Annotated in this window: 52 protein-coding genes and 1 tRNA gene (2 of these 53 only partly in view); 27 read left to right on the top strand and 26 right to left on the bottom strand. The window is 59.3% G+C overall.

Annotated features, from left to right (window positions below; all coding sequences use genetic code 11):
* Window positions 1-19 carry the 3' end of an alpha/beta fold hydrolase gene (locus tag FGF54_RS20005; protein WP_142780887.1) on the top strand. It extends 923 nt beyond the left edge of the window, so the window shows 19 of its 942 coding nt (coding positions 924-942); the start codon falls outside the window, past its left edge; its stop codon occupies window positions 17-19.
* A gap of 21 nt (window positions 20-40) precedes the next feature.
* On the opposite strand, the gene hisN is transcribed toward FGF54_RS20005, so the two are convergent.
* A complete protein-coding gene (hisN, locus tag FGF54_RS20000; RefSeq protein ID WP_142780886.1) occupies window positions 41-817 on the bottom strand; it encodes a histidinol-phosphatase in 777 nt (258 codons plus the stop codon).
* A gap of 318 nt (window positions 818-1,135) precedes the next feature.
* A complete protein-coding gene (locus FGF54_RS19995) occupies window positions 1,136-2,020 on the bottom strand; it encodes an N-formylglutamate amidohydrolase (protein WP_003519728.1) in 885 nt (294 codons plus the stop codon).
* Window positions 2,021-2,202: 182 nt separating this feature from the next.
* On the opposite strand from FGF54_RS19995, the gene cpdR reads away from it, so the two are divergent.
* The 6 genes from cpdR to FGF54_RS19960 all read left to right on the top strand — a co-directional run bounded on the left by cpdR (window position 2,203) and on the right by FGF54_RS19960 (window position 8,464).
* Window positions 2,203-2,565 carry a cell cycle two-component system response regulator CpdR gene (gene cpdR, locus FGF54_RS19990; protein WP_003497910.1) on the top strand — a complete coding sequence of 121 codons (363 nt, stop codon included), beginning with the start codon at window positions 2,203-2,205 and terminating at the stop codon, window positions 2,563-2,565.
* An 81-nt stretch (window positions 2,566-2,646) separates the two neighbouring features.
* Window positions 2,647-2,721: transfer RNA gene (locus FGF54_RS19985), tRNA-Val, on the top strand.
* A 434-nt stretch (window positions 2,722-3,155) separates the two neighbouring features.
* Entirely contained in the window at window positions 3,156-4,751 is a 1,596-nt protein-coding gene (locus FGF54_RS19975) for a peptide ABC transporter substrate-binding protein (RefSeq protein WP_078052177.1), read from the top strand.
* 54 nt (window positions 4,752-4,805) lie between these two features.
* Window positions 4,806-5,729: an oligopeptide ABC transporter permease OppB gene (oppB, locus tag FGF54_RS19970; protein ID WP_003519726.1), complete on the top strand. Its 924-nt coding sequence runs from the start codon at window positions 4,806-4,808 to the stop codon at window positions 5,727-5,729.
* Window positions 5,722-6,852: an ABC transporter permease gene (locus tag FGF54_RS19965; RefSeq protein WP_142780885.1), complete on the top strand. Its 1,131-nt coding sequence runs from the start codon at window positions 5,722-5,724 to the stop codon at window positions 6,850-6,852. The genes oppB and FGF54_RS19965 overlap by 8 nt, the downstream gene beginning before the upstream one ends.
* A 1-nt stretch (window position 6,853) precedes the next feature.
* Entirely contained in the window at window positions 6,854-8,464 is a 1,611-nt protein-coding gene (locus FGF54_RS19960) for an ABC transporter ATP-binding protein (RefSeq protein ID WP_168208196.1), read from the top strand.
* Between the two features lie 75 nt (window positions 8,465-8,539).
* On the opposite strand, the gene FGF54_RS19955 is transcribed toward FGF54_RS19960, so the two are convergent.
* Genes FGF54_RS19955 through FGF54_RS19920 form a run of 8 tightly spaced genes read right to left on the bottom strand, consistent with a single transcriptional unit; the run spans window position 8,540 to window position 17,584 of the window.
* The gene (locus tag FGF54_RS19955) at window positions 8,540-9,427 is read right to left on the bottom strand and encodes a ribokinase (protein ID WP_142780884.1); all 888 of its coding nucleotides are present in this window, start codon (window positions 9,425-9,427) and stop codon (window positions 8,540-8,542) included.
* 12 nt (window positions 9,428-9,439) lie between these two features.
* Complete coding sequence (locus FGF54_RS19950; protein WP_142780883.1) at window positions 9,440-11,245, bottom strand: ABC transporter ATP-binding protein; 1,806 nt, start codon at window positions 11,243-11,245, stop codon at window positions 9,440-9,442.
* A gap of 4 nt (window positions 11,246-11,249) precedes the next feature.
* Window positions 11,250-12,188, bottom strand: a complete 939-nt coding sequence (locus FGF54_RS19945) for an ABC transporter permease (RefSeq protein ID WP_035264986.1) — start codon at window positions 12,186-12,188, stop codon at window positions 11,250-11,252.
* Window positions 12,188-13,162: an ABC transporter permease gene (locus FGF54_RS19940; RefSeq protein ID WP_142780882.1), complete on the bottom strand. Its 975-nt coding sequence runs from the start codon at window positions 13,160-13,162 to the stop codon at window positions 12,188-12,190. Before FGF54_RS19940 ends, FGF54_RS19945 begins: the two co-directional genes overlap by 1 nt.
* Window positions 13,159-14,139 carry a nucleoside hydrolase gene (locus FGF54_RS19935; protein WP_142780881.1) on the bottom strand — a complete coding sequence of 327 codons (981 nt, stop codon included), beginning with the start codon at window positions 14,137-14,139 and terminating at the stop codon, window positions 13,159-13,161. Before FGF54_RS19935 ends, FGF54_RS19940 begins: the two co-directional genes overlap by 4 nt.
* Window positions 14,136-15,095: a nucleoside hydrolase gene (locus FGF54_RS19930; RefSeq protein WP_142780880.1), complete on the bottom strand. Its 960-nt coding sequence runs from the start codon at window positions 15,093-15,095 to the stop codon at window positions 14,136-14,138. Before FGF54_RS19930 ends, FGF54_RS19935 begins: the two co-directional genes overlap by 4 nt.
* 33 nt (window positions 15,096-15,128) lie before the next feature.
* Window positions 15,129-16,010, bottom strand: a complete 882-nt coding sequence (locus tag FGF54_RS19925) for a dihydrodipicolinate synthase family protein (protein ID WP_142780879.1) — start codon at window positions 16,008-16,010, stop codon at window positions 15,129-15,131.
* A gap of 23 nt (window positions 16,011-16,033) precedes the next feature.
* The gene (locus FGF54_RS19920) at window positions 16,034-17,584 is read right to left on the bottom strand and encodes an ABC transporter substrate-binding protein (RefSeq protein WP_142780878.1); all 1,551 of its coding nucleotides are present in this window, start codon (window positions 17,582-17,584) and stop codon (window positions 16,034-16,036) included.
* A 129-nt stretch (window positions 17,585-17,713) separates the two neighbouring features.
* On the opposite strand from FGF54_RS19920, the gene FGF54_RS19915 reads away from it, so the two are divergent.
* The gene (locus tag FGF54_RS19915) at window positions 17,714-18,634 is read left to right on the top strand and encodes a LysR family transcriptional regulator (RefSeq protein WP_035265027.1); all 921 of its coding nucleotides are present in this window, start codon (window positions 17,714-17,716) and stop codon (window positions 18,632-18,634) included.
* 81 nt (window positions 18,635-18,715) lie between these two features.
* Here the strand turns inward: FGF54_RS19915 and FGF54_RS27345 are convergent, their stop codons facing one another.
* The 7 genes from FGF54_RS27345 to FGF54_RS19880 form a co-directional block, all read right to left on the bottom strand.
* Complete coding sequence (locus FGF54_RS27345) at window positions 18,716-20,218, bottom strand: hypothetical protein (protein WP_168208195.1); 1,503 nt, start codon at window positions 20,216-20,218, stop codon at window positions 18,716-18,718.
* A gap of 168 nt (window positions 20,219-20,386) precedes the next feature.
* Complete coding sequence (locus FGF54_RS19905) at window positions 20,387-21,430, bottom strand: ABC transporter ATP-binding protein (RefSeq protein WP_142780877.1); 1,044 nt, start codon at window positions 21,428-21,430, stop codon at window positions 20,387-20,389.
* 15 nt (window positions 21,431-21,445) lie between these two features.
* A complete protein-coding gene (locus FGF54_RS19900; protein ID WP_078052174.1) occupies window positions 21,446-22,288 on the bottom strand; it encodes a carbohydrate ABC transporter permease in 843 nt (280 codons plus the stop codon).
* Window positions 22,278-23,204, bottom strand: coding sequence for a carbohydrate ABC transporter permease (locus FGF54_RS19895; RefSeq protein ID WP_142780876.1), 927 nt, complete (start codon window positions 23,202-23,204; stop codon window positions 22,278-22,280). The genes FGF54_RS19900 and FGF54_RS19895 overlap by 11 nt, the downstream gene beginning before the upstream one ends.
* Window positions 23,205-23,252: 48 nt before the next feature.
* Window positions 23,253-24,512, bottom strand: a complete 1,260-nt coding sequence (locus tag FGF54_RS19890; RefSeq protein WP_142780875.1) for a sugar ABC transporter substrate-binding protein — start codon at window positions 24,510-24,512, stop codon at window positions 23,253-23,255.
* Window positions 24,513-24,541: 29 nt separating this feature from the next.
* On the bottom strand, window positions 24,542-26,152 hold the full coding sequence (locus FGF54_RS19885) for an FAD-dependent oxidoreductase (protein ID WP_142780874.1): 1,611 nt from the start codon (window positions 26,150-26,152) through the stop codon (window positions 24,542-24,544).
* 16 nt (window positions 26,153-26,168) lie between these two features.
* Window positions 26,169-27,212 carry a LacI family DNA-binding transcriptional regulator gene (locus tag FGF54_RS19880; protein WP_142780873.1) on the bottom strand — a complete coding sequence of 348 codons (1,044 nt, stop codon included), beginning with the start codon at window positions 27,210-27,212 and terminating at the stop codon, window positions 26,169-26,171.
* 359 nt (window positions 27,213-27,571) lie between these two features.
* Between FGF54_RS19880 and FGF54_RS19875 the strand changes: the two genes are divergently transcribed.
* The 12 genes from FGF54_RS19875 to FGF54_RS19820 all read left to right on the top strand — a co-directional run bounded on the left by FGF54_RS19875 (window position 27,572) and on the right by FGF54_RS19820 (window position 42,854).
* On the top strand, window positions 27,572-28,483 hold the full coding sequence (locus tag FGF54_RS19875) for an HNH endonuclease (protein ID WP_142780872.1): 912 nt from the start codon (window positions 27,572-27,574) through the stop codon (window positions 28,481-28,483).
* Window positions 28,484-28,903: 420 nt separating this feature from the next.
* On the top strand, window positions 28,904-29,173 hold the full coding sequence (locus FGF54_RS19870; RefSeq protein ID WP_142780871.1) for an acyl carrier protein: 270 nt from the start codon (window positions 28,904-28,906) through the stop codon (window positions 29,171-29,173).
* Between the two features lie 350 nt (window positions 29,174-29,523).
* Entirely contained in the window at window positions 29,524-30,537 is a 1,014-nt protein-coding gene (locus FGF54_RS19865; RefSeq protein WP_142780870.1) for a substrate-binding domain-containing protein, read from the top strand.
* 70 nt (window positions 30,538-30,607) lie between these two features.
* Complete coding sequence (locus FGF54_RS19860; RefSeq protein WP_142780869.1) at window positions 30,608-32,128, top strand: sugar ABC transporter ATP-binding protein; 1,521 nt, start codon at window positions 30,608-30,610, stop codon at window positions 32,126-32,128.
* Between the two features lie 12 nt (window positions 32,129-32,140).
* The gene (locus FGF54_RS19855; protein WP_035264951.1) at window positions 32,141-33,142 is read left to right on the top strand and encodes an ABC transporter permease; all 1,002 of its coding nucleotides are present in this window, start codon (window positions 32,141-32,143) and stop codon (window positions 33,140-33,142) included.
* Between the two features lie 41 nt (window positions 33,143-33,183).
* A complete protein-coding gene (locus FGF54_RS19850; RefSeq protein ID WP_168208194.1) occupies window positions 33,184-34,158 on the top strand; it encodes a sugar-binding transcriptional regulator in 975 nt (324 codons plus the stop codon).
* A complete protein-coding gene (locus FGF54_RS19845) occupies window positions 34,155-35,153 on the top strand; it encodes an aldo/keto reductase (RefSeq protein WP_142780868.1) in 999 nt (332 codons plus the stop codon). Before FGF54_RS19850 ends, FGF54_RS19845 begins: the two co-directional genes overlap by 4 nt.
* A gap of 120 nt (window positions 35,154-35,273) precedes the next feature.
* Complete coding sequence (locus tag FGF54_RS19840) at window positions 35,274-36,998, top strand: glycerol-3-phosphate dehydrogenase/oxidase (RefSeq protein WP_142780867.1); 1,725 nt, start codon at window positions 35,274-35,276, stop codon at window positions 36,996-36,998.
* 2 nt (window positions 36,999-37,000) lie between these two features.
* A complete protein-coding gene (locus tag FGF54_RS19835) occupies window positions 37,001-37,843 on the top strand; it encodes a class I fructose-bisphosphate aldolase (protein WP_142781582.1) in 843 nt (280 codons plus the stop codon).
* The gene (locus tag FGF54_RS19830; RefSeq protein ID WP_168208193.1) at window positions 37,836-39,335 is read left to right on the top strand and encodes an FGGY-family carbohydrate kinase; all 1,500 of its coding nucleotides are present in this window, start codon (window positions 37,836-37,838) and stop codon (window positions 39,333-39,335) included. Before FGF54_RS19835 ends, FGF54_RS19830 begins: the two co-directional genes overlap by 8 nt.
* Before the next feature lie 285 nt (window positions 39,336-39,620).
* Window positions 39,621-41,825: a methyl-accepting chemotaxis protein gene (locus FGF54_RS19825; protein WP_142780866.1), complete on the top strand. Its 2,205-nt coding sequence runs from the start codon at window positions 39,621-39,623 to the stop codon at window positions 41,823-41,825.
* Window positions 41,826-41,948: 123 nt separating this feature from the next.
* Window positions 41,949-42,854 carry a LysR substrate-binding domain-containing protein gene (locus FGF54_RS19820; RefSeq protein ID WP_142780865.1) on the top strand — a complete coding sequence of 302 codons (906 nt, stop codon included), beginning with the start codon at window positions 41,949-41,951 and terminating at the stop codon, window positions 42,852-42,854.
* Between the two features lie 62 nt (window positions 42,855-42,916).
* On the opposite strand, the gene FGF54_RS19815 is transcribed toward FGF54_RS19820, so the two are convergent.
* Window positions 42,917-43,609 carry an SDR family NAD(P)-dependent oxidoreductase gene (locus tag FGF54_RS19815; protein ID WP_142780864.1) on the bottom strand — a complete coding sequence of 231 codons (693 nt, stop codon included), beginning with the start codon at window positions 43,607-43,609 and terminating at the stop codon, window positions 42,917-42,919.
* A 10-nt stretch (window positions 43,610-43,619) separates the two neighbouring features.
* Window positions 43,620-44,822 (bottom strand): pyridoxal phosphate-dependent aminotransferase, encoded by a 1,203-nt coding sequence (locus FGF54_RS19810; protein WP_035225097.1) that lies wholly within the window; start codon window positions 44,820-44,822, stop codon window positions 43,620-43,622.
* Between the two features lie 430 nt (window positions 44,823-45,252).
* Between FGF54_RS19810 and FGF54_RS19805 the strand changes: the two genes are divergently transcribed.
* From FGF54_RS19805 to FGF54_RS19790, 4 genes are read left to right on the top strand one after another with little or no spacing between them, the layout of a single operon-like run.
* Entirely contained in the window at window positions 45,253-46,185 is a 933-nt protein-coding gene (locus FGF54_RS19805; RefSeq protein WP_142780863.1) for an ABC transporter permease, read from the top strand.
* Window positions 46,182-46,985 carry an ABC transporter permease gene (locus tag FGF54_RS19800; protein ID WP_003519698.1) on the top strand — a complete coding sequence of 268 codons (804 nt, stop codon included), beginning with the start codon at window positions 46,182-46,184 and terminating at the stop codon, window positions 46,983-46,985. The genes FGF54_RS19805 and FGF54_RS19800 overlap by 4 nt, the downstream gene beginning before the upstream one ends.
* Window positions 46,986-47,010: 25 nt before the next feature.
* Window positions 47,011-48,087 carry an ABC transporter substrate-binding protein gene (locus FGF54_RS19795; protein WP_035225087.1) on the top strand — a complete coding sequence of 359 codons (1,077 nt, stop codon included), beginning with the start codon at window positions 47,011-47,013 and terminating at the stop codon, window positions 48,085-48,087.
* 9 nt (window positions 48,088-48,096) lie between these two features.
* Window positions 48,097-49,200, top strand: coding sequence for an ABC transporter ATP-binding protein (locus FGF54_RS19790; protein WP_142780862.1), 1,104 nt, complete (start codon window positions 48,097-48,099; stop codon window positions 49,198-49,200).
* 155 nt (window positions 49,201-49,355) lie between these two features.
* On the opposite strand, the gene FGF54_RS19785 is transcribed toward FGF54_RS19790, so the two are convergent.
* From FGF54_RS19785 to accB, 6 genes are read right to left on the bottom strand one after another with little or no spacing between them, the layout of a single operon-like run.
* Window positions 49,356-50,123: a 5-oxoprolinase subunit PxpA gene (locus FGF54_RS19785; RefSeq protein WP_142780861.1), complete on the bottom strand. Its 768-nt coding sequence runs from the start codon at window positions 50,121-50,123 to the stop codon at window positions 49,356-49,358.
* Window positions 50,124-50,148: 25 nt separating this feature from the next.
* The gene (locus FGF54_RS19780) at window positions 50,149-51,147 is read right to left on the bottom strand and encodes a biotin-dependent carboxyltransferase family protein (RefSeq protein WP_142780860.1); all 999 of its coding nucleotides are present in this window, start codon (window positions 51,145-51,147) and stop codon (window positions 50,149-50,151) included.
* The gene (gene pxpB / locus FGF54_RS19775) at window positions 51,144-51,857 is read right to left on the bottom strand and encodes a 5-oxoprolinase subunit PxpB (RefSeq protein WP_142780859.1); all 714 of its coding nucleotides are present in this window, start codon (window positions 51,855-51,857) and stop codon (window positions 51,144-51,146) included. The genes FGF54_RS19780 and pxpB overlap by 4 nt, the downstream gene beginning before the upstream one ends.
* Window positions 51,854-52,294 (bottom strand): biotin/lipoyl-containing protein, encoded by a 441-nt coding sequence (locus tag FGF54_RS19770; RefSeq protein ID WP_142780858.1) that lies wholly within the window; start codon window positions 52,292-52,294, stop codon window positions 51,854-51,856. The genes pxpB and FGF54_RS19770 overlap by 4 nt, the downstream gene beginning before the upstream one ends.
* Window positions 52,291-53,682, bottom strand: a complete 1,392-nt coding sequence (gene accC, locus FGF54_RS19765; protein WP_142780857.1) for an acetyl-CoA carboxylase biotin carboxylase subunit — start codon at window positions 53,680-53,682, stop codon at window positions 52,291-52,293. Before accC ends, FGF54_RS19770 begins: the two co-directional genes overlap by 4 nt.
* The gene (gene accB / locus FGF54_RS19760; protein ID WP_142780856.1) at window positions 53,679-54,143 is read right to left on the bottom strand and encodes an acetyl-CoA carboxylase biotin carboxyl carrier protein; all 465 of its coding nucleotides are present in this window, start codon (window positions 54,141-54,143) and stop codon (window positions 53,679-53,681) included. Before accB ends, accC begins: the two co-directional genes overlap by 4 nt.
* A 194-nt stretch (window positions 54,144-54,337) precedes the next feature.
* On the opposite strand from accB, the gene FGF54_RS19755 reads away from it, so the two are divergent.
* Entirely contained in the window at window positions 54,338-55,264 is a 927-nt protein-coding gene (locus FGF54_RS19755; RefSeq protein WP_142780855.1) for a DMT family transporter, read from the top strand.
* Here the strand turns inward: FGF54_RS19755 and FGF54_RS19750 are convergent.
* A complete protein-coding gene (locus FGF54_RS19750) occupies window positions 55,233-56,162 on the bottom strand; it encodes a DMT family transporter (protein ID WP_142780854.1) in 930 nt (309 codons plus the stop codon). The genes FGF54_RS19755 and FGF54_RS19750 overlap by 32 nt on opposite strands.
* 198 nt (window positions 56,163-56,360) lie before the next feature.
* On the opposite strand from FGF54_RS19750, the gene FGF54_RS19745 reads away from it, so the two are divergent.
* Together FGF54_RS19745 and FGF54_RS19740 are read left to right on the top strand one after the other, a co-directional pair.
* Complete coding sequence (locus tag FGF54_RS19745) at window positions 56,361-57,248, top strand: LysR family transcriptional regulator (RefSeq protein ID WP_142780853.1); 888 nt, start codon at window positions 56,361-56,363, stop codon at window positions 57,246-57,248.
* Window positions 57,249-57,342: 94 nt separating this feature from the next.
* Window positions 57,343-57,671 carry the start of a tripartite tricarboxylate transporter substrate binding protein gene (locus FGF54_RS19740; protein ID WP_142780852.1) on the top strand. Its footprint extends 625 nt past the window's final position, so only the first 329 of its 954 coding nucleotides appear in the window; its start codon is at window positions 57,343-57,345; the stop codon falls past the right edge of the window.

Below are 57,671 nucleotides of genomic sequence, written 5' to 3'. Positions count from 1 at the left end.
CTTTTTCGCGCCGGAGTGATGGCCGCTTAAGCGGGCTGCCTCAAAGTTTTGAGAGAATGGCGAGCGCCTGTTCGTGCACCGCCTTTGAGCCGGCTGCGAGAATGCGGCCGCCATTTTCCGGACGCCCGCCATCCCAGGTCGTCATGATGCCGCCGGCCTGTTCGATGACAGGGATCAACGCGCCGACATCATAAGGCTTCAGGCCGGATTCGATCACCAGATCGACGTGGCCCGCCGCAAGCAGGCAATAGGCGTAACAATCCACGCCGTAGCGGAAAAGGCGGACCTGATCCTGCACTTTTTCGTACAGGGTCTTCTCCTCCGCGGTGAAGATGTGGGGGCTCGTGGTGAACAGCACGGCGTCGGATAGCGAAGCACAGTCGCGCGTGCGGATTTTCCGCTCGCCATCCGGCCCGAAATACCAGGCCGCCTCGCCATCGGCGAAATAACGCTCTTTGGTGAAGGGCTGGTCCATGATGCCCATGGTGGCGCGGCCGGCCGACTGGAAGCCGATCAGCGTGCCCCAGACCGGCACCCCGGAAATGAAGGCGCGGGTGCCATCGATCGGGTCGATCACCCAGATATGCTCGCGGTCGAGACCGATATTGCCGTGTTCTTCGCCCAGAATGCCATGCTGTGGAAAACGGGCCTCGATCAGGGCGCGAATGGCTGTTTCTGCCGCCTGATCGCCTTCCGTCACCGGATCGTAGCCGCCATCCTCTTTGTTGGCGACGGCAATGCCCGTGCGGAAGCGGGGAAGCGTTTCAGCGCTGGCGGCATCGGCAAGTTTGAAGAAGAAATCCCGGTCGGGCAGCATGCGAACCTCATTGCCTGAATATTGGGTCTGAATTCTATGGGGCAATGCATAGACCGGAATCGCATCCGCCGTCCACTCATACGAATGAAGGCGCCGGTGTTTCCATATTTTCAGCATAAGCCTAAAAAATATGCATAAAATAAAATGATTGACAATTGTGCAATTACTGCGTAGCGTGATCCTACAGTCTTTGACTGTAAATACCCTCCTTGGGTGTTTCCTCCCTAGACTTGACCGCGCCAAGGCGCGGTTTTTTTTGTCCGGCGGGCCGCCAGACGATCCGGGATAAAAGATTGAAATAGCGGATAATTCGAGCTGCTATTCGGCAGCCAGCGACGTTTCTATCGCGTATTCGGAAACGAAGGCGCCGAGCTGACGCATGAAGATTTCAAGCGACGCCTGAATGGCGGGAAAATCGGCTTTTTTCAAAAGCGTCTTTTCGTCCACGTAAAGCGCCCGATTGACCTCGATCTGCAGCGCATGGAGAGAGCGGATGGGTCGGCCATAATGTTCGGTGATGAAGCCGCCGGCATAGGGCTTGTTGCAGACCGCGACGAAACCCAGTTCCTCAAGAAAATGCAGCGCGGCGCGGGAGACTTCTTGGGATGCGCTGGTGCCGTAGCGATCGCCGATGATCACATCCGGCCTGAGATTCGAGCCGGCAACGCGGATATTGCCAGGCATGGAATGGCAGTCGATCAGCACCGCCATTCCGAAATTGGCGTGGGTGCGAGACAGCAGGCGGCGCAGGCAGGCATGATAGGGCTTGTAGATCGTCTCGATCCGCGAAAGCGCCTCGTCGACCGGCAGGCGGTGGGCATAGATATCCATATTCTCGGCGACGATGCGCGGCACCGTTCCCAGACCGCCTGCGACCCGCATGGAGCCGATATTGGCATAAGGCGGAAGCGTGCCTTCGAACATGCGGGGATCGAGTTCGTAGGGCTCGCGATTGACGTCCAGATAGGCGCGCGGGAAATTCGCTTTGAGAAGCGGCGCGCCGATCTCCGGTGCTGCCGCAAACAGCTCGTCGACGAAGTGATCTTCGGAGCGGCGGATCTCGTGCGAATCGAGCCTTGCCGATTCCAGGAAGGAAATCGGGTAGCAGCGGCCGCTATGGGGGGAATTATAGACGAATGGCAGGGTTTGAACGGCAGGTTCCGTTACTTCGAACAGCTCATATTCACCCGTTATCCAGTCCATTCAGGGTCATTTACCATGTCGTAAAACTATCAGGATGTTCATGTTGCCAGTTACGGCGCGGCAAGTCCATACTATCGCCCAATCAGCGCTATACCGATTCACGCGTTCACAGGATATTTACCGTGAAAATCCTATAATCGGGCTAGGGTATTCCAAACATTGAGTAGTTACGGTCACTTATGATGAATCAGAAAATTCTTCTCGCTGAAGACGACAACGATATGCGCCGCTTCCTCGTCAAGGCGCTGGAAAAAGCCGGTTACAAGGTTTCTTCCTTCGACAATGGCGCCAGCGCCTATGACCGGCTTCGCGAAGAGCCCTTTTCGCTTCTGCTGACCGATATCGTCATGCCCGAAATGGACGGCATTGAGCTTGCGCGGCGCGCGACCGAACTCGATCCGGACCTGAAAGTCATGTTCATTACCGGCTTTGCAGCCGTTGCGCTGAATGCCGATTCGAAGGCCCCGAAGGACGCCAAGGTGCTTTCCAAGCCGTTCCATCTGCGCGATCTGGTGGATGAGGTCAACAAACTCCTTGTGGCGTAAGGCCTCTCAAAAAACCTTCACAAAACCGAAAAAAAGCAGTTGACGCATGAACCGGTTTTGTGGTCTATCCGCCGCCACGGAGGGCGTGTAGCTCAGCGGGAGAGCACTACGTTGACATCGTAGGGGTCACAGGTTCAATCCCTGTCACGCCCACCATCCGAATTCTTAAGTATCAAGGCCTTGCGAGAGATCGCAGGGCCTTTTTACATAGTGGCCCCCAGCGAGTGACACTTACATCTGCCTTACCGTCTTCGATGCCACGCGGTTCGGAGATAAGGTTCGTATCGCGCAGGTATTACCCCCGGGTTCCGATTTCTGCTCTGGGGTATTCAGGTCAGTCGTCGACAGTCCGGACATTGAAAGAGCATCGATGAGGTTACGGCGCTTTCCAATAAGGCGTTCGAACCGGCTGTGGTCATCAACACATGGGGTGGCTTATCGCGATCTGTAGCGATCACAGGTCCCATTTGGGCGGTTTTCTTTGTCTGCTGAGGTCAAGGCTTCCCATCAACTCACAATTTATTGTTGTTGCGCTTCGGAGCAATATCGCCTTGTTTGTAGACTCAAAATCTTCACGGGGAGAGAAAACGATGTCCATAAAAACAACAACTCGCGCCACTCTGCTGGTAGGATCGCTTCTGATTGGGGCGAGTTCTGCACTTGCAGAAACAGTTCTACACCGCGGCAATGCCGGGGAACCGCAGACGCTCGATCAGGCGCAGACCTCCATCAACATCGAAGCCTTTATCCTGAAAGACCTTTATGAAGGTCTCACCATTTACGATGCCGCCGGCAAGATCGTTCCCGGTACGGCGGAAAGCTGGACACTGTCTGAGGATGGCACCGTCTACACGTTCAAACTGCGTGCGGATGCGAAGTGGTCGGATGGCACGCCGGTAACGGCCGGAGATTTTGTGTTCTCCTACCAGCGCGTCGAAGATCCAAAGACTGCAGCAAAATATGCAAATATTCTTTACCCGATCAAGAACGCCGAAAAGATCAACAAGGGCGATGTTCCGGTTGACCAGCTTGGCGTCAAGGCGGTGGATGACAAGACCCTTGAGATCACACTCGAGCGCCCGACACCTTTCTTCCTTGAACTCCTTTCTCACCAGGCGGCTCTGCCAATCTCCAAGGCAAGCTACGAAAAGAATGGCACCGACTTCGTAAAGCCCGGCGTCATGGTCTCGAACGGCGCCTATAAACTCGAAGCGCATGTTCCCAATGACAGCTTGACGGTCGTCAAGAACACCAGTTTCTGGGATGCATCCAACACCAAGATCGACAAGGTCATCTTCTACCCGATCGACGATCAGGCCGCATCCGTTCGTCGTTTCGAAGCAAAGGAAATGGACCTCGCCTACAACTTTTCCGCGGATCAGATCGACCGTCTGCGCAAGGCCTACGGCGAACAGGTTCACGTTTCGCCGACGCTTGCCACCTATTACTACACCTTCGATACCCGCGAAGCGCCGTATAACGATGTCCGTGTCCGCCAGGCGCTCTCCATGGCAGTGGACCGTGATTTCCTCGCCAAGGAAATCTATAGCGGTTCTCAGATTCCGGCCTACTCCATGGTTCCTCCGGGCATGGATTCCTACAAAGAGCCGGCAAAGGCCGACTTTGCCACGCTGTCTCAGCTTGATCGCGAAGACGAAGCCCTCAAGCTCATGAAGGACGCTGGTTACGGTGAGGGCGGCAAGCCGCTTTCCATCGAAATCCGTTACAACACCAACCCGAACCATGAACGCGTCGCGACGGCTATCGCTGATATGTGGAAGAACACCTTCGGCGCGAAGGTGTCGCTGGTGAACCTCGACGTCGCCTCGCACTATGGTTACCTTCAGGAAGGCGGCAAATTCAACGTGGCGCGTGCCGGTTGGGTTGCCGACTATGCGGATGCCGAAAACTTCCTCGCGCTTTCGGTATCTTCCAACAAGACCTTCAACTATTCCAAGTTCAACAACGCCGAATATGACGCGCTGATGCAGAAGTCCTACGACGAGAAGGATCCTGCCGCTCGCTCCAAGCTCCTGCATGAGGCAGAAACCATCCTCATGAAGGAACAGCCGGTTGTTCCGCTTCTGACGCAGGCCGATCTCTGGCTGGTTTCCAACCGCGTCAAGGGTTGGGTCGACAACGCTGCCAACGCACACCTCAGCCGCTTCCTGAGCGTTTCCGAATAAGCAGCGTCGGCACGGTGGCTCACACCACCGTGCCATGCCGGAGCCCGAAAAAGCATGATCTCGTTTATCCTGCGCCGTTTGGCGAGTGCGGTGCCGACTTTGTTTATCGTCGTCACGATTTCGTTTTTCCTGATGCGTTTCGCACCGGGCGGTCCGTTCAATCTTGAACGTCCCCTGCCGCCGCAGACGATGGAAAACCTGATGAGAACCTATCATCTGGATGAACCATTATGGCGCCAGTATCTCATCTATCTCGGCAATGCCGTCACCGGCGATTTCGGTCCGAGCTACGTCTACAAGGACAATACCGTCGCGCAGTTGATCGGCAAGGGTCTGCCTTATTCGCTGGAACTTGGCAGCTATGCTCTTTTGCTGGCGCTGGTGGGCGGCGTTCTTGCCGGTACTCTGGCTGCGCTCAGGCAGAACAGTGCCTTCGATTTCTCGATCATGTCGATTTCGACGGTTGGCGTTACCGTGCCGAACTTCGTTGTCGCACCCGTTCTCACGCTTGTCTTTGCCGTCATACTCGGTCTTCTGCCCGCCGGCAGCTGGGGCGACGGATCGCTGCGATATCTCATCCTTCCGATGATCGCGCTCGCTTTACCGCAGCTTGCGGTCATCGCGCGCCTGACACGCGGTGCAATGATCGAGGCTTTGCGGATGGACCACATCCGCACCGCCAAGGCTTATGGCCTTCCAGCGCGCAGCGTGGTGGTATTCCACGCCATGCGTGCGGCGATGCTTCCGGTCGTTTCCTATCTGGCTCCCTGCGCCGCAGCACTGTTGACGGGTTCGGCAGTCATCGAGACGATCTTCACTATTCCGGGTGTCGGCCGCTACTTCGTTCTTGGTGCGATCAATCGTGACTATACGTTGGTGATGGGAACCGTCGTTCTCGTCGCCATTTTTGTCATCCTGTTCAATCTCGTGGTCGATATTCTCTACGGCCTGCTGGATCCGAGGGTCAGACATGACTGATATCCCCGGCAATATTGCCCCTCAACCATTGGTAAAAAGCCGAAGCCTGTTCCAGCTGGCAGCCCTGCGTTTCAAACGAAACAAAGCCGCCATGGCAGGTTCCGTCATGCTGCTGCTGATCACGCTTTTCTCGTTCATCGGTCCGCATTTCCTCACACATACCTACGATCAGGTGTTTTCGTCCTATGTCTCCGTCCCGCCGAGCCTTGAGCCGCGCCCGGATGTGAACAACCTTCAGGGCGTGATGGAGGGTGTTGCCAGCCGGGCGCGCGTGGAGTTGAAGGAATTCTCCGTCGAAGGGCAGACCTTCACGGCAACCGTCACCTCCAGCAGCCCGATTGACCCGCGCACCACACGCTATTTCGACCGCGCCAACGAATTCGAAAACACAAAGGTCATCGCCACCGAAGATGAGGGGCGAACACTGAAGCTGGAAGGCGACGTCAACCGCGAATACTTCCTCTTCGGCACGGATTCGAACGGTCGCGACATGCTGGCGCGCGTGATGCTGGGGGGGCAAATCTCAATCGCCGTCGGCGTTCTCGCCAGCCTCGTTTCGCTCGGAATCGGCGTGCTTTACGGCGCAACTGCGGGGTATATCGGTGGGCGTGTCGATAATGTCATGATGCGTTTCGTCGAAATCCTCTATTCGCTGCCTTTTGTCTTTCTGGTGGTCGTTCTGGTGGTGTTTTTCGGCCGCAGCTTCATCCTGATCTTTCTGGTCATCGGTGCGGTGGAATGGCTGGATATGGCGCGTATCGTCCGCGGTCAGACGCTTGCCCTGAAACGGCGGGAATTTGTGGGCGCCGCACAGGCTTTGGGTTTGAGCGACTGGCAGATCATCCGCCGTCACATCATCCCGAATACGATCGGGCCCGTCGTCGTGTTCGTCACGGTCGTCGTACCCAAAGTCATTCTTCTGGAAAGCTTCCTCTCCTTCCTCGGTCTTGGCGTGCAGGCGCCGCTTACGAGCTGGGGTGCGCTGATTTCCGAAGGCGCCAACAATATCCAATCGGCCCCGTGGCTCCTGATATTCCCGGCGATCTTCTTCGTACTCACCCTGTTTTCGCTGAATTTTGTGGGTGACGGGTTGCGTGATGCACTCGATCCCAAGGATCGTTGACATGAATACGACATCTGAAACCATCCTCACCGTCCGTAATCTCAAGGTCGATTTCACAACGCCGGACGGCACGGTGAAAGCCGTCAAGGGCATCGATATTGACGTCAAGCAGGGCGAAACGCTTGCCGTCGTCGGAGAATCCGGTTCCGGCAAAAGCCAGACCATGATGGGCATCATGGGGCTGCTAGCATCCAACGGCGTTATTGAAGGCTCGGCAAAATATCGCGGACGAGAGCTGATCGGTCTGCCGGTCGGCGAGCTGAACAATATCCGGGGTGCGAAAATCACCATGATTTTCCAGGAGCCGATGACCTCGCTCGATCCTCTCTACCGGATCGGCGCGCAAATCGCCGAACCGATCCTCCACCACAGGGGCGGCAGCAAAAAAGAAGCGCGCGCCCGCGTTCTCGAACTTCTGAAGCTCGTGGGAATTCCCGATCCGGAGCGGCGTATAGACAGCTATCCCCACGAACTTTCCGGTGGCCAGCGCCAGCGCGTCATGATCGCCATGGCTCTCGCGAATGAACCGGATATTCTGATTGCGGATGAGCCGACCACTGCGCTTGACGTGACGATCCAGGCGCAAATCCTCGACCTTCTGAAGTCGTTGCAACAACGCTTCGGCATGGCCATCGTCCTGATCACGCACGATCTTGGCGTGGTCCGCCATTTTGCCAATCGTGTGGCTGTCATGCGCCGTGGGGAGATTGTCGAGTCTGGTGCGACGGAAGATATCTTCGATCGCCCGCAGGCGGATTACACCAGGATGCTTCTCGATGCCGAACCCAGCGGGCACAAGCCGGCAATTAGTACAGAGGCGCCGGTCGTCCTCTCCGGCCAGGGCGTGACGATCGATTATACAATTCCTGGTGGCTTCTTGTCGAAGTCTCGCAGGTTCCGAGCCGTCGACGGCGTCAATGTCAACCTTCATCAGGGACAGACCATAGGCATCGTCGGTGAATCCGGGTCAGGCAAGTCCACGCTCGGTCGTGCGCTTCTGCGTCTAATTGTGGCAGATGGCCGTATTTTCTTCGGCGGGCGGGAAATTACCGGACTTGATCGGAAGGCAATGCGGCCATTGCGGCGGCGTCTGCAGCTCGTGTTCCAGGACCCCTATGGCTCGCTTTCGCCAAGACAGACGGTCGGAGAGATCATCACGGAAGGCCTGTTTGTGCATGAGCAACGGCTGAGCCGAGCGGAACGGGACAAGCGGGCAATAGAAGCACTGAAAGAAGTCGGTCTCGATCCCGCCGCTCGCAACCGTTACCCTCACGAGTTTTCGGGCGGACAACGTCAGCGTATCGCAATCGCCCGCGCGATCATCCTCAAACCGGATGTCGTCATTCTCGACGAACCGACATCCGCACTGGATCGATCCGTTCAGGGACAAGTTATCGATCTACTACGTGATTTGCAGAAGACGCATGGCCTTTCTTACATCTTCATCAGCCACGACCTTTCTGTCATCAAGGCGATTTCGGATTACGTCATCGTCATGAGAAACGGGAAGATTGTGGAGGAAGGAGAAACGGATGCCATATTCAACAGTCCGACGGCTGAATATACCGAAACACTCATCAAATCTGCTTTTTCAGTGGAAGCGGCACCATAGATTATAGCACGGCCGTGGCAGGCCTTCTCTGGCCCTGAACCACTTGAAAAAGAGCGGCAACGTCATGCGGCCAGGTTAGTTGCACCTATTTTCGACGGAATCCGTAACCCGCCGCTCGGGAATACTGCTCTGACTGCCTTTTCGCGAGCATGTCAGCGCTGCAGCGATCGACGCCCGCCGCATCGCCGCCTTCAGCGGCAAGCCGCAGTCCAGTCCTGCGGCAAGCACGCCGACGAAACAATCGCCGGCTGCCGTTGTGTCCTTTACGTCGACGGGCATGGCCGCGATACGAACATATTCGCCAAACGCGCAGGCTTCCGCCCCATCCCCGCCGAGTGTGCGCAGAACGCCGGTGCCAAGACGCACAGACAAGGCCTCTGCTGATGCATCGCAACCGAGCCAACCGGCTAAAGCCCCGGCTTCGTCTTCATTGACGACAATCAGATCGCACAAAGACAGAACTTCTTCCGACAAAGGAAATGCCGGTGCGAGGTTGAGGATCGAGATGGCCTTTGAGGCATGCGTGCGGCGGATGAGCTTTTCCACTTCGGCCACATCGTTTTCCATTTGCATGAGCACGACATTGGCCCGTTGCAACAAATCCTCCTCCACGCAATTCGAAGAAACCGCGAGGTTGGCGCCAGCCGCCACCACAATCATATTCCGACCCCTGGCGTCGATATGGATCGAGGCATTGCCGGTCGGTTCGCCAAGAGAGGCGACGCGGCTGATATCCGTTGCCGCCTTCAGGTTCTGCAAGCCGATCTCGGCCAGACCATCCTGCCCGACCGCGCCCACCATCACCACCTCGGCACCGTCCCGGGCCGCTGCAAGCGCCTGATTGGCGCCTTTGCCGCCGGCTTCCGTGCGGAAACGTTTGGCAAGCAGCGTCTGGCCCGGCTGCGGCATGTCCTCGACCTCATAAACGAAGTCGACATTGATTGAGCCGAAGGTGATGATCATGACGCGGTTTCCTTAAGCGATCTGAACGAAGTGGCCTTCGCCGGCTTCTTCATAGGTCCGCTTCGGCGGCACATAATCGGCAGCGCGGAACGGGCTTTTGATCTCGTCATTGGAGATACGGCGTGTCTGTCGGCGCGACGGATCGGCAATCGGGACCGCCGCCATCAGCCGCTTGGTATATTCATGCTGCGGGTTTTCGAAGACGGCCTGACGCGGGCCAATTTCGACGATCTCTCCGAGGTACATCACGGCGACGCGGTGGCTGATGCGCTCGACAACCGCCATATCATGGCTGATGAAGAGATAGCCGAGGCCGTATTTTTCCTGCAGGTCCAGCATCAGATTGATGACCTGCGCCTTGACCGAAACATCGAGCGCGGACACCGACTCGTCGGCAATCAGGAGCTTCGGTTCCAGCGCCAGGGCGCGGGCGATACAGACGCGTTGACGCTGGCCGCCGGAAAATTCGTGCGGGAAGCGGTCCGCCATCGAAGCGGAAAGGCCGACACGTTCCAGAAGGTCACCAACGCGCTGACGCGCTTGCGAAGCTGGCGCCAGACCATGGGTGATGATCGGCTCGGCGATCGCCTGGCCGACGCGGATGCGCGGATTGAGGCTTTCGAACGGGTCCTGGAAGATCATCTGCGCTTCGCGGCGGATATCGGCAAGGTCACTCTTGCCGGCCGTGAGTACATTCTTGCCGCTAATCTGCACTTCACCGGATACCGCATCGGTCAGCCGAATGATCGAGCGGCCGGTGGTAGATTTACCGCAACCGGATTCGCCGACCAGCGACAGGGTTTCCCCCTGACGCAGTTCCAGCGATACGCCTTCGACCGCGTGGATGCAGCCGACGGTTTTGCGCAGGAAGCCCTTCCGGATCGGAAAGCGCGTAATCAGGTTGTCGACCTTGAGGATCGGTGGGTGATTGCGCTTGACCGTATCCTCGGTCGGCTTGACCGGCTGGATTTCCCCGGTTGCCATGTCCACCTGCGGAAACCGCAACGGACGATCCTTGCCAGTCATCGAGCCAAGCTGCGGTACTGCCGACAACAGCGCGCGGGTATAGGGATGTTTGGCGCCGGCAAAGAGATCATGCGTCGTGCCGGTCTCAACCTGTTCGCCACGATACATCACCACCGTACGGTCGGATATTTCCGCAACAACGCCCATGTCGTGGGTGATGAAGAGAACGGACATGCCTTCCTCTTCCTGCAATGTCTTGATGAGTTCGAGGATCTGCGCCTGGATGGTCACATCGAGCGCCGTCGTCGGTTCGTCAGCGATCAGCAGCCTGGGATCACAGGCAAGCGCAATCGCGATAACGACACGCTGGCGCATGCCGCCCGAAAAATTCATCGGGTATTCGTTAAGCCGCGACTTTGCCGAAGGAATGCGAACCTTTTCCAGAAGCCGCACGGCTTCCGCCTGCGCTTCGGTTTCCGTCATACCGCGATGCTGGCGCAGGACCTCGGTGATCTGCGCACCGATCTTCAGCACCGGATTGAGCGAGGTCATCGGCTCCTGAAAGATCATGCCAATGCGATTGCCGCGGATTTTCTGCATGTCTTCAAGCGGGATCGACAGAAGATCCTTGCCCTCGAACTCGATCTTTCCGGCCACGCGCGAATTGCCCGGCGACAGAAGCCGCATGATCGACATCGCCGTGACGCTCTTGCCCGAACCGGATTCACCGACAACGGCGACGGTTTCCTTCGGCGCGATATCGAAGCTGACATCATGCACGACATTGCGCCACTCGCCACCGACGCGGAAGGCCGTGTTGAGATTGGAAATCGAAAGAATTGGATTGGTCATGATCTTAGCCCTCACGACGCGGATTGAGGATGTCGCGCAGGGAATCGCCGATCAGGTTGATCGCGACGATGAGCAACAGAAGGGCGATGCCCGGGAACAAGCTGATCCAGTAGTCACCGGAAAGCAGGTATTCGAAGCCGTTCGAGATCAGCAGACCAAGGGACGGTTCCGTCACCGGCAGACCGATGCCGAGGAAGGAAAGCGTTGCTTCCAGCATGATGGCATAAGCGACGCGCATGGTGGCGACGACGATCAGCGGCGGCAGGCAGTTCGGCAGAATGTGCCGGAATAGGATGTTGCGGTCCGGCAGCGCCATCGAGCGGGCGGCATCGACATAGGCGCGTTTGCGCTCGACCAGCGCCGAACCGCGGATCGTGCGGGCATAATAAGCCCATTGCGTCACCACCAGCGCCAGAATGATCTTGTCGACGCCCTGGCCGAGAATGGCGAGGAAAATCAGCGCAATCAGGATCGCGGGGAAGCTGAGCTGGATATCGACGATACGCATCAGCACCGAGTCCAGCCGGCCGCCGACATAAGCGCTGGTGAGGCCGATCGATGCGCCGATGACGAGCGCGATTGCCGCACTGGAGAGGCCGACGAGGATACTGGTGCGCAGGCCATAGAGAATGGCGCTGAACAGGTCGCGGCCCTGCGTGTCGGTGCCGATCAGATAGGTCATGCCCGACATGCTTTCCGAACCCGGTGGCAGGCGACCGTCGAGAATGTCGAGCTGAGCCAGATCATACGGATTTTGCGGCGCGATGACCGGCGCGAAAATGGCAGCCACGATAAAGATCGTCACCAGTATGATGCCGACGAGCGCGAGCTTGTCGTGCAGCAGCGCATGGACAACCTCCCGTGCGGGGGAACGCGAGGTGGATTTCGCGCCGCTGTTTGCGGCGGCATGAACCGAAACGGTCGAGCTGTTGTTGTCGGTCATCACGAATTCCCCTCAAGGCGAACGCGGGGGTCGACGATGGAGTACAGAATGTCGACCAGAAGATTGATGACGCTGAACATCACCACGGTGATCATCAGGTAGGCGAGGATGACGGGACGGTCGAGAACGCCGATAGCGTCGATAATCAGCTTGCCCATGCCCGGCCAGGCAAAGATCGTTTCCGTGACGACAGCGAAAGCGATCAGCGAGCCAAGTTCCAGACCGATGACGGTGATCAACGGGATCAGCGTGTTCTTCAGCACATGCACGGTGACGATACGGCGTTCCGGCAGACCCTTGGCGCGGGCGAAACGAACAAAATCGAGCTGCATGGTTTCCATCACACCGGCGCGTGTAAGACGGATGACCAGCGAAATCTTGAACAGCGCCAGATTGAAGGCCGGCAGCAGCAGATGCGTCAAACCATCGAACGTGAAGAGGCTGAGCGGCACGCCAAGGACGTTGACAGTCTCACCGCGACCCGATGCGGGCAACCAGCCTAAATAGACGCTGAACAGCATGATCATGACGAGCCCGATCCAGAACGTCGGCAGACTGAAACCGAGGATCGAGAAGGTCATGATCGACTTGGAAATAAAGCCCTTCGGCTTGAGGCCGGCATAAACGCCGAGCGGAATGCCGATAACAAGCGCCATGAACAGCGCGACGAAGGCAAGTTCCAGCGTTGCCGGCATGCGGTTCAAAATCAGGGTCAGCGCCGGCTGGTTGAACACAAAGGAATTGCCGAGATCGCCGGAAAGCGCTCGCGTGAGGAACAGCCAGTATTGTTCCCAAACCGACTTGTCGAGGCCGAAGGACTGGATGACCTGCAGGCGTTCCGCCGGTGTCGCAGTCGGGCTCAGCAGAACGTCAACCGGATTGCCGACGAGATAGAGGCCGACAAAGACCAGAACCGACATGACAAAAAGCGTGAGCACGGTTTGTAGCGACCGGCTTAGAAGATATCCGCTCATGAGCTTGAGCCTCCCAGGGTTTTTCTGCCGAGCGCTGCACCGCCATGGCGGGCGATGCGCTCGATCAGCAATTCGATGAAACCGGCCTCGTCGACATCGGTGACGACGGTGGTGTTCGCCGCCCGGTCCATCTTCTTGTAGAAATCGGCGTAGGTGTAACCCATCGTGAGGCCGGTGACCTCAACGCCGACAAAAGCCTCGCGGCTGGTGAACAATTCCGGTCGGATCAGCCACGCGATCGTCGTCGCATCGTGGATCGGTCCGCCGGGTCGGCCGAAACGTTTGACGTCGCTGCGGTCGAAGGTCGAGAAAAGATTGAAAAGGGCATCGCCCGCTTCGCCGCCGGCACGGAACCGTTCAAAATGTTTGGCCGTAAACAGCGCCTGGAAGGTCATGTCGAGCGGCATCAACACAATCGGAACGCCGGACTGGAAGACGATTTCGGCGGCGTGCGGATCGGCATAGATGTTGAATTCGGCCCATGGCGTGCGATGGCCAAGTGCGGTGAAAGCTCCCCCCATCGAAACGATCCGGCGAATGCCGCGGGCAACGTCCGGGTGCTGGATCAATGCCAGCGCCACATTGGTCATCGGCCCGATAGCGCAGATGGTGACCGGCTCGCCTGCCGCTGCCGCCGCCCGCGCCGTGCGGACGATAAAACGCACCGCGTTTTCTTCCGCCGCAACGATATCGCCGGCCTTGACCAGCGTATCGTCGAAAGCGCCGATGCGGGCATATTTCCCATAGACCTGTTCACGCACCAGCGGACCGCTGGCACCGGCATAAACCGGCACATCACGCCGTCCGCTCAGGCCGACAAGTTTGCAGGCATTGGCGACCGTATCGCGAAGCGGCACATTGCCGGCGACAATGGACAGTCCCAGAACCTCGATTTCCGGCGAGGCAAGCGCCATCAGAATGGCGGCGGCATCGTCCACGCCCGGATCCGCATCGATGATGACCTTGTGGGGTTTCATGCGACGACCTTTTCGGCATAACGCGACAGACGTTCGAGGAAGAAAGCGATCACGCCTTCCGCATCGACCTTGGTGACGATGTCGGCATTCGGCTCCAGGCCGCTCTTGCCGTACCAGTCGGCAATCGTCTGGCCCATGCAAAGCTCGCTTTCATACTCAACGAAAACACGTGCCCTCTGGGTTTCGAACAGATGTGGCGCAAGAATATAGGCCATGACCAGGGGATCGTGCAGCGGGCCGCCACGCGAACCATAACGGCGCACATCGTTGCGATCCCAAAACGCCATCAACTCGGCCAATGTTTCGGAAATACGGCCGCTGACACGCGAAAACTCGGCGACATGCTCCGGCTTCAACATGACCTGATGCGTGGCATCCAGCGACAGGGCAACAAGCGGAATGCCGCTCGAAAACACCACATGTGCGGCATGCGGGTCGGCCAGAACGTTGAATTCCGAGGTCATGGTGCGGTTGCCCGGTTCGCGATAAGCGCCGCCCATCATGACGATGCGTTCGATGCCTTCGGCGATCTGTGGCTTCATGCGCAAGGCAACCGCGACATTGGTGAGCGGTCCCAGGCAGCAGAGCGTGATACGCTCGCCCCGTTCGGCGGCCTTGCCCAGCGCGTCGATCAGGAAATCGACGGCGGACGTCTCTTCCGCCTTCTTCACCGGTTCCGGCAATACGGTGTTGCCGAGACCTGTCTTGCCATGAAACTGCCCGTGGATCGGCTCACGCAGCATCGGCCGGAAGCAGCCGGCATAGACCGGGATGTCGGCACGATTGCCGAGTTCGCAGACCTGCAGCGCATTGCGCACCGTGCGCTCCAGCGGCTGGTTGCCACAGACCGGCGTGATGCCCAGAATCTTAAGTTCCGGCGACACGAATGCGGTCAACAGGGCAATCGTGTCATCGATACCGGGATCACAATCGACGATGATCGAAATCGGCTTCATTCTCAATGCCTTCAATGTGTGGGATCAGAAAACTCAGAGCGCGCCGACATCGCGCAGCACACTGGCGATTTCCGCTCGCGCGGCTTCGCCGAGCGGCATTTGCGGATGCATCGGCGCACCGACGGCAAAACCCTGCAGATCGAGCGCCGTCTTGATGCAGGCGGCGATCGAATATTTCGCAAAAATCTCGTTGACCTTCCACATCGGCCGCTGAAGGTCCATCGCACGCGTCCAGTCACCGGCCCTGGCCGCCTCATAGAGCGCAATGCTCTGCTTGGGCACGATGCAAGCCGGGCCGGCCATCCAGCCCACGCCGCCAATCATCATCACGCAGACAGGGATGTGCGCGGAGGCTGCAAATACCTCCATCCGGCCGCGGGTCCGCTCGATGATGGAAAGCAGGCGCCCCGTATTGGTCGAGGCGTCCTTGATGTAGCGGATATTATCGACCCGGCTCAGTCGCTCGATAACCGGCAACGAAAGATCGGAACGCTGGAACTGCGGATTGGTATAGAGCACCACCGGACGGCCTTTGGCCGCCCTGGCGATCGCAGTGAAATAGGCTTCCACACCCTCGTCGCTGACCGGAAAATAAGCTTCGAGGATCGCCAGAATGCCATCCGCGCCGGCCGCGACCATATATTCCGTCTGGGCAACGGCGTCGGCAGTGGAAGTCGACGCCACGCCGGCGACAACGGGAACCCGGCCGCGATTGGCCGAGATCACGGTATTGACGACGCGGCGTCTTTGCTCCTGGGAGAGATAGGCAAATTCACCCGTGCTGCCGAGCGGCGTCAGACCATGCACGCCCGCGTCGACCAGGTGGTCCACCAGATCCGTCAGCACACCTGGCATCACCTCGCCGGCGCTATCGACCGGGGAAACGAGATAGGGAAATACACCGCTGAAAGACATGGTGGACCGCTCCTTTTCTTCGATCAGTTCGGCTTCACGTAGTAGGGAAGCGTGTAACCGTCGGAACGACCCGCATAGTTGATATCGCTCTTCACCGCCCAGGTGTTGGCGAGATAGAAAACCGGAATGACGCCGAGATCCGTCATCGCGATTTCCGTGGCCTTCCTCAGAAGCTCCTCACGCTTGGCGTCGTCGAGCGTCGAGCGGGCCTCGTTCAGGGCCTTGTCGAATTCCGGGTTGGAATAACGACCGCGATTGCCCTGACCGGCCTTTTCGCCGTAGGTCTCGAGGATCGGTCCAAGAACGCCCGAAGCCTCACCGGTTTCGACGGCGGCGCCGCCCATGATGAACGAAAACTCGAGGTTCGAGGCGCGGGTGAAATAGACGCTACCCGGCAGGGTGGCGACTTCGGTTTTCACGCCGACGCGGCTGAAGAACTGGCCGATGGCCTGCGCAATCTTGCTATCGTTCGGATAACGGTCATTCGATGCATGGAAGGTCAGCTGGAAACCGTCGGGATAACCGGCCTTCGCCAACAGTTCCTTGGCCTTTGTCGGGTCATAGGCGTCGACCTTGATGGCGGGATCATAACCGAAATAACCTTCCGGCACGACCTGGCCGGCCGGCACACCCTGCCCGTCCATGATGCGGTCGACCAGCGCTTCGCGGTTGATTGACAGGGACAGAGCGCGGCGCACTTCCGGTTTCAGGAGCGGGTTCTTGCCGTTCGGGCCCTTGGCGAAAGGCGATTCTTCGCGGGCTTGGTCCATGTGCAGATACATGATGCGGTTGCCGGCAATGTTGACGACCTTCAGCTTGTCGGATGCCTCGAGCCGGCGGGTATCGGCCGTCGGGATGCTTTCGATCATATCGACATCGCCCGAAAGCATGGCGGCAACGCGCGCGCTCGGGTTCTTGAAGACCCGGAAGGTCACCTTGTCCCAGGCAGCTTTTTCTCCCCAGTAAGCATCATTGCGCGCAACAACGACATTATCGTCCGGCGACCAGGAAACGAATTTGAACGGGCCGGTGCCGATAACACCCTTGCCGGTGTTCATTTCGCCCGTCGTAACCTTTTCCATTTCGGCCGGAAGCATCGCGATACGACTGAGATTGTTGAGCAGAAGCGGCGTTGGGCCGGCAGTCTTGATACGGACCGTCAGCGGATCGACGGCTTCGACCTCGGTTATAGCCTTCACGTAAGCGGCAAACGAGCTTGGGCTGTTGGTAGAGGCAAGTGGAATGCGCTTGATGCTGGCGACCACGTCTTCAGCAGTGAAATCGCTGCCGTCGTGGAATTTCACGCCTTCGCGCAGCTTGAATTCCCAGGTCTTGTCGTCGACGATTTTCCAGGAAACTGCGAGCGCCGGCTGGATCTGCTGCTTGTCGTCCTGATTGACGAGGCCATCGAAAATGTTGCGCGCCATCGCACTGTTCGGGCCGACGACATAAAATTGCGGGTCCATGGACGTCGTGGAGGCGGACAGACCAACGGTCAGATCCCGGGCCTCGCTCGCGAACGGCATGGCGAAAACAGACGCTGCCAATGCGGCTGCGAAAACAGAAAACTTCATGACGGGGACTCCTCCAGGTTGTCCGGCCCGCGCTCCCTGCGGGTAAAAGACGAATTAACGTTTTACCTGGCAAAAGAAAAATTGCATTTTGTACTTAAGCCATGCCGCAATGTTATGGAAGGAAACCAGGTGAGACTGAAACCAAGGCAGGTCGAAGCGTTTCGAGCGGTGATGATGACCGGTGGCATTACTGCCGCGGCCGAAGCCATGAACGTCACCCAGCCGGCCGTCAGTCGCCTTATCCGCGATCTCGAAGAGATCGTTCAAATGCGGCTGTTTGAACGCGTGGGCGCCAGATTGGTGCCAACCGCCGAAGCCACACAGTTTTATCGGGAGGTCGAGCGGCTTTATCTCGGCCTCGACCAGATTGCCCAGGCCGCCGACGACATACGCGCGCACAAGAACACCGTTCTACGCATTGGCAGCGTAACATCGCTGGTTCGCCCCTACCTGCATCGGGCGATTGTCGAAACCATTGGCGACCGGCTGGATATTCCGCTGGTGATCGACGTCGAAAACAGCCGGCATATATGGGATATGGTCGACCAGAACCGCTATGATCTCGGGCTGGTTTTCGGCTCTCCTAGAATGGCGGACAAGAACGCCACGCCTCTGCACAGTTCCTATGCCGTTGCCGCAATGACGGCAGATCATCGACTGGCATCCCGCCGGGTCGTCACGCCAAATGACCTTCTCGATGAACGAGTGCTCATTCCCGGCCGCAATTCTCCGCTCAGGCTAGCGCTCGACCGCGCCTTCTCAATCGAAGATCACCAACCGATAAGCACGATGGAAACGTCAATGCTGAACTGCTGCCACTTTGCATCGGCGGGCATGGGCGTTGGCATCGTGGATCATACCAGCCTGCGTTCTGCCGGTGCCGAAGTGGTGGCGATACCATTCGAACCGAAGATCGAAGTGTCCTACTACGCGATACGGCCAATCGGTGCGCAGAGAATTGCTGTTCTTGATGAGTTGATTGAGCGCATCCGTCAAATGATGAGCGCCGCAGGAGACCTTGGTTCGTATCTAACACTACGAGAGTCTTGAGGAGATACGGATCGCTCCCGGTTATTGCCTTGCTCGCGTCCTTTGGCGACCAGCAGCGACCGCCATTTCCCTTTTGCAGGATTATGGCGCCAACCGCACAATGATCGTGGCCTTGGAAGACGACAATTTCCGTTCGACGGCCAGAGCTTGCGCTGAATCAAGGCCACTGATGGTGACGCTGCCGCCCATAATCGGCTCTCTCACGACCGGTTCGAAGATGACGTCTCCGTCAACCAGCAGCTGGGTCTTCTGCCCGAGAGCCGCGCGTGTGAAATCCTCGAAGACCTTGGCGCTTTCCGGTGTCAACGCAATTTCCACCGCAGGTCCGGCAGTGGGATTGATCGAGGTTTTCACCTTTGCGACCTTGAGCGAAATCGGTGCAACGTCCCCACCGCTGTCGGCAGAGGTTTTGCCACCCTCCTTCTGGTTGGGAGAGGAAGCGGTATCGGCGTCGGCCTTTGGGCGGTAATGGTCCAGATCGATCGAAGCCTGCGTATTGTTTTGAGGTAGCGGCTCAACGCGTTGGCCAGACAGGGTCTCGGCGGTCCAGGCATGCGGTGCAGGCAGGACCGGTGGCTGATCCTCTCGCCAGATATGCACACCCACGGTGACCTTCATGCCGCCAACACTTGCGACCGTGTTTTCCAGCACTTCGATTGTCGAGCCGTCGCGTGTTGAATTCACATAGGTCACAGTCCGCGACTTGCCGGCGCTTCTGGCCTGCGCCAGTTGCGCATCGGTCAGTTGTTTCGCCCGGTCTGCGAAGCTTGCGATCATGCCATCTATCGAAGATTGCTGGGATTGCAGCAGGGCAGCCGGATCGTAGGTGACCGTCGCGCTGAATGTGGCTGTTTGCCGGGCCTTGTCGGCGGCTTCAAGTTTCCAGACGGTGCTTGTCGGAACGAGCACCCCCTTCAGTTCTTCGCTTCCCGCAACCGTCCATTCCTGCCCGATATCTGTCGTGAAAGCTTCGGAGGACTGCCCGAGCGCAAGGATCATGCTTTCCGGCGCAAGCACGTTGATCACGACAAGAGGATTACCTTTAACGGTCTGGAGCATGCGGGAGGCCGTGTTATCCGACGAGGACGTGGACAGGAGCCTTTCCAAATTGGCAATGATCTGATCGGCGCCGACAAGCGCCGCCGGAGCACCGCTCGGATCCGCGTCGAATTCCAGTTCCTCGACACCATAAGCGGCGAGCGAATTGCGGAACATGGCGTTCATCGCATAGGAATCCGCAGCACCCGTCGCATCCGAGGGAATGTCTGCGGAAAGTTTCCATTTCACACGCATCCCCTCGTCGTTCCGCGACAGAACCGTTGCCGATTGACGGAAATCGCCACGCATGACAACGGAGGATGCTTCCGGCTTGTCGAACCAAAGCGACATATCGGTTTCGGTCGTTTTTTGAACCCGATAATGAAGCTCAGTGCCGACGGCAGGCGCATAAGGCGGCACGGTCACGCTCTCTGCCGCCTGTGCGGGGCTGACAGCTATCGTTGCAGGGAATGTCAGACCGGCAGTGAGAAAGAGGAGGCGGATCAGGCCGATATTGCGGCGCGTTGTGGTCGTGCGAATTTGCATGCCCTCCGGTTGCAGCTTTTCCAACACCTGACATGCCGATTTCGGACTGTCTATCCCAGTTTCAACACCAAGCGGCTTCTGTGGGCAGTGATTTTTAATCATTGAATTCTGCCCTGCGCCGCGATTTCCGCGACGGTTCTATACGCACGCTTCCGGTTTTCATCGACGCTAGTTGAGGCGTTGACTGGTTCTGGCATCGAACAGGTGGATCGATGCCAGATCCGGCTGAACCTGGATGGTCGCGCCCGGCTGCGCTTGTACGCGCTCGCGGAAGACACCGATGACCTGGTGATCGCCGATCATCATCGTGACCTGCGTTTCCGACCCCATCGGCTCCACCAATAAAACGGTTGCGGTGAGGCCATGGTTGACCAGTTCGAAATGTTCCGGGCGGATGCCGTAGATCGCTTCGCCTGTGGCAGGGCCGGGCGGGAGGGGCAGGACGACGCCGTCAGCCTCGAAACCATCGGCGGTCAATCGTCCCTTGATGAAATTCATTGCCGGGGAACCGATGAAACCGGCGACGAAGGGATTGACGGGCCGGTCATAAAGCTCGAGCGGCGCTCCGCATTGCTCGACCCGTCCGGCATTCATCACCACGATCTTGTCGGCCATGGTCATGGCTTCCACCTGATCATGCGTGACATAAACGGTCGTGACCCCGAGACGCTGGTGCAAAGCCTTGATTTCACCGCGCATCACCACACGCAGCTTGGCATCGAGATTGCTGAGCGGTTCGTCGAACAGAAAAACCTGAGGATTGCGGACGATTGCGCGGCCCATGGCGACACGCTGCCGTTGCCCGCCGGAAAGCTGGCGGGGGAAGCGTTCGAGCAACGGCGTCAGCCCCAATATCTCCGCTGCCCAGCTCACCCGCTCGGCGATCTCGGCCTTGCTGCCGCCGCGATGTTCAAGCGAAAAAGCCATGTTTTTCGCTACGTTCATGTGCGGATAAAGCGCGTAGTTCTGGAAGACCATGGCGATGTCGCGGTCTTTCGGCTCGATCTCGTTGACGATACGGCTGCTGATAGAGATATCGCCGCTGGTAACGGTTTCAAGGCCTGCGATCATCCGCAGCAGGGTGGATTTGCCGCAGCCCGAAGGGCCGACGAGGACAACGAATTCGCCATCGGCAATATCGATATCGACGCCGTGGATGGTGGCGAATGCGCCATAGCTTTTCTTGACGGATCTAAGGGTAACGGGTGCCATGGGTCAGCCTTTCGATTAGCCTTTAAGCCCGGTATGGGCGAGGCCTTCGACGAATTGTTTCTGCGCAACGATGAAGACGATGAGTACGGGGATGGCGGTCATCGTCGCGGCGGCAAGCTGGATGTTCCACATCGGTCCGCCGTAGGCGTCGGTAAATTGTGTCAGCGCCTGGGGCAGGGTGAACTTGTCGGGGCTGGAAAGAAAGACGATGGGTTCGAGATAAAGGTTCCAGCTGCCGAGAAATGTGAAGATTGCAACGGCGGCCAGCGCCGGACGGGCAAGCGGCAGGGCGATGGTCCAGAATATCTTTAGCCGGCCGAGGCCATCGACCCGTGCGGCTTCTTCCAGTTCCACGGGCAGGGAGATGAAGAACTGGCGCATGATGAAGGTGGCGAAGACCGCCGGCGCACCGAAGATCGGCACCAGGATCAGCGGCCAATGCGTGTTGATCATGCCCCATTTGAGAAACATCCGGAACAACGGAACCAGCGTCACTTCGGATGGGATCAGCAACCCCACCAGAACCACCATGAAGATGGCGTTGGCAAAGGGGAACCTGATACGCGCAAAGGCATATCCGGCCATCGACGCCACTGCCATGGTGCCGATGGTGACGATCGCCGCGATATAGGCGGAGTTCCAGTATTGCAGCGCGAAGGGCTGTATTCTGAAGACGTCGGAATAGGAGGAAAAATCGAAGGCGCGCGGCCAGATATCCGGCGGAAAGGCAAATATCTGGCTGACGGGTTTGACCGACGACGTGACCATCCACCAGGTCGGGAAGACGAAGGGGACAAGCAGCACGCAGAGTATGAAATAGATCAGCGCCTGCGCGCGTGGGCTGAGTTCAGTTTTCATAGAATACGAACTTTCTGCGCAAGTGCCATTGGATGAAGGTGAGAGCGCCGACAATGACCAGCAGGATGATGGAGAGTGTCGAACCGTAACCGAAGAGGTAGAACTGGAAGGCCTGCTGATAGAGGTAATAAACGAGAACCGTCGTGGAAAAACCCGGCCCGCCCTGCGTGAGGATCATGATCTGCGCAAAGACCTGCAACGCGCCGACGATGGTGACGATGGAGGCGAGCAGGATCGTCGGGCTGATCATCGGCAGGGTGATGCGATAGAATTGCTTGAAGCGCGGCACACCGTCGACGCGCGCGGCTTCGAACAGTTCCCGCGGCACGCCCTGCAGTGCTGCGAGAAACAGGATCATGTTGAGGCCGAGATTCTTAAGCGCCTGCACGACGATGACCGAGATCATCGCTGTCGTTGGGTGGCGCAGCCAGTTGGGACCCTCGACACCGATCATTTGCAGGAGGCCGTTGATGCCGCCATTATTCTGCAGCAAGAAGCTCCACACAATCGTCCAGGCGACCAGCGACACCACGACAGGCGAAAAGAACAGTGTGCGGAACACGGTCATGAAGGCCAGCTTCTGGTTTAAGAGCAACGCAAGCCCCAGCGCCAGGCTCATATTGAGCAGGGCAAGCCCGGCCGAGAACACGGCGGTCACGGCCAGTACTTCGCCTATGGCCGGGTCGCTGAGCAGCTTCTGGTAATTGGCCGCGCCGGTGAACCGGAACGATCCCGCCAGCACGTTCCACTCATGCAGCGAATACCAGAAGACCAGCACCAGCGGGACGAGCACGAAAACGACGATACCGATGAGTTGCGGTGCGATGAACAGATAACCGATGGCGGCGTCACGCCGCGCCATGGTCCAGAAACCGCGCCGGGCCTCTGTTTGCGCTGTTTGGAGGGCAAGCGTCATGGCTCTTCTTCCTTCTGCCTTTCGCATCCACCGGATGACTGCGAAGCGTCAATTGGCCGCCAGCAATGGGTCAAGACGGCTGCAAAGCGCTTGCAGAACAGCCGCGACATCGGCATCGGGTCGCCAGAGACCGTCGAGGCCAGCGCGAACGGTCTGTTGTAGCCGGGCAAAATTGAGAACCTGTTGCGTTGATTGACCGGTGGCGACGCCACGAATGACCACGGCCTCTATCTGCTCGCGCGACAGCAACGGATTGGCGGCCGCGAGCACATCGGCAGTGAGCAGACTTTGCCGCGCCGGCGGGAAAAACCGCGCGAGCTTGGCTACATTAGGCTTGGAGGAGAAAAACGCGAGGAATTCCGCCGCGAGCTTCGGGTTTTTGCCGCTGGCCATGACGCCAATGCCTGCGCGACCTGTAACGGCATAGTCGCCTGCAGGTCCTGTAGGCAATGGCACGAGATCCCAGTCGAAGGCCTTGTCGCCTTTCGGCAGCAGCGATGCGCGGCTGATCTGGGTGGTCGTCATCGCCGCATCCCCGGCAAAGAAATCGGCCGAAACGCCAGGCCCCGGCATGGCCTTCTTCACGAAGATCGCATCGTGGATGAAGCGCATGGCCTCAACCATCTCCGGGCTGGCAAAAGCGCAGGATTTGGTATCTTTCGACCAGGGATAGGCATTCCAGCCGGTATAGATTTCGGCAAGATTCTCCCACGCCTTGTATTCGAAATCACGAATGATCAATCCCTGTTTGCCGGTCGTCGCGACTTTTGCGGCCGTCGCAATGGCATTGTCCCAGTTCCATTCGCCGGCAGTGATCATCTCGGCGGGCGTCTTTGCGCCCGCCGCCCGGATCATGTCGTTGTTAACAAAGACGCCGAAGGGCGATGTCGAGAACGGATAGAGATATTGTACCCCTTCATACGACCAGGCGGTGAGCGTTGCCGGGGGGAAGTCGCCCATGTCGTAACCTTCGGTATTGGCAAAGGTTTCGGTGAGGGGATAAAGCGCCCCGGCCGCCATGAAGTCCGGCGCGGTCGTGTCGAACAGCCAGGCCAGATCGGGGGGATTACCGCCGGCGATCTGGGTTGTCAGAGTGGTGGCATAGCCTTCGTAGGCAAGCGAATCGTAGGTGATCTTGACGCCGGGATGGCTCGCCTCGAACTCATCGGCGATTTCGTTGAACAGAGCCAGATGGGCTTCGTTGGCGCTCCATATGGCCATCCGCAATTCCTGCGACAAAGCCGGCGAAACCAGCCCGGATGTGACCAGAAAACCGGTCAATGCAATTTTCACTATACTCCTGCGCATGAATAATCCTCCCCGATTATACGTATTAGCTAGTAGCCGCGAATATCAGGCCAATGGCGCTCCACCCCTTGGCGTTCGATGTGGGTGTGAAACTCCGCCAGGCGCTTTTCATTGGCATGGACGCCATGCGGGGTCTCGCCCCTGTCGAGGCAGTAGGCGGCCAGCATGCCGGCCACTTCGCCAATGTTCCATTCGACCGGATGCAGCCTGTAACAACCATTGGTGATATGCGTGGTGCCGATATTCTTGGATGCCGCCAGCAGGTTCGTTTTATGGCGGGGAATAAGGGCACCCAGCGGAATTTCGAAAGGGCAGGCGCCGACATCGATATAGTTATCGCCGCCTGTCGAGGGGTGAAGGTCGATGCGGTACATGCCGATACCGATACTGTCGGGGTAGTGCACCGCGCCGCGATCGCCGCGCACCGCAAGCGACAGATCCTGCTCGACCACCGTGGTCAGGGCACGAATGCGACGGCTTTCACGGATATAGGGCGCCATGGCCAGGCCATGTTCCGTGCCGGTAATGTCGCCGCGCAGACGCAGGCCCGGAAAGCCCTGACCGCCATCCGGGCGAGGCGCCTCGGTCTGCATCCAGTAGAACATGGAATAGGACAGACTAGCCGCATCGGCCAGCCGCTCGGCATATTGTTCTGGGGTAACATCAATGATCGGTGCCTCGAAATAATCGATCATCGGCCAGTTCACGAGGCAGATATCGCTGGCATAGGCACCGGGTCGAAATGTATGGCGGGCGGCAATACGGCGGAATATCCACAGGCTCATATCGCCGGCGCTGTGACGCTGGTCGGCAACGTCGCGTGTTGCGTTGTCGGCTGGGTTGGGATCGAAGAACCGGCGGCTGCGCTCCAGTGTGCGCGGATTGGGCGAGTCCCAGCTCAATAGCGGGCCGCCCCAAAATTCGGGGGCAACCTGACGCCAGTGGTCGTACCGGGCAGGTTTGTCGATGACATGATTGCCGTCAACCTGATCGATGGCGAAGCAGATAGAGACGGCTTGCTGATTGTCCGGTTGCGCCTCCGCCGGCGCGCTCGGCTCGCCGGTTTCGGATTGGGCTTCGAAACCCGTGACATAGTCAGTTGCGGTCAGCGGCAGCAGATCGCCCAATTCGGTCGCGTCGATGATATAGCGGGCCGAGCAGGAAACGAGATCGCCGGTATTGCAATGGCGTAGCGTCACGGCCCGCACGGTGTCGCCGTCGACCTCCGCTGATATCGGCTCATAGGGCTTGAGGATGGTCAGCTTGCCGCCGGCCGCGTAAGGGACAAGCATTGCCTCCATCACCGCCAGCGAAACGCGTGGTTCATGGCACAGGCGAGAGACGTTGCCGTCTCCGGGGTTGAGCGTCAGATCGGCCCGGGCTGTGTCGGTGAGCGGATAATGATCGCGGTAATATTGCCGCACACCCGTGCGCAAGGCGCGATAGCTGGCGGTGATCCCGAACTGTTCAACCCAGCTGTGTTCGTCGGGCGGTACGGCCTGGCTGGTCAGCTGGCCGCCAATCCACTCAAATGCTTCGGTCAGGATAACGCTGCGGCCATTGCGCAGGGCCCCAAGTGCCGCGGCCACGCCGCCAAGCCCGCCGCCAACCACAAGAATATCTGCATTGTATTCTCTCACGTCAGGTTCTCTTTCCTTAAGTTGGGCTTTGATTTGGGGAGCCAAGCGTTTCGCCCGCCACGATGTCGCAGCCCAGCAGTATCTGCTGTACCGGGCCGGGGGGGCTGGTGAGGGTTTCGACCAGCATGGAGGTCGCCTGCCTGCCCATCTCTTCGCGGGGGATGGCATAGGAGGTGAAGACGCGTTGCGACCGGAGCGTATGCGTGCGGGTGCCGCTGCCCAGCACCACGATGGAAAGATCGCCGGGGACGCTGACCCCCTGGGCGCGGGCCTGATTGTCGAAGACCACCGCTTCGGCCACTTCGGCAAAAAAAACGACGCTCGCTCCGCTGGCGCGAACGGCGGCCAGTTGCTCGGCCGGATCGCCATTTTCGCTTTCGTGGGAATAGACCAGCTCCGCCGCGCCCTCGATTGCGGCGAGAAAACCACGCCAGCGGTCGCTGATGGATTCCGCCGGGCCCGTCGCGCCGATAAAGGCGAAGCGGCGATGGCCCGCGGCAAGTGCCTCTCGTACAAGAGCATGCGTGGCTGTCACATAGTCCGCGCCAACATAACGCACCGGCCCGCCGGCATCGTCACGACGACCGACTGCAACATAGGGGTAGTCCCCGGCAACCAGCTGGGCCAATTCATCGCGGTCGAACTGGCTGCCCAGAATGAGGCATCCGTCAGCTAGTCGAAGCCGACCTGTTTCCCCGAAGATGCGCTTGCGGCCGTTATCGTCGCGCGCCGCAGCCGTCATCAGCAGAAGGTCGTAGCTCAGCCTCTCCGCTTCCTCCTCTATTCCCATCAGGAAAGGCGTGTAGAAATCCGCCTGCGCGATCGGAAAAGCCGGCTGATAGGTGAAAACACCCAGAATCCGATTGGCGCCTTTGACCATGCTGCGCGCGATGGGGTCCGCCACATAACCGGTATCCCGAATGGCCTTCAGCACACGCTCTCGCGTTTCAGGCGGGATACGACCCTCAGCGGATTTCGCCTCGTTGAGCACGAGCGAAACCGTCGCCTGGCTGACCCCCGCGAAGATCGCAATGTCCCGTTGCGTCAAGCGCCTAACCATCGAAGCCTCGTTTCCTGCTGGCTGCTAATTCGTATTAGCTGCTTATGCGTATAAACAGTGTTTGCGAGGGGATGTCAAGAGTGAGGTACTCCGCGAGGATGTGTTGGTTCCGGCACGGAGAATGGTGCCGCTATAGGCGGCACGCGAAATTGCAAGATGCTTGCTGAATGACTCTCGTGAGAGATGTGAAGAAAATTTTCGCTGCTTTTGGCAAACGCCGTCGGGCCTCGATCTATTGCCAAACTCTATCCCGGATACGCTCAGAAACGAGTGATGCGATCTGGAGATCACAGCTGATTTTGATTGATAATACAAAACCAGGTTGCACTTACCCGTCGCGTTGATGCTAATATTCGCACATGGGATTCGGGGTTTTCATTCATCGGTCAGATTCAATCTACGACGACAGCCCGGCGGAGCAATATCAGTTTCCGAGCCAATATCTCGGACGTGTGCAAGCCTGCGTCGGTGATTGGATCATTTATTACGAGCCGCGCAAGGTTGTAGCGACGCGTGGTTATTTTGCTGTCGCCAAAGTAGCCGAAGTCATTGCCGACCCCAAGGCTTCCGGGATGTATCTGGCTTTGATCGAGCCAGGAAGCTACCTCGACTTTGTCAATCCTGTTGCGTTCGGTGGGCAGGATGGAATTGTCGAGCGCGGGTTGCTGAATGATGAGGGCCGGATTTCCGGCCGTGCGCAGGCGGCCGTGCGCTCGATATCATCGGCAGATTTTAATCGCATCGTCTCTATTGGATTGGCGGAGCTTGAAGTGGAATTACCGCGGCTTGGTGAGCCGGAGGAAACGGGAGGCCTACTGGCGTTCGAAGACGAACCTCAGACGCCCTTCGTCTTGGAGGAAGAGCGGGAGCGTGTCACGATGCTCTCTTCGCGCCTTGTTCGAAACCGCCTGTTTCGCCGGCTGGTTTTGCAGGCTTATGACAAGAGATGCGCAATTACAGGCCTGAAGCTTATCAATGGCGGCGGGCGGGCAGAAGTTGACGCTGCGCACATATGTCCTGTCGAGGCAAATGGTCCCGACATCATAAGCAACGGTATCGCCCTTTCAGGCACGGCTCACTGGATGTTCGACCGCGGGCTGATCGGCCTGTCCGATAGCCTCGAAATTATCGTTTCCCGCCAGGCCAATGATCCGGAAAGCATTTTTCATCTGATTAACAAGTCTGGCCGGGCAATCGTGCCAGCTCGGTCATTCGAGAGGCCTCATCCACATTTCTTGCAATGGCATCGGGAGAACTGTTTTAAGGCCTAGGGCTCGGTGCGTGCAATCTGGAGGTTACTGTCCATTGCCCGTTCGGCAGGGCTAGGTCAGATATCGTAGACCTATTTGGTTCAGACCAAAGCGGTCTGCGCTACGTGGTGCCGGACCGGCAATCCATTTCATTGTCTATGTCACCGGAGTGCGCCTGCGAGCCGGATACAATTCATGAAAGCCGGAAAAGTTCCGAGACAGAGAGCGGTCTAAAAGCCGGTTGCGGGCAACAATAAATTACAAAATCTTCATTGCAGGTCACTCATTCCGAAGCTTAGATTTTATCGGGGGGAGAAATGAGAGAGCAATGTCGAACCTGGGTAGCCTCATATCCCTTTTTGTCTTCGCGATAGGCATTTTCGCCTTCTATCGATGGATGTCGGATGGCATCGGCACGGAAAACAGGAAGTCGGAATCGAGATGGTGAGTTTTTCGGTCCCGACAGATACCGCAGTATCCGAGATAAGAAACCGGGTGACAAAAATCATCGGCGAGCAGCTCGGAATAGCTGATGAGAAAATAGTCGATACAGCTAATTTCTCCGAAGATCTGAATGCCGATTCGCTTGAGGTCGTTCAGATCGTCATGGAGATCGAAGAGGAATTTGGCATCGAAATTCCCGATGCTGCCGCAGACAGTCTTTCCACTGTCGGCGATGCCATTCGCTTCATTCAGTTGGCAACGACTTAGTCCGATCTGGAAAGGGCGCGTTCGACATGGCGATTATCCATCCCTTCATGTACCTCCTTCCCGCCGTCGTCGGCGCCTATGTCCTCTATAAATTCATCCTCTATTTGCTCGGCGCCGATTAGGCGCCGGCCATCGCTTCTGTGCCTTGCGGCCCCGGTTTGCGTCGAAGCTCCCCTACGAGAAGCCGCATTCTCCATCCTACCGCATGAATTGAAATAAATTTCACATCATAAAATAAAATTCAAGCAGCATTGACGGCCGCTCGGTTTCCGGCTATCCCAATTCGCATGCAATAAATTACATCGAATAAAATTTATTGCGGACTAAGTCATTGTCCTTGGGAGGGGAATATGTTGGCTTTTCTGAAATCGACTGCTGCCGCAGGTGTTTTAGCCGTGGCGCTTGCCGCTGGTGCCGGTTCGCAGGCTGCCGCTGCGGGCAAGTTTGCCTGCGAGCCGGGCGAAACCTATGTGATGAACGTTATGGTTTCCAGCCACCCCTATTGGGTGCCGGTCTTCGAGGGATTCAAGCAGGCCGCAAAGGCGCTCGGCTGCGAGGCCGTTTTCACCGGCACCCCGGAATATGACATCACCAAGCAGATCGCATCTTTCGAGCAGGAACTGGTGAAGAAGCCGAAGGGCATCCTGCTGCACCCGATGCAGGCCGATCCCTTTATCGAACCGATCAACAAGGCGATCGGCTCCGGCGTTTCGGTGACGACTTTTGCGGCGGATTCGCCGAAGTCGAAGCGCACCGCCTATATCACCTCGGACAATGTCGCCGAGGCGAAATTCGCGGCCGATGAAATCGTCAAGAAACTCGGCGAAAAAGGTGAATATGCCGTTCTGGAAAATCCGGGGCAGAGCAATCACGATCTGCGCGTCACGGCCCTCATCGACTATATGGGGCGCACCTATCCGCAGATGAAGCTGGTCGGCCGCCAGGCGACCAATCAGGATTCGAACCTTGCCTACCAGGCCGTCGGCGCATTGTTGCAGGCCAATCCCAATCTGGGTGCCCTGTGGATTCCCGAAGCCGGTTCGGCCGAAGGCGCGACGGCCGCAGTTCTTGAGGCGAAGAAGAAGGTCCTGATCCTGCATGCGGATATCACACCGGCCACGCTGGAGCATATCAAGCAGGGCAATATCTACATGTCCATCAATCCCAATCAGGGCGTGCAGGGCTTCATGGGTTTCATGAACACGTTTCTGGGCGCCCATTCGGACCTGATCGATCCGTTCAACGACTACAAGGTTTCCGGCTTCAACCCGATGCAGGTTCCCTCGATGGACAATGGTTTCGCTGTCATTACCAAGGCGAACGCCGCTTCCTTCGATCTCAACGACTATATGAAGGGGCGCTGACGCGTCGCTCGGGACCCGGCGAGGTTTGCGCCTCGCCGGCCACAAGGGGAAGCAGGTTCGGGAGGGCGTTATGGGTGAGGTCATCCTCAGCATGACGAATATTCACAAGGCGTTCGGCCCCGTGCGGGCGCTGCGCAATGCGGCGCTTGAGTTGCGGCGTGGCGAAATCCATGCGCTGGCGGGTGAAAACGGCGCTGGCAAGTCGACGCTGATGCATATCATCGACGGCATTCTGCAGCCGGATGGCGGGGAAATCGTGCTGGATGGCAAACCGGTCAAGATTTCCTCGCCCAATGCGGCGAACCGGCTCGGCATCGGTTTCGTGCATCAGGAGATTGCGCTCTGCCCGGAGATTTCGGTCGCCGAGAACATGTTTATGTCACAGACGGGTCAGAGCCGCTCCTGGTTCATGAACTATCGCGATCTCGAAAAGCGGGCCGCAATTGTGCTGCGGGAAATCGGTGATATCGACCCCGCCCGTCGGGCCGGCGACCTGTCGATTTCGCAACAGCAGATCGTCGAAATCGCCAAGGCGCTGACACTCGATTGCCGCATCCTGATCCTCGACGAGCCGACGGCGGCTTTGACCGAAACCGAAGCGCAGACGCTTTTCAGGATCATGCACCGGCTGGCGGAACGGGGCATCGCCATCATCTATATCTCGCATCGTATGGCCGAGATTTTCGAACATTGCGACCGCATCACGGTGATGCGCGACGGCTGTCATATCAGGACGGAGAATATTGCCGATATCTCCCCCGAGGAAGTCGTCAACAGCATGGTGGGACGGGTGCTCGACAAGCTCTACCCGCCAAAGCTTTCGGACGATGAAAAATCGGACGACGTCATTCTCTCGGTTCGGGGCCTGAATGAAGGAAAGCGGGTTTTCGATGTCGATTTCGATCTGTGCCGCGGCGAAATCCTGGGACTTGCCGGGCTGATCGGTGCGGGAAGAAGCGAGATCGCCCGGGCGGTTTGCCGGCTGGAGGGGAAGCCGAGAGGCGAGGTTACGCTGCGCGGCCGGCCGCTGAAGCTCAAGGATTATCGCGACAGCATCCGCGAGGGGCTGGTCTATTTGTCCGAGGATCGCAAAGGGGACGGGCTTTTCCTCAATATGTCCATCGCCTCGAATGTCTCCGCGCTCGATATCGGCAGGGTATCGAACGGCATGGGCTTCATCGAACGGCGCAAGGAGATGAAGCGCGCCGATGAGCTGGGACGCCGACTGAAATTGCGGGCGAACAGCGTTGGCGACGCGGTATCGACCCTGAGCGGCGGCAACCAGCAGAAGGTGGCGCTGGCGAAGATGCTCTCGGTGGAGCCGGAGGTCATCTTTCTGGACGAGCCGACACGCGGGGTGGATGTGGGGGCGAAGGCGGAAATCCATCGCCAGATCAGGGAACTGGCGCGCGAGGGTGTCGGTGTGGTCGTCATATCCTCGGAATTGCCGGAACTTATCGGCGTCAGCGACCGCGTGCTGGTCGTGCGCGAGGGGCGCATCACGGGTGAGGTCGAGGGCGACGACATGACGGAGGAAAAGATCATGCAGCTCGCATCGATCAATATTGTGCATAGCCCGGAAAGGGCCTGAGGGAGCGGGAAAATGGCAACATCGGAAACACCTTCGGGCATAGCTGAGACGGCGGTTCGCCGCACCGCCTGGTGGGAGCCGGCGCTCAAGGCGCGGGAAACCGGGCTGATCGTCATCATCCTCGCGCTTTTTGCGGTGATGTCCTTCATATCTCCGTATTTCCTGACCGTGGACAATCTGCGGGCCATGGCCATGGTCTTTGCCATCGAAAGCATCGTCGTGGTGGGCATGACGATCCTGCTGATCTCTGGCGGTATCGACCTTTCGGTCGGCTCCGTCACTGCACTTGCGATGGTGGCGGCTGGCTGGCTGTTTCTCAATGGCGTCGACCCATGGGTGGCGGCGGGGCTGGCGATCTGCCTTACGACCTTGATCGGCATGGCCATGGGATTCCTGACGACGGTGATCGGTCTGCATCATTTCATCGTGTCGCTGGGCGTCATGGTGATTGCGCGCGGTGTGTGCCTGCTGGCGACGGGCGGGCGGCCGCTTGGGCTCTATTCCCTGCCGCCGGAATTCAAGTTCATCGGTCAGGGTGCGCTTGGCGGCATTCCGCTCGTGCTGATCATCTTCGCGGTGGTGGTTGTCGCTTTCGATCTGCTGCTGCGACGCACGACCGCCTTCCGCAAGGTGTTCTATACCGGCAGCAATCCGAAGGCTGCGGCCTATTCCGGTATCCGCGTCGGTCGGGTGGTGTTCGCCACCACCACGCTTTGTTCGATGTTGTGCGGTGTTGCAGGCGTTATCTATATGGCTCGTTTCGGCTCTGCCCAGCCAAGCTTCGGCGTCGGCATGGAACTCAACGTGATTGCGGCGGCGGTCATCGGCGGCGCGAGCCTTTCGGGCGGCTCGGGCACCATTCTCGGCGCGATCCTTGGGGCGATCCTTCTTTCGGTGGTTTCCAGTTCGCTTGCCTTGCTCAATGTGTCTGTCTACTGGCAGGACATCATCAGGGGCAGCATATTGCTGACTGCGGTCCTGTTCGACCACTATCTGGTCAGGCGCCGCCGTTGAACGCCCTTCGCTCGCCCGAGGGTAACTGGAGAAAGACGACCATGCTGGATATCAAGGATGATTTTGATCAACAGAGACAGATGTATTCGGTCCTGGTGCTGCATTTCATCGAGGGTGTGAAGCAGTCGGAAATCGCCGAGCGGCTCAATCTTTCCCATACCAAGGTGAACCGCATGATTGCGGCCGGCCGCAAGGCGGGCATGGTGAAGATCACCATCGCCAGTCCCTATCAGAGGTTGGTGGACCTCGAAAACGAGATTACCCGCCGTTTCGACCTCAGGCAGTCGGTGGTGACGCCGACGGTCTCCGATAATCCGGAAACCGCCTTGCAGATGGTGGGTCGGGTGGCCGCCAACCACTTGCTGGAAACCATTCGTGACGGCGATGTGATCGCGATTACCGGCGGCAAGGCGGTGAGTGCCGTTGTCGACAATCTGGAGGCGGAGCGTCGTTTCGATGTGCGGGTGGTGCCGCTGACCGGCGGCGTGCAGGGCAAGCACTATACGGATGTCAATCATCTCGCCACGCAACTGGCGGAGAAGCTCGGCGGCAGCGCATCGCTCGTTCATGCGCCGCTGTTTGCCGAGGATGAGGAACAGCGCGATCTGCTGATGAATGTCGCATCGATCCGCGAGGTCTTCGATCTGGCCCGGCAGGCGCAGGTGGCGCTGGTCGGCATCGGCTCCGTGGAGGCTCCGGGCTCCGGCTATTACGATCTTCTGCCGGATGCGGCCCGTGGCGGGCAGGCGCTGGTGGATGCGGGCATTGCCGGCGAGTTTCTCGCCCATCTCACCATGGCGGACGGGCAACTGGCGCGCATCGATCTCAACTCGCGCGTGGTGGCGCTGGACCCCGGGCAGCTTGCCCGGTGCCCGAATATCATCGGTGTGGCGGCAGGCGCCATCAAGGCCGGACCGGTCGCGGCCACGCTTGCCGGCCGCTATCTGACCTCGCTCGTCGTGGACGAGGCGATAGCCGGCTATTTACTGGATCATGAAGGAGGGGAAACCGCGTGACGGACAATGCAATATTGACCCGGACGATCGGCAGACGCGGCATCGACGCATCCGCCGTGGGGCTTGGCACCTGGGCCATCGGCGGCTGGATGTGGGGCGGCACCGACGAGCGGCAATCCATCGCCGCCATCCAGGCCTCCATCGATGCGGGTATTTCACTCATCGACACCGCACCGGCCTATGGCATGGGGCTTGCGGAAACCATCGTTGGCAAGGCAATAGCCGGCAGGCGCGAGAAGGTGGTGCTGGTCACCAAATGCGGGCTGGTCTGGCATGTGAATGAGGGTGCCTATTTCTTCCATCAGGATGGCAAGCCCGTTCACCGTTACCTCGGCGCCGCTTCCATCCGGCATGAGGTCGAAGAGAGCCTGAAACGGCTCGGAACCGACTATATCGATCATTACGTGACCCATTGGCAGGACGCCACGACGCCGATTGCCGAAACGGTCGGGGCTTTGGTGCGGCTGAAGGAGGAGGGGAAGATCCGCTCCATCGGGGCAAGCAACGTCTCGCCCGGCGATCTCGAAGCCTATATCGCCACCGGCGCGCTGGATGCCATTCAGGAAGAATATTCCATGGTGAAGCGCGATATCGAGACGACGCTGCTGCCGCTTTGCCGAAAGAGTGATGTCTCGGTCCTCAGCTATTCGTCGCTGGCGCTCGGTCTCCTCTCGGGCAAGGTCGGGCCTGAACGGGTCTTTGCGGAAGACGACCAGCGCCACGGCAATCCGCGTTTCAGCCAGGCGAACCGTCAGAAGATTGCGCGGTTGATGGGCGTGCTGGAACCGGTGGCGGCTGCCCACCGGGCTTCGGTCGCGCAGGTGGTGATCGCCTGGACGATTGCCCAGCCGGGCATAACATTCTCGCTGTGCGGCGCGCGCGATCCGGCTCAGGCGGTCGAAAACGCCGCGGCCGCACGTCTTCGCCTCACGGAGAGTGAGCTGGCGCTCATCAGCGCCGGTGTCGCGGAGCATCTTATGGGGCTCGATACCTGATTATGTAGGCTGAGACGGGACTTCAGGCGAACAGCGCATCATTTTCGTCCCGTCTCTCACGTCGCTTTAAACGGTCAACAACATTGGGACGCTGGTCATCAGCCGGCGAACGGTATTTCTATGCCCAGTTTTCGCGAGGACGCTCTGCGCCGTATCCGGCTCGATGGTGATTTCGATGCCGTCGTTATCGGCGGCGGCATCAACGGAATTGCCGCCTATCGCGATCTCGCCTTGCAGGGGCTGCGGGTGCTGCTGGTGGAGCGCAACGATTTCTCCTCCGGTTGCAGCGCCGCACCCTCGCGCATGATCCATGGCGGCCTGCGTTATCTCGAAAACGGTGAATTCGGCCTCGTGGCAGAATCGTTGCGGGAGCGGGATGCGCTTCTCAGGCTTGCGCCGCATATGGTTCATCCTCTGCCGACCACGATCCCGATTTTTTCGACTTTCAGCGGCCTGTTCAATGCCGCAGCAACCTTTGCCGGTTCTGGCGGAAAACCCGCAAGCCGGGGCGCTCTCGCCATCAAGGCGGGTCTGATGCTCTATGATTTCGTCACCCGCAAAAACCGTATCCTGCCCCGTCATGCGTTTCGCGGTGCGTCCGGGACTTTGCAGCATTGGCCGGATTTGACGCCGGAGATCAGATATTCGGCCACCTATTACGATGCGTGGATCAGCCAGCCCGAACGGCTTGCACTGGAGCTTCTGATCGACACCCGTGCCGATGCGCCGCAAAGCGTTGCGCTCAACTATGCGGAGCTTGTCCGTCTCGGCGACGAGTATCGTCTTCGGCTGGAGGGCATGGATGAAGCCCTGCCTATCCGCCCAAGGATCATTGTTAATGCGACCGGCGCCTGGATCGACGAGACGATTGGCGCTCTGGCTGCAGCCCCGGCGGCGGAGATAGTAAAACCGACCGTCTCCGGAACCAAGGGATCGCATCTGATCATCGCTAACGAGGCGCTTTTGAAGGCCCTGAATGGCCATATGATCTTCTTCGAGAATGACGACAATCGCGTCTGTATCCTCTTTCCCTATCTCGGCCGGGTTCTCGCAGGTTCGACCGATATCAAGGTGGATCGCCCCGAGCGGGTGCGCTGCGAGCCCGAGGAACGGGATTATATTCTGGACGCGATCCGGCAGGTCTTTCCGCAGATTGCCATTACCCATTCCGACATCGTTTTCAGTTTCAGCGGCATACGTCCGCTGCCGCGCAGCGATGCCGCCTTTACCGGAAGAATTTCCCGAAGCCATTTCATCCATCGCGTTGCGGGCGATCCGCCGCAGCTCTGCATGATCGGCGGCAAGTGGACCACTTTCAGGGCTTTTGGCGAACAGGTGACCGACGAGGTTCTGGCCTTTCTTGGACGCCGACGGCTGACCGGCACCCTGGACCGCCCGATCGGCGGCGGCAGGAATTTTCCAACCGGTGCCAGCAGCCTGCCCGCCTTGCTGTCGGAGGAATTTTCGATTGCCGGAGAGCGGGCGGAGCATCTGGCTCTGGCTTACGGCTCCCGTGCCTTCGATCTGATGGGCTTTTGCCGGGGCCGTGCGGATGATGTGCGGCTTTCGGAAAAATCGCCGATCACGGCCGCGGAGGTGGTCTGGCTGATCCGCTTCGAACACGTGCGCCACCTGACCGATCTCGCCCTGCGGCGCACGACGCTCGCCATCACCGGCGTCATCGATGCCGATCTGATCGACGCGATCCTCGCCGTTGCGGCCCGCGAGCTTGGCTGGCCGGCCACCCAGGCGGCGGCGGAACGCCAGCGGCTTATCCATGAGCTGGAGACTTTTTATGGGGTCACGCCGGCAATGCTTCAACACAGATGCAAGGAGAATGCATGATGATGCGGATTTCGAAAAAGGTGCGCATGAACCGGCTGTTCCGCAATGGCGGCTGCCTGGATGTGGCCATCGATCACGGGGTTTGCAACGAGCCGAGCTTCCTTGTCGGGCTGGAGGATATGGCGCAGACCGTGGACAGGCTGGTCGAGGCCGGTCCCGATGCCATACAGATGGCCTATGGGCAGGCGGATCTGCTGCAGCAGAGGCCGGAGCGCGACAAGCCGGCCCTCGTCATGCGTATCGACATGGGTAACCCTTACAATTCCACGCGCCACAGAACCATGTGGTCGCAGCTCCAGAACCATCAGGACCCGATCATCGGTGCGCTGGAAATGGACGCCGCCTGCGTCGTCGTGAACCTGTTCATGCTGCCGGATGAGCCGGAGCTGTTTCGTCAATGCGTCGAAAACATCAGCCGCGTGCGGGCAGATTGCCATCGTTTCGGTATGCCGCTGATGATCGAGCCGCTGGTGATGCTGCCGAATGATGTGCGCGGCGGTTATCAGGTGGATGGCGACGCCGAAAAGATCGTCACGCTGGTGCGTCTTGCCTCGGAAATGGGAGCCGATATCATCAAGGCCGATCCGACCAGCGATCCGCATGATTTTCACAAGGTGATCGAAGCCGCGCGGTGCCCGGTGCTGGTGCGGGGCGGGGGGCGTGAGGATTTGCGTAACGTGCTTACGAAATCGGCGGCTCTGGTGGCCGAAGGTGCGAACGGGATGGTCTATGGGCGCAATATCTACCAGCACGACAATCCCAAGGCCGTCGTTGCGGCGTTGATGGCCATCATCCATCAGGGTGCGGGTGGCGAGGAAGCATGGGATATCTATAATCGTGGCTGATAAAAATCACATATTGGGTCTCGATGTCGGCAACACGGTCATCAAGGCCGTGCTGTTCGACACGGAAGGCCGGCAGGTTGCGCAACACGCCATCGACGGACAGTCGACATTCCCGCAGCCCGGCTATGTCGAGCGCGATCTCGAGGAATTGTGGCGGAACGGCTGCGAGGCGATCCGCCAGCTTCTGGTGAAATCATCTGTCGATCCCCGCAGCATTCTGGCCGTGGGCTGCGCCGGCCACGGCAATGGCCTCTACCTTCTGGACAAGGACCGGCAGCCCCTGATCGGCATTCAGTCGCTCGACAGCCGCGCTGCCGACGTGGCGGCCGAGCTTGACCGGAAAAGCGGTGCGTTATTGCAGGCCCGTTGCCTGCAACGGCCATGGCCCGCGCAGACACCCAGCCTACTGGCCTGGGTGAAGCGACATGCCCCCGATCTCTATGCCCGGACCGGTACGGTCCTGTTCTGCAAGGATTTCGTCAATTTCCGCCTGACGGGGTGCCTTGCCAATGATATTTCCGATCTCAGCGGCGCGGGGCTGCTTGCCTTGCCGGAAGCGCGGCTCGACCGCGAGCTTCTGTCACTTTACGATCTTGAGGACGCGTTCGCGTTTTTCCCCCGTCACGTGGAATCGGCTGACATCGTCGGCCATGTGACGGGCGAGGCTGCGGCTGTGACGGGGCTTTCCGAAGGCACACCCGTGATCGGCGGTTTCTTCGATGTCGTCTCCAGCGCCATGGGGTCGGGGGTCATCAATGCCGGGGAAGCTTCCATCATCGCCGGCACCTGGAGCATCAACCAGGTTTTCGCGGACAAGCCGGTCATCAGTCCCGATGTCTTCATGGTGACCACCTTCGGCCGTGACCGCTATGTCAATATCGAATCCAGCGCCACCTCCGCCGCCAACCTCGAATGGTACGTGCACCGTGTTCGCGGCGACCATGGCGACCACGCCTTCGAGCGTTGCAACGAATTGGTCGGCTCCGTCACACCCCGCGCCGACGATCCGTTCTTTCACCCGTTCATTTTCGGCTCGCGGCTGGGTGCGGAATTCCGTGGCGGCTTTTATGGCCTCGCGGGATGGCACGGCGAAGGCCATATGTTGCGGGCCCTGTTCGAAGGGGTGTGTTTCGAACATCGCCGCCATATCGGCGTTCTGCGCGAAGCGGGACTGCCGGTGGAAAGCGCCGTGATGTCCGGCGGCGGTTCCCGCAGCCAGCATTGGCCGCAGATCATGGCGGATGTTCTGGAAATTCCGCTACGTGTCGCGGAGGCCCGCGAGACGGGCGCGCTCGGTGCGGCCATTGGCGCGGCCGTGGCGATTGGGCTTTATCCTGATTATGAGGAGGCGGTTGCGGCGATGACACGGGTTGCGAATGCTTACCGGCCGGATGCTGCGCAAGTCTCGCATTATGGGCGGCGCTACGGTCTCTATGCAGAATTGACCGCGCAGTTGCGTGGCTTCTGGAGCGCTTTGCGGTTACCGCAATAGTCTCCGGTTTCTGCAGGGCGCAATCGCGCGCCCGCATCAATCAGAGCCCCTGCGCAGAGAGAAAGTATCTGTGCAGGGGGTGAGGATATCGCGCAATAGTTTGTATATACTTTAATATTTCAACTTTATAAAGTATTGATGTTTGTTTATGACGCTTGAAAAATAGAATTGAAAGTAAATTTTAAACATAACTTCTTAAGCTCACCCTCCAGCCCGGTCGCCAACAGTTGCGCACGCACCCGTAACTCTCGCCACCGTCGCAACATAGTTTTGGGGGGATGGGATATGCTTTTTAAATCGACAACGGGTCGGAATATTTTTGCGGTCGCCGCATGCGGCGTCTTTGCGACGATCGCGGCCTCGGCCATGCTGTTTTATCGGTCCATTGAGGATACCAGGGCCAACAATCTCGAGCGTATGCGGCAGATCGCCCATAGCGAAGCCCTGGCGACCGAAAAGAATATCGGCGGCACGATCCATATCGTCAACAGCCTCGCCTCGGTTCTGGAATCGATGAAACAGTCAGGCAATGCCGACCGGGGTAAGGCCGATCAGATCATTCACCAGATGTTGGCCAACAACCCCGACATCCTTGGCCTCTGGACCGGATGGGAGCCAAACGCGTTTGACGGCAAGGATGCGGATTTCGCCAACAGGGAAGGGCATGACGCGACCGGCCGGTACATACCCTATTGGGTGCGCAGCGGCGGCAAAATAGGCAATACCGCTTTGACGGACTATGCCACCGCAGGTCCGGGCGACTATTATCAATTGCCCTTCACCCTGAAGAAAACGGTCGTCGTCGAGCCCTATTCCTATGCAATCGACGGCAAGGAAGTCCTGATTACCTCGATTGCCAAGCCGGTTATGGTCGATGGCAAACCTCAGGGGGTCGCCGGCCTCGACCTGTCGCTCGATGAAACAAGCAAGGCGCTTTCGGCGGTGCGGCCCATGGGAACGGGTTTCGTCAGTCTGGTCAGCGGCGGCGGCAAGATCATCAGTCATCCGGATGCGGCGATCATGGGAAAAAGCCTCGCGGACGGCGGTGCGCAGACCGCCGGTTGGGACCAGCTGATTGCAAATCCCGGTGCTGAGCGCGAGATCACCGCACAGGATGGAACGGCGTCCTTCGCCATCGCCTTGCCCGTCATGCTCACCCGGGACATGAAATGGTACGCAATCATCTCGGTGCCGGAAGAAACGGTGTTTGCGCAGCTGCATGCCATGATGCGTGACGCCGCTTTGACCATCGTGACGGCCACCGTGCTGCTGGCGCTGGCGGGATGGTTCATCGCGCGGCGGTTCATCGGGCGCATCGCAAACATCATCGATGAGACCGCCAAGATTGCACAGGGAAATCTTCATCTGACACTGAAGGATATCGGAACAAGGGACGAAATTGGCGATCTTGCCCGCTCTCTCGATGTTCTGCGCGAAAACAATCGGCAGAAGGCCTCGCTGGAACAGGAGGCCGAGACCAACCGCACGCTTGGCGAAGAAGAGCGCGCAGCCCGGGAACGCAGGGCCGCCGATGAGGCGGGCAGCATCCGTTTTGCCGTCGACAGCCTGGCTTATGCGCTGGCGAAGCTCGCTGACGGCGACCTGTCCTGCCGTATCGACAATCCCTTTGTCGAGCAGCTCGACGCGGTGCGTGGCGATTTCAACGGCTCGGCCGGGAAATTGCAGGACGCGCTTCTGCGGGTATCGGAAAACGCCTCCGGCATCGACGCCGGCGCCAATGAAATCAAGTCGGCGTCCGATGATCTGGCGCGGCGAACGGAGCAGCAGGCGGCGGCCGTTGAAGAAACCGCTGCGGCCCTTGAAGAGATTACGACAACGGTAAAAGACGCCGCGAACCGTGCACATGAGGCGGGCCGGCTGGTTTCCCGCACGCGCATCGGCGCGGAACGGTCGGGTGAGGTCGTGCGTCAGGCCGTGATGGCGATGGAGCGGATCGAGAAATCGTCGAACGAAATTTCCAGCATCATCGGCGTGATCGATGAGATCGCCTTCCAGACGAATTTGCTGGCGCTGAATGCCGGGGTGGAAGCGGCGCGTGCCGGTGAGGCGGGCAAGGGTTTTGCCGTGGTGGCGCAGGAAGTGCGCGAGCTTGCCCAACGCTCCGCCGCTGCGGCGAAGGAAATCAAGTCGCTGATCACCAAGTCGAACCAGCAGGTCGAAGAGGGCGTACATCTTGTCGGCGATACCGGCAAGGCGCTCGATGTCATCGTTGCCGAAGTGCAGGAAATCAACCAGCACGTCGCCGCGATCGTGGAATCCGCGCAGGAACAGTCATCCGGCCTCCAGCAGATCAACGTCGCCGTCAACCAGATGGATCAGGACACGCAGAAAAATGCCGCGATGGTCGAGGAGATGACCGCCGCTAGCCACACGCTGGCAACGGAGGTCGATGCGCTGAACCGGCTGCTCGGCCAGTTCGAACTCGGTCAGGGAACAGGTGTCCATCGGGGGTCTCTGAAGGCCGCCTGACTGGGCTACCTGAGCGGCCGTGTCCATCAGCTCCGATGGGCACGGCGGGGAAATGGAAGATGGACTTTGTCTGCAAATTGAGCATCTTATTCCTGCAAGCAGTAATGGGATGATCAACAGCAGATGGATATCAGGCGCCTGAAATCGTTTATCACGATTGTCGACATGGGTAGCATAACAAGAGCGGCCGATGTGCTGCATATTGCCCAGCCGGCGCTCAGCCAGCAGCTGGCAAGCATCGAGGAGCATTTCCGCCAGAAACTTTTGACCCGAAGCCAGCAGGGCGTTGTCATGACCGATGCCGGCAAGGTCGTCTACAGGCATGCGCAGGTCATTTTGCGGCAGATGGAGCAGGCGCAGGCGGAGGCGCTGGAAGCGGGCGCTGTGCTTTCCGGCAAGGTATCCGTGGGCCTTGCGCCCTTCAGCAGCGCCGCCACGCTTTCGCTGCGTCTGATGGAGGAAACCAAGCGGCTTCATCCCGGCATTCTGCTGCATATCACGGAAAGCGTCAGCCAGCCCTATAGCCAGATGATCATGAATGGCCGTCTGGAAATGGGTTTGATCCACGGCGTCGGGCCGATCCGGGGTGTCAAGTTCACGCCGCTGTTGCGTGAGGAATTCGTTCTGGTCGTACATCGCAGCTTCGGCGTGGAACCGGGCGATGCGCCGATCACGGTCGCCGATCTGGCGTTTTTACCCTTCCTTCTGCCGCCGACCTATAATTTCGTGCGCCGCGCCATCAATCTCGCCTTCACCCGCAGCCGCAAGGACCTGATCGTGATGGCGGAGCTGGAATCGGTAAGGACCATCGCGCGCGGCGTGGATGCCGGGCTTGGCGCGACCATAACGCCCAAGGCCATCGCCAACCGTATCGTGGCGGAATCCAATGAGGACATCGTCGTCAGGCAGATCGCCAGCCCGATGATTGAGGAAACCTTGTCCTTCTGCGTATCGGACAATACGCCGCTCTCCGAGCCTGCGCTTGCCGTGAAGGAGATATTGCTGCAACTGGCGGAGACCCTGAAATAAAAGGGTCAGGCCGGTTTAAAGCCACGCGCGGCGCAGTCCTTCTGTACCGCGCGTGAGAAAGATCAAAGCATTGCTTCCTTGCGGCAGTTTACCAGCAATTCTGCCACCGAAAGGTTGTTCGGCAGGCGGAGCAGGGTTTCCACCATTTCGGCGAGATCGTCCGGCTGGGTCATATCCTCGCGGCTGACTTCCGTTTCGCCAACGGTCATATCGGTTGCGATATAGCCGGGGCAAAGCGCGGTGGCGCGCACGCCGCTGTCCCACAATTCCTGCCGGATACCATGGGTGAGGGCGACGACGGCGAATTTCGTCATCGCATAACCGACATTGGAGCCTACACGGCGTCCCGCCAGCGAGGCGACATTGATGACCCTGCCCTGTCCGGTTTTTACGAGATGGGGAATGGCAGCGCGCGTGACCCTCAGCGGACCCTTGACGTTGATGCGCCACATCTGGTCGAGGCTTTCTTCACCCGCGTCCATGACCCGGACTTTGGGGTTGATGCCGGCGCAATTCACCAGCCCGTCGATCCGGCCATATCTGGCGGCAACGGCCTCAACCCAGGCCTCCGCCGAGCCAGCCTCTTCCGCATCGTAGCGATCGGCCGAAAGCCGGTCCTTCACCGCCACGGCGGCCGGATTTCTCGCTCCCGCCGCGACGGTGAAACCGGCGTCGTGAAGCCTTTTGACGATCGCAAGGCCAAGGCCCCGCGATGCGCCGGAAACCATGATGACACGGCCACTTCCTCCCAACATGCTGTTCTCCCTATTTCATTCCATTGCAGAATTCGGCGATGCGGGCGCAGCCTTCGGCAAGGTTCTCCATGCTGGTGGCATAGGAAAGCCGGAAGAAGGGGCTCAGGCCATAGGCCGCGCCCTGCACTGTCGCAACATGATGTTCGGCGAGAAGCGCCATAACGAAATCGGTATCGTTTTCGATCTTCGTGCCGCCCTTCGTCGTCTTGCCGATCAGCGCGGCAATATTCGGGAAGATGTAAAAGGCGCCTTCGGGCTTGTGGCAGCGGAGCCCCTCGATTTCCGAAAGCTTGCCGAGCACGAAATCGCGGCGCGTCTTGTAGATATCGGCGCGCTCCTTCAGCAGATCCTGCGGGCCGTCGAGAACCGCGACGGCGGCAGCCTGCACGATGGTTGCGACACCGCCGCTGTTCTGGGTATTGACGTTGCTGATGGCCTTGATGAGATCCTTCGGGCCGCCGCAGAAACCGAGGCGCCAGCCGGTCATCGCATAGGCCTTCGATGCGCCGTTGACGGTCAGGACACGATCATAGAGTCGTGGCTCGACTTCGGCGATGGTGCAGAATTCGAAGTCGTCATAGATCAGGTGCTCATACATGTCGTCGGTCATGATCCAGACATGCGGATGCCGCAGCATGACCTCGGCGATTTCCTTCATTTCCGCGCGGGAGCAGGCGGCGCCCGTGGGGTTGTTGGGGAAGTTGAAAAGCAGCCACTTGGTTTTCGGAGTGATGGCGGCTTCGAGATCTTCGGCGCGCAGGCGGAAACCGTTATTCTCCGGGCAAACCACCGGCACCGGCACGGCGCCCGCGAACTTCACGATATCGGCATAGCTGATCCACGACGGCGCGGGAATGACGACTTCATCGCCCGGGTCGCAGGTGGCCATGATGGCGTTGAAGATGATCTGCTTGCCGCCGCCCGCCACCAGAATCTGGCTCGGATCGTAGTCGAGATTATTGTCGCGCTTGAACTTCCGCTGGATCGCGGCCCGCAGCGCCGGCGTTCCGTCGGCTGGCGGATATTTCGTGTCGCCGGCAAGGGCCGCCGCATGCGCCGCCTCGACCGCGTGGGCAGGCGTCGGGAAATCCGGCTCGCCGGACGACAGGCTGATGACCTTGATGCCCTGAGCGGCGAGATCGCGGGCTTTCTGGGTCATGGCGAGCGAAGCTGACACGGTGACGTTGTTAAGGCGTTGGGCGATAGTGGGCATGGATTATTTCCGATTGTAACGGTGAAGGCGGGCATCGTCGCGATGCCAGTGCATGACAAGGAGGTTACGGGAATTTTCCGCCGTTTCCCCAATACGACTTCGATGTGAGGTCATACGGGATTTTGATGCATCGCCGCCAAAATGGGGTGGGCAGTCCATATGCGTATGCGATGACCTCAGAGGAATAAAATATTATGCAGCCCGTCGGCTTAGCCCCTAAGCTTGGCTCAACAACAAGGGAACGACGCGTCGGGTAATGTTACCCAAAGAGGTAACCGGCGCGAAAATGCAGAAATATGCGACAGGCGCCGGCAAAAGACCGGATGCCTCGACAGGGAGCACACCCAGCAAATTCTAGTCATAGGGTCTGGACGATCTCGTTCGGCTCAAAGCGATGCCTCGTGCCGTATTCAACGCGACGGGAGTATAGATGTCGGATATTGCGATCATGGAACCACATGCCCCGCCACGCCGTGGAGTTTCCGGCTGGAAGGCCCTCGAGCGTCGGCTGTTTTCGCCCGGCATTCTCATCCTGCCGCTGCTGATCTTTCTGCTGATCTTTTTCTTCTGGCCTGCGGTTCGGCTGATGAGCTTCAGCGTCATGACCCAGAATTCGCAGGGGCTGATCGGCTCCCCCTTCACGCTTGCCCATTATGCCAGGTTTTTCGAGGTCGATCTTTACCAGAAGGTGCTTTGGGCGACGATCCGCATCAGCCTGATCACCTCAGTTCTTGCGGCGATACTGGCCTATCCGGTCGCGACCGTTCTCGTGCGCGGCAATATCGTCACGACCCGTATCATTACGCTGATCGTGATTGCGCCGCTGGCCGTCAGCGTCGTGGTGCGCGCCTATGGCTGGCAGCTCATTCTCGGCAACGGTCCGACCGGTCTTTTGAACTACGTGCTGATGAATCTGGGCATCATAGACAGTCCGATGACGCTGCTGTTTTCGGATGCCGCCGTCATTATCGGCTCGCTGCACATTTTCTTCCCGATGATGGTGCTGCCGCTGTCCTCGGCTCTCGGAAAGATCGATCCGAATCTGCAACAGGCCGCCAGTACTTTGGGCGCGCCGACATGGAAAGTGTTCCTGCGGATCACCTTCCCGCTCAGCCTTCCCGGTCTGGTCGCGGGTTTCACGCTGGTCTTCTCTCTGGCTTCGGCATCCTACGTCATTCCCGCTTTGATCGGCGGTCCCGGCTCGCAGATGCTCGGCAACATGGTCGAACAGCAGGTTCTCGCGGTCTATGACTGGCCGTTCGGCGCCACCATCGCCACCATCCTCGTCTTCATCGTCATTCTGATCAACGCCGTCTCGATGCGGCTGCTCGGCGGGCGTCGTATCAAGGCAAGCGCGTCATGAACAACAAGCTGACCGGCACTTCCGCCATCGTTCTTTACGCGATCACCGCCGCCATGATGGTCTTCATCCTGGCCCCCATCGTTCTCGTCGTCGCCATCTCGTTTTCCGACAGCTATTTCGTCACCTTCCCGCCGCAGGGTTTCACCTTCCGCTGGTATGCGGCGGTAATGCAGAACGAGGAATTTACCGCCGGCCTCACTTTCAGCGCGGCGCTGGCGGTGGCGACCACCATCCTTTCACTGGCGCTCGGCGTTCCGGCAGCCTTCGCACTCTCCCGTGGAAAGTTCATCGGCCGCTCGTTGATGAAGGGGCTGCTGCTTTCGCCGCTGATCTTTCCCGTGCTGGTGACCGGCCTGGCATTGCTGCAGCTTTTCTCCGGCTATGGCTGGATGGATACCAAGCTGAAACTTCTGATCGCCCACACCGTCGTAACGTCGCCCTATGTGATCCGCACGGTGCTGACCAGCCTTCAGCTCGTCAATGTCAGCCTCGAGGAGGCGGCGCGCACGCTTGGCGCCACGCGCTGGAAAACCTTCACGCGGGTGATCTTTCCGCAGATCGCGCCCGGCGTCGCCTCCGGCTCGATCTTCTGCTTCATGGTTTCTTTCGACAATTATCCCGTTTCGATGTGGCTGGCCGATTCCGCGAACCTGCCCGTGCCCATCGTTCTCTATCGCCAGATTGGCACGGTCTTTGATCCTTCGGTCGCGACCATGTCCACCATCATCATCCTTCTGGCGGTGACCGTCGTGCTCGTCCTCGACAGGCTGGTGGGTCTGCGCCGGGCAATGGCTATGTAAATCAACAACAAGAGGGGTACCGGAAATGACAGACAAGACCATCATCATGAAACGGCGCAGTTTCCTGACAGTCACCGCAGGCGCGCTCGCCACACCCTATTTCTACACCGCGGCTTCCGCACAGGACCGCACCATGTATGTCGGCGTCTACAATTCGGCGCAGGGCGGACTGATCAAGAAGGAAGTGATCCCGGCTTTCGAAAAGGAATATAAGTGCCGGGTCCTGACGACCGAAGGCGCGACGCTCGCCAATATCGCCACGCTGCGCGCCACGCGCGAAAATCCGCAATATAGCGTGATGTCGATGGACGATGTCGGCGTTCCGCAGGCCAAGGAGGAAGGCCTGATCGAACAATTGCCGATGGACGAAATCCCCAACCTCAAGAACGTCTATTCGCGCTATCTTTTCGAAGACAATTTCGGCGTCGGTTTTGCGATCTCTATCGCCGGCCTGTTCTACAATCCGACAACGGGCAAGCCGTTCGAAAGCTACGAACAGATGTTCGACAAGAAATATGCCCGCCGCATGCTTCTCAACACACCGAAGAATACCCAGAGCGTTCTGATGCTGATGGTGGCGGCCGCCCTTGCGACCGGCAAGCCGCTGAAGGAAGCGCAATATGATACCGATGCCGGCTGGGCGAAACTCGCCGAGCTGAAGCCGAACGTGCTCTCGATCTATGACGCGGAAGCACAGACGATGATGGTGGCGCAGGGCCAGGCGGATTTCGGCGGCATCGAATATTCCAAGGCGGTTTATCCGCACACCAAGAAGGGCGTGCCGCTGGACATGACCTTCCCGAAGGAAGGCGCATTCACCGGCATCAATTCCATCGCGCTGGTAAAGGGCGGGCCGCACCGCGATCTCGCGCTTGCCTATATCAACCGCATCCTCGATCCCGGTGTGCAGAAGATGCTTTCGGAAGCGACGCTGAGCGCGCCCTCCGTCAAGGGCATCGAGTTCGGCGCAGATACGGCGAAGTTCCTTGCCTACCCGGAAGCGAAGATGGAATCGCTCAACCTCTTCACGCCGGACTGGAAATACATCATTCCGCGCCGCGCCCAGTGGCTCGAAAAATACAACCAGACCTTTAACGGCTGAGGAACGCTGATGAAATCCGTAGAAGTCCGCCTGGAAAGACTGACCAAACATTACAGCGGTCAGGTCGTTGCCGTCGATGATGTTTCGCTTACCGTCAAGGCAGGGGAAATCCTGGCGCTTCTCGGCCCGAGCGGCTGCGGGAAAACGACCTGCCTGCGCATGATTGCGGGGCTTGTCGATCCTACATCGGGTGAAATCGTGGTCGGCGGCAAGCCGACCACGCGCACCCCGGTTCACCGCCGCAATGTTGGCATGCTCTTCCAGAACTACGCCCTGTTCCCCCATATGACCGTTGCCGAAAACGTTGCCTTCGGTCTCGAGATGCGGGGTATCTCCAAGGCCGACCGGGAAGGGCGCGTTAAACAGGCGCTCGATCTTGTTCAGCTGCACGCCTTCGGCGACCGGCTGCCGGTGCAGCTTTCCGGCGGCCAGCAGCAACGTGTGGCGCTGGCGCGTGCGCTGGTGATCGAGCCTTCGATGCTGCTCCTGGACGAACCGCTCGGCGCGCTCGACAAGGGCCTGAGAGAAAGCATGCAGGTCGAGATCCGCAGCCTGCAGCAGCGGCTTGGCCTCACCACCATCATGGTGACCCACGATCAGGACGAAGCCCTGACCATGGCGGACCAGATTGCCGTGATGCGGGATGGCAATCTCGAGCAGATCGCACCGGCGGGCGAAATCTACCAGAAGCCGTTGACACGCTTCGTCGCCGGTTTCATCGGCGCCTCGAACTTCTTCGAGGCGAGCGTGGCGGAGCGCAATGGTCGTTCCGCAAGGCTGGTCACCGGTTCGGGCGTGCGGCTCGATGTCGAGGATATGGGGGCGGTTCAGGGCGACAAGGTCGTCGTCACCGTTCGCCCCGAAGCGATCTCGGTCTCACCGCTTGCGGTGGACGCAGTTGAAAACGCCAGCAATTCCACCACGGCGCGGGTGGAGCAGGTCGTTTATCGCGGTTTCATGCTGCATTATTACCTGCGTCTGGACAATGGCGAGCCGATGATCGCCTACCGGCAGACCCAGACGGAAGGTTTCACCAATGCCGTCAGCGCCGCTGGCGACCGGGTGAGACTGAGCTGGACCAGCGACAGCAATCACGTGATCCAGCTGAATTGATGCTTCTGCAGCCGGATCGCTCAGGCAGCCCGGCTGGCGACGGATCGAAATCCGGGCCGTATTCCATAGCCGGCAAAAATTACGGCACCGCGCTCCTGACCTGGAATGCGGTGCCGTAATTTTTTGTGCTTCAGGATATGAAGGCGGCTCCCGCTTCAGGCAACCACTTCGCGAGCCGGCACGACGCTGCCGCCGCAGGCTTCCACTTCGCTTCGCACCGTGCGCGCAAGCTCCAGCGAGCCAGGTGTATCGCTATGAACGAGGATCGATCTGGCGCGAACGGGGATGGTCTCGCCCTCGATGGTCGTGACCGTGCCTTTTTCCAGAAACTGGCGCACGCGTGCGCGTACTTTTTCTTCTTCCTTGATGACGGAATTAGGCAGCTTGCGCGGCACGAGTTGGCCCTTCACATCATAGGCCCGGTCGGCGAGAAAGAGGTTGAGCACTTTCAGCCCGCAATCCAGAGCCGCCTTTTCGATCAGCATGTCCGGCATCGAAAAGACGATGAGATCGGGATCGACCGCTTTGATCTTTTTCATGATCCGCTCCGCAAGCGCCGCATCGCGGTTGATCATGTTGCCCATGGCGGCATGGAAGCTGATATGGGAGAGCGCGACCTCCTGCGCCCTGGCAATCGCTGAAAGCGCGCCGAGCTGGTAGAGAACCTGCTGTTCCATTTCTTCCGCATCGACGGGAATTTCGCGGCGGCCGAAGCCGAGACGGTCGGCAAGGCCCGGATGGGCGCCGACACCGACGCCGTTCTGTTTGGCCAGACGCACCATGCGCGCCATCATTTCCGGATCGCCGGCATGGAAGCCGCAGGCGATATTCGCCGAAGAGACGACTTCCATAAGCTTCTCGTCGTCGCAGACCTTATAGACGCCGAAACCTTCGCCCATATCGGAATTAACATCGATCTTCATGGTTCCCTCTCCGTGTTTTTCAGGATTATCGTTTTGCGAGCGTGCCGAGTGCGGCGTTGACCAGCGGCAGGGTTTTGCGGATATCGGCGAAATAGGCGTCGATTGCCTGCTCGACTTCCAGCGCCTCGCGCACCGTCGCCTGCACGAAGCGGATGCGACTGCCGATGCGCGCCTGTCCGAGCCGCCAAAGATCGCTGTCGATGATACCTGCCATCTTGGGATAGCCGCCGGCCGTGTTGGCATCGCTCATCTGGATGATCGGCTCACCGCCCGGCGGCACCTGAACCACACCCGGAATGACGCCATAGGAGCGTAACTCGACGGGAGCCGAAAGCATAAGTGGCGTGCCGGCAAGTCGGTAGCCGGTGCGGTCGCTCTGCGAGGTGATTTTCCAGGCTTCGGACCAGAAACGTTCCGCACCTTCGCCGAAAAGATCGTGTTCGGCGGCGGGAATGGCTCTCAGCAGCAATTCGCCCTTGTCGGATACCGGAAACATGTCCGGCATCGCCTCCGCAAGCGGCATGACACCGAGGCCGCTTGCCGGCAGCACCAGTGGTTCGGATGGCAGAACGGACAGCCTGTCGCCGGTGGTGAGATGGCGTCCCTCATGGCCGCCGAAGGAGCCGCGAAGCGAGGTGCTTCGTGATCCCATGACCACGGGGACGTCTATGCCGCCCTGAAGGCAGAGATAGGCGCGCGCATTTTTCATGGGCGTCGAAAGCTCAAGGGTTTGCCCCTTCTCGGCTCTAACGCACCAGTAGGGCGGCAGATCGGCACCATTGAGCCGGGCGGCGCAATCCGCACCGGTTACGGCGAAGGTCAGCGTCTCTTCGAATTCGATGCGGAACGGAAAGGTCTGGATTTCAATGGCAGCAGCATCCTCGCCGTTGCCGACAAGAATATTGCCGACCCTGAGCGCGATGGGGTCCATCGCGCCCGTGGCGGTGATGCCGATATTGCGGTAACCCGCGCGGCCGAGATCCTGCACGGTGTTCAGCGGTCCGCAGGCAAGAATATGGATCATAGCTCGATCCTTTCGGGAAGGAAGCGAACGCGGTCACCGGGCGCCAGCACCGCCGGCTGCTCGGCGGTGGCGTCGAACATGGTGATTTCGGTGAAACCCAGCGAATTCCAGCCATTCGGTCCGGTCAGAACCGAGATGCCGGACTGCATACCGCCGATCGTCACCATGCCCTTCAACATGCGAAGCGACGGAACTTTCTTGCGCGGCATGAAAATGCGCGGATCGAGACCGCCGAGATAACCGAAGCCCGGCGCGCTGCCGACGGCGAAAACCGTATAGGTCCGCTCGAAATGCAGGCGCACGACTTCCTTGTCCGGCAGGCCGGAATAATCGCAGATCGCCGCAAGGTCGATGGCGTGTTCACCGCCATAGGTCGTCGGCACTTCGATGGTCTTGCCCAGAAGATCGAGCTCCGCCGTCCTTTGCCAGATGTCGAGAAGCTCATCCTGCAAACGTCCGGCATCTTCAGGCGTGCCGCGCAGCACGATCAGCAGGTTGGTCATGCCGGGTATGAGTTCCAGCACGTCGGGGCGGTCCTTCAATGCGCGCGTCAGCGCCCAGATGCGCCGCTGGGCGGGCAGGTCCAGCTCGCCGGGCGCTTCGATCAGAAACGTTTTGTTGCCGATCATCGAGATTTTCGGCAGGCCCAGATGGGCGGGGGTGAGGTGGGGCGTTTTCAGCGGGAGGTTGCTCATCGACGTCACCATCATGTTTCGGTCTTGAAAAGGGTGGAGCCATGGCCGACAAGCGCGCCGGCTCCCGTCACGATTTCGCTGACGGTGCCGGCTTTTTCGGCTATGACCGGAACAAGCACGGGTCCGGCCGCGATGAATGCGACGATCTCGCCCTTCGCTACGGATTGTCCTGTCTGAACCGCCCGGTCGGGGCGCTGCGGATGCGCGGGCGTGAAGATGCCGGCCATCGGTGCACGGGCAAGAATGTCCCCCGCCTTTACCGGCGCTTTGGCCGCTTCAATGGGCCACTGTGCCGCAGAGGCGTGGCCGCCTGCCATGGCAACGATCTTCAATGACCCATCCGGCGTCTCGATTTCAATGGCGGAGACGTTGTTGTGCTCGAGGTGAGCGGCAAGATCGGCAATCGTGCCGGGCTCGCTGTAGCGGGATATGGAAACAGGCTGTCGCTTCACTTTGCACTCCGCGCTGCAAGCCAATGCTCGAGGTAATGAATATCCGTGCCGCCTTCGGAAAAGGCCGGGTCCTGCAATATTTCCCGGTGCAGCGACAGGTTGGTGGAAACGCCTTCGATGCGCATTTCGCCAAGCGCGCGCCGCATGCGCAGGATTGCCTGCTCGCGGGTCGGCGCATGGACGATGAGCTTGGCAATCAGCGAATCGTAATGAGCCGAAACCCGATAACCCGCCGTCACATGGGTATCGACCCGAATGCCGGGACCGCCCGGCAGGTGCAGAGCCGTGATCAGGCCGGGGCAGGGGATGAAGTTGTAAGGGTCTTCGGCATTGATGCGGCATTCGATCGAATGGCCCTCGCAGACGATATTTTCCTGCGAAATCTCGAGCGGATGGCCGAGAGCGACGAGAAGCTGCTGGCGCACCAGATCCACGCCCGAGGTCATTTCCGTGACCGGATGTTCGACCTGCAGGCGGGTATTCATCTCGATGAAATAGAATTCGCCATTCTCGTAAAGAAACTCGAAGGTGCCGACGCCGCGATAACCGATCTGGCGGCAGGCTTCGACGCAGCGATTGCCGACGAAAGCCGCAACATCGGGCGGGATGCCGATGGCCGGGCCTTCTTCGACGACCTTCTGGTGGCGGCGCTGCATGGAACAATCGCGCAGCCCCACCCAGACCCCGCCGCCCTGACCATCGCAGAGAACCTGAATTTCGACATGGCGCGGATGTTCGAGGAATTTTTCGATATAGAGTTCCGGCGTTCCAAAGGCCCGGCTTGCCTCCTCCCGCGTGACGAGAACTGCATCCTGAAGGGCGGATGCCTCGCGCACGACACGCATGCCGCGCCCGCCGCCGCCGCCGGCCGCCTTGACGATGACGGGATAACCGATTTCGGCGGCGATTTTCGAGACTTCGGCCATGTCATCCGGCAGGGCGGAATCGGGTCCGGGAACGCAGGGCACGCCGGCCTCCATCATCGCCCGCTTCGCCGCGATCTTGTCTCCCATGGTGCGGATGGCGTCGGCGCGCGGGCCGATGAAGACCGCCCCTGCCGCCTCCACGGCTTCCGAAAAAGACGCTCTTTCGGACAGAAAACCATAGCCGGGGTGAACTGCGCCAGCGCCGGTCAGCTCCATCGCGAGCAGTATGGCCGGCGCATTGAGGTAGCTCTGGCCGGGAGAGGCCGGGCCGATGCAGATGGCGGTATCGGCCGCCTTCAGATAGTCGGCATCCTTATCAGCTTCCGAATAGATCATGACGGTCTTCAGACCGAGTTCACGGCAGGCGCGCTGCACCCGCAAGGCAATCTCGCCGCGATTGGCGATCAGGACACTGTCGAATGCTCTTGGCTCAGCCACCTTTGGGAGTGTTGCATCCATCATTCGAACTCCAGCACCGGCTGTCCAAGTTCGACATCTTCGCCGTCATTGGCGATAAATCTGGCGATCCTGCCGCTTCGTTCGGCCCTCACGGTGTTGAACACTTTCATCGCCTCGATGATGAAGAGTTCCTGCCCTTCCTTAACCTCGTCTCCGGCTTCGGCGAAAGGCGCCGCACCCGGGCTCGGGGCGCGATGGAAAAGACCGAATGAGGGTGCTGCGACGATGCCGGATGACGCCGGTGCGGCTGCGGCGGATGCCGGCGCCTGCTCTTCGGCGCGGGGTGTCTCGGATGCCGTTTCGGCTACCGGAACGGGAAGGGGCTGCGATGATGGTGCCTGCAGTGAAACGGCATTGTTTTCGCGGATGATCCGGACCGTGGTTCCCTCTTGGCTCACGGTCAATTCGGATACTCGCGAAGAGCCGACGAACTCGATCAGTTTCTTGATCTTTTCCAGATCCATATTGGTTTCCAACGTCTTTTTTGTCCCCACGGCGGCAGGCGGGCGGAGCGGAATCCGCACCCTGTCCATCATCAATAGCTACCATGGGGGCGGGATTGATGGGGTCAGACGAAGTTCCTATGGACATTGCTTTCCGGTTTGATATCCCGCCGCCGCGTGGTGAAACGGTTCAAAGACGTCCGAAGGAACGAACCATGGATTCCCGCAAAGGCATTCTCCTCAAAATCTCCGCGGCGCTCGCTCTGGTGCTGATGGGCGCCTGCATCAGCAGCCTCAGGGGCGAGATACCCATCGGGCAGGTGGTCTTCTTCAGATCGGCGGTGGCCATGCTGCCGCTCTGTCTGTGGATGGCGGTGCAGGGCGGTTTTCGAAAGCAGGTGGCAACCAGCCATATTGGCGGCCATCTGGTGCGGAGTTTTTCCGGCACCGGCGGCATGGTCTTCAGCTATCTGGCGCTCGCTTATATTCCGCTGGCCGACGCGACGGCCATCAGCTACGCGACACCGCTCTTCACTGTCATTCTGGCGGTGTTGCTTTTGAAGGAAGTCGTCAGGATTTACCGCTGGACGGCGGTGGTCGTCGGGCTCTGCGGCATCGTGCTGATCCTGTCGCCGCATTTTTCCTTCGATGTTTCGGATGTCGCTTCCGGTTCCGGCGTCGCCATGCTCGGCGGCATGTTCGGTCTGGCGGCGGCTTTTTTCTCCGCCATATCGATGATCCAGATTCGGCATCTGACACAGACGGAAAATACCGGCGCAATCATCTTCTATTTCACCCTGCTCACAACCGTCATTGGTTTCGCGAGCATCGGCATGGGCTGGAAAATGCCGACCGCGTGGCAATGGACCCTGCTGATCGGCACCGGTCTCATTGGCGGAACCGCGCAGATACTGGTGACGCTCAGCCTGCGTTATGCCGAGGCCTCGCTGCTGGCGCCGTTCGATTACACAACAATGATCTGGGCGCTGTTGATCGGTTATGCCTTCATGGATCAGGTTCCGGCTCTGACGACCATTCTGGGGGCTTCTATCGTCGTTGCCGCCGGTTTGTTCACGCTGTGGCGGGAAAGGCGGCTGCACAAAAAGCGTGTTACGGAACAGCTGACGCTGTCGGCTCCCTGACGGCCTGTTTCGCCAGCCGGTTTTCGCGCCACATGGCGAAAAGCCCGGCGGCGATGACCGTCAAGGCGCCAATGATGGTCGCACCCGTCGGCACTTCGGCCATGAAGAGATAACCGAGGGCGATTGCCCATATCATTGTCGTATAGTCGAACGGCGCCAGCAGCGAGGCCTGGGCGTGGCGCAGGCTGAGCGTCATGGCGATCTGGCCGATGCCGCCGGCAAGGCCGCCGCCAGCGAGCAGCAGGAACTGGTGAAAATCCGGCATCTTCCATCCAAATCCGAGCGTGGCGAGACCGGCCACCACACCCGTCAGCGTATAGATGAGAACGATGCGCGACGGCTTTTCGATGCTGTTCAGATGGCGGACGGCGATGGAGGAAAAGGCCGCGCAAAGTGCACCGGTCAGCGCCAGTGCGGTTCCGATCATCGCGACGCTGTCGATTTGGGCGGGGCCTGAGGCGGCATCGAAGATCAGTTTCGGCGAGAGCGTGATGAAGACGCCGATGAAACCGGTCAGCACGGCGGACCAGCGATATATTCGCACTTTTTCGCCAAGCAGCAGCGCCGCCAGCATGATGGTGAAAAGCGGTGTCGTGTAGCTCAGCACCGTCACATTCACCAGCGGCAGATAGGCGAGCGCCAGAAAGCCGAAGAACATGCCGCCAAGCCCGGCCGAGCTGCCCGCGAGCAGGCTGCCGATGTTCTTTGTGGCCGGCACGGTTATCCGCTCCGAGGAGGCGATGAACCAGAGACAGAGGGGAATGAGGGCAAAAAATCCCCGGCAGAAGACGACTTCGCCGACGGGGATCGCCCCGTTCAGGCCCTTCACGCAGGCGGACATGACTGTGAATGCCAGCATGGCCGTCAGCTTGAGCAAAATTCCGGTCTTAGGATTCATCCCGCTCCCCATCGCAGCCCAAACCGTGTCATGGGGAAGAAGCGGAGAAAAGCCTTAGCCGGCTGTCATAAGAATCTTGTCTTACCCCATCACTTCCTTGAAGTCCGGCAGGACTAGTGGACGGCGCTTTTCCCCTAGGCCTCCGCGGTGATTTGGTGTCATGATCGCATCTCGAACCGGCGGGAGGTTTAAGCGGGCATGTTGGATTTGCGCAGGCTGCGATATCTGGTCGCCATTGCCGATTGCGGCTCCATGTCGGCGGCGGCGCGGCAATTGGGGATCGCCCAGCCGGCGCTCAGCCATCACATTACGGAACTGGAACGGCTGGTGGGTTTTCCCGTGCTGCACCGGCTGGCGCGCGGGGTGAAGGCGACGGAAAAGGGTGAAGTCCTGCTTTCCCATGCGCGGGAGATTACCGAGAAGGTGCGGCAGGCGGAGGCGGAAATCCGGGCCATGGCCTATCTGGATGAGCGGGTGATCCGGCTGAGCCTCATTCCTTCCTGGGCGACCGCCTTTGCGCCGAGCATTATCAGCGAGGTTGCCGCTTCGATGCCCAAGGTTTCGTTGCGGTTGATAGAGGCGCGCAATGACGAATCCCTGCGGCTCATCCGTCTCGGCAAGGTGGATATGGCCGTTGCGCTGGTCGGTGCGGAGGACAAGGCCGACGATCTTATCGTCAAGGAGAGTCTGTTTGCCGTTTCTTCAAGGCCTATCGGCCGGTCGATGCCGCTTGAGGCTGCGGCAGGGCTCAACCTGATCCTGCCGCCGAAGGACAATCCGCTGCGCATATCGATCGACGAGGCTGCTGCGCGTGCCGGGATAACACTGAATGTCACTATGGAGATCGACGGGCAGGATACGATCAAACGCGCCGTCAGCGCCGGTATCGGTGCGACGATCCTGTCATGGAATTCCGTGCAGCAGGAGCAGGAGGCCGGTCAGCTTCAGGCCGCCCATATTACCGAGCCCGTCATTTTTCGCTCCATCCATCTGCTGAAGGGCAGGGAGGTGGATGAGGGAACGTTCAGGCTGTTCCGCGACCTTTTGCGGGCTGTTGCAAGACGTGAGCCGGCATTTAACCCATAAACGATCTGTATGGGTAAATTGAAAACTCGGTATTTGTATTGTTGATGGCTTCTTCCTAGCCTCCCCGGTGAAAGCGTATCGGGGAGGAAAAGATATGCGTTTGAAGACATCTCTGTTTGGCATGCTGGCGGCGGCGGGAATGCTGGCTGCGGGAGGGGCGGCGGCGGAATATCCGGAGCGGCCGGTGACGCTCGTCATCGGTTATCCGGCCGGCGGCGGCACCGATATCCAGTCGCGGGCGCTGGTGCCCTATCTCGAAAAATATCTCGGCACGTCGGTCGTGGTGGAAAACCGCGAAGGTGCCGGCGGGCTGATCGGCGCGACCTATATCGCCAATGCGAAGCCTGACGGTTACACCATCGGGGCGCTGAATTTCCCGTCCATGTATTCGCCGATCGTGCAGGGCAATGCCAGCTACAAGGA

Origin of the sequence: Agrobacterium sp. T29 (assembly GCF_006970545.1) — a bacterium.
GTDB lineage: Bacteria > Pseudomonadota > Alphaproteobacteria > Rhizobiales > Rhizobiaceae > Agrobacterium > Agrobacterium leguminum.
This window is presented reverse-complemented; position numbering and strand designations above follow the sequence as displayed.

Excerpts from the sequence above, each read along its gene's own strand:
- FGF54_RS19790 (WP_142780862.1), top strand. The coding sequence starts at position 48,097 with ATGAAATCCGTAGAAGTCCGCCTGGAAAGACTGACCAAACATTACAGC.
- FGF54_RS19900 (WP_078052174.1), bottom strand. The coding sequence starts at position 22,288 with ATGAAAACTGAACTCAGCCCACGCGCGCAGGCGCTGATCTATTTCATA.
- FGF54_RS19940 (WP_142780882.1), bottom strand. The coding sequence starts at position 13,162 with ATGAGCGGATATCTTCTAAGCCGGTCGCTACAAACCGTGCTCACGCTT.
- FGF54_RS27345 (WP_168208195.1), bottom strand. The coding sequence starts at position 20,218 with ATGCAAATTCGCACGACCACAACGCGCCGCAATATCGGCCTGATCCGC.
- accC (WP_142780857.1), bottom strand. The coding sequence starts at position 53,682 with ATGATGGATGCAACACTCCCAAAGGTGGCTGAGCCAAGAGCATTCGAC.
- FGF54_RS19750 (WP_142780854.1), bottom strand. The coding sequence starts at position 56,162 with ATGAATCCTAAGACCGGAATTTTGCTCAAGCTGACGGCCATGCTGGCA.
- FGF54_RS19795 (WP_035225087.1), top strand. The coding sequence starts at position 47,011 with ATGACAGACAAGACCATCATCATGAAACGGCGCAGTTTCCTGACAGTC.
- FGF54_RS19850 (WP_168208194.1), top strand. The coding sequence starts at position 33,184 with ATGCTGGATATCAAGGATGATTTTGATCAACAGAGACAGATGTATTCG.
- FGF54_RS19840 (WP_142780867.1), top strand. The coding sequence starts at position 35,274 with ATGCCCAGTTTTCGCGAGGACGCTCTGCGCCGTATCCGGCTCGATGGT.
- FGF54_RS19810 (WP_035225097.1), bottom strand. The coding sequence starts at position 44,822 with ATGCCCACTATCGCCCAACGCCTTAACAACGTCACCGTGTCAGCTTCG.
- FGF54_RS19800 (WP_003519698.1), top strand. The coding sequence starts at position 46,182 with ATGAACAACAAGCTGACCGGCACTTCCGCCATCGTTCTTTACGCGATC.
- cpdR (WP_003497910.1), top strand. The coding sequence starts at position 2,203 with ATGAATCAGAAAATTCTTCTCGCTGAAGACGACAACGATATGCGCCGC.
- FGF54_RS19785 (WP_142780861.1), bottom strand. The coding sequence starts at position 50,123 with ATGAAGATCGATGTTAATTCCGATATGGGCGAAGGTTTCGGCGTCTAT.
- FGF54_RS19875 (WP_142780872.1), top strand. The coding sequence starts at position 27,572 with ATGGGATTCGGGGTTTTCATTCATCGGTCAGATTCAATCTACGACGAC.
- FGF54_RS19995 (WP_003519728.1), bottom strand. The coding sequence starts at position 2,020 with ATGGACTGGATAACGGGTGAATATGAGCTGTTCGAAGTAACGGAACCT.
- FGF54_RS19905 (WP_142780877.1), bottom strand. The coding sequence starts at position 21,430 with ATGGCACCCGTTACCCTTAGATCCGTCAAGAAAAGCTATGGCGCATTC.
- pxpB (WP_142780859.1), bottom strand. The coding sequence starts at position 51,857 with ATGATGGTGACGTCGATGAGCAACCTCCCGCTGAAAACGCCCCACCTC.
- FGF54_RS19820 (WP_142780865.1), top strand. The coding sequence starts at position 41,949 with ATGGATATCAGGCGCCTGAAATCGTTTATCACGATTGTCGACATGGGT.
- FGF54_RS19925 (WP_142780879.1), bottom strand. The coding sequence starts at position 16,010 with ATGTCTTTCAGCGGTGTATTTCCCTATCTCGTTTCCCCGGTCGATAGC.
- FGF54_RS19755 (WP_142780855.1), top strand. The coding sequence starts at position 54,338 with ATGGATTCCCGCAAAGGCATTCTCCTCAAAATCTCCGCGGCGCTCGCT.
- FGF54_RS19930 (WP_142780880.1), bottom strand. The coding sequence starts at position 15,095 with ATGAAGCCGATTTCGATCATCGTCGATTGTGATCCCGGTATCGATGAC.
- FGF54_RS19825 (WP_142780866.1), top strand. The coding sequence starts at position 39,621 with ATGCTTTTTAAATCGACAACGGGTCGGAATATTTTTGCGGTCGCCGCA.
- hisN (WP_142780886.1), bottom strand. The coding sequence starts at position 817 with ATGCTGCCCGACCGGGATTTCTTCTTCAAACTTGCCGATGCCGCCAGC.
- FGF54_RS19855 (WP_035264951.1), top strand. The coding sequence starts at position 32,141 with ATGGCAACATCGGAAACACCTTCGGGCATAGCTGAGACGGCGGTTCGC.
- FGF54_RS19935 (WP_142780881.1), bottom strand. The coding sequence starts at position 14,139 with ATGAAACCCCACAAGGTCATCATCGATGCGGATCCGGGCGTGGACGAT.
- FGF54_RS19865 (WP_142780870.1), top strand. The coding sequence starts at position 29,524 with ATGTTGGCTTTTCTGAAATCGACTGCTGCCGCAGGTGTTTTAGCCGTG.
- FGF54_RS19895 (WP_142780876.1), bottom strand. The coding sequence starts at position 23,204 with ATGACGCTTGCCCTCCAAACAGCGCAAACAGAGGCCCGGCGCGGTTTC.
- FGF54_RS19955 (WP_142780884.1), bottom strand. The coding sequence starts at position 9,427 with ATGATCATCACCTTCGGCTCAATCAATGTCGACTTCGTTTATGAGGTC.
- FGF54_RS19880 (WP_142780873.1), bottom strand. The coding sequence starts at position 27,212 with ATGGTTAGGCGCTTGACGCAACGGGACATTGCGATCTTCGCGGGGGTC.
- FGF54_RS19815 (WP_142780864.1), bottom strand. The coding sequence starts at position 43,609 with ATGTTGGGAGGAAGTGGCCGTGTCATCATGGTTTCCGGCGCATCGCGG.
- FGF54_RS19890 (WP_142780875.1), bottom strand. The coding sequence starts at position 24,512 with ATGCGCAGGAGTATAGTGAAAATTGCATTGACCGGTTTTCTGGTCACA.
- FGF54_RS19805 (WP_142780863.1), top strand. The coding sequence starts at position 45,253 with ATGTCGGATATTGCGATCATGGAACCACATGCCCCGCCACGCCGTGGA.
- FGF54_RS19870 (WP_142780871.1), top strand. The coding sequence starts at position 28,904 with ATGGTGAGTTTTTCGGTCCCGACAGATACCGCAGTATCCGAGATAAGA.
- FGF54_RS19780 (WP_142780860.1), bottom strand. The coding sequence starts at position 51,147 with ATGATCCATATTCTTGCCTGCGGACCGCTGAACACCGTGCAGGATCTC.
- FGF54_RS19745 (WP_142780853.1), top strand. The coding sequence starts at position 56,361 with ATGTTGGATTTGCGCAGGCTGCGATATCTGGTCGCCATTGCCGATTGC.
- FGF54_RS19835 (WP_142781582.1), top strand. The coding sequence starts at position 37,001 with ATGCGGATTTCGAAAAAGGTGCGCATGAACCGGCTGTTCCGCAATGGC.
- FGF54_RS19965 (WP_142780885.1), top strand. The coding sequence starts at position 5,722 with ATGACTGATATCCCCGGCAATATTGCCCCTCAACCATTGGTAAAAAGC.
- oppB (WP_003519726.1), top strand. The coding sequence starts at position 4,806 with ATGATCTCGTTTATCCTGCGCCGTTTGGCGAGTGCGGTGCCGACTTTG.
- FGF54_RS19860 (WP_142780869.1), top strand. The coding sequence starts at position 30,608 with ATGGGTGAGGTCATCCTCAGCATGACGAATATTCACAAGGCGTTCGGC.
- FGF54_RS19920 (WP_142780878.1), bottom strand. The coding sequence starts at position 17,584 with ATGAAGTTTTCTGTTTTCGCAGCCGCATTGGCAGCGTCTGTTTTCGCC.
- FGF54_RS19945 (WP_035264986.1), bottom strand. The coding sequence starts at position 12,188 with ATGACCGACAACAACAGCTCGACCGTTTCGGTTCATGCCGCCGCAAAC.
- accB (WP_142780856.1), bottom strand. The coding sequence starts at position 54,143 with ATGGATCTGGAAAAGATCAAGAAACTGATCGAGTTCGTCGGCTCTTCG.
- FGF54_RS19950 (WP_142780883.1), bottom strand. The coding sequence starts at position 11,245 with ATGACCAATCCAATTCTTTCGATTTCCAATCTCAACACGGCCTTCCGC.
- FGF54_RS19960 (WP_168208196.1), top strand. The coding sequence starts at position 6,854 with ATGAATACGACATCTGAAACCATCCTCACCGTCCGTAATCTCAAGGTC.
- FGF54_RS19975 (WP_078052177.1), top strand. The coding sequence starts at position 3,156 with ATGTCCATAAAAACAACAACTCGCGCCACTCTGCTGGTAGGATCGCTT.